Source organism: Enterobacter cloacae complex sp. BZL2005 (assembly GCF_049238885.1).
Lineage (GTDB): Bacteria > Pseudomonadota > Gammaproteobacteria > Enterobacterales > Enterobacteriaceae > Enterobacter > Enterobacter roggenkampii.
Window position 1 is genome coordinate 622,887 of the sequence record NZ_JBMKGI010000001.1, and the last position, 57,088, is coordinate 679,974.

Here is a 57,088-nt window from a genome sequence, read left to right on the forward strand (position 1 = left end):
TGCTTTCCTTGTGTGGCAGGGATCATCGGCAGGTTAAGTCCCTGCTCTTTGGCACAGTCAATGGCAATCTCGTAACCCGCATCCGCGTGACGCATCACGCCGGTGGCCGGGTCGTTGTGGAGCACGCGGGCGATACGCGCGGCGGCTTCATCGGTACCGTCGCAGACGATGACCATCCCGGAATGCTGGGAGAAGCCCATCCCCACGCCGCCGCCGTGGTGCAGCGACACCCAGGTCGCGCCGCTGGCGGTGTTGAGCAGGGCGTTCAGCAATGGCCAGTCGGAGACCGCGTCCGAGCCGTCGCGCATGGCTTCGGTTTCGCGGTTCGGGCTGGCGACGGAGCCGGAGTCCAGGTGGTCTCGGCCGATGACGATCGGCGCGGAAACTTCACCGCTGCGCACCATTTCGTTGAAGGCGAGGCCCAGTTTTTGACGCCACTCCAGCCCTACCCAGCAGATACGCGCCGGCAGGCCCTGGAAGTTAATGCGCTCGCGGGCCATGTCCAGCCAGTGGTGAAGATGCTCGTCATCCGCGACGATCTCCTTCACTTTGGCGTCGGTTTTGTAGATATCCTCCGGGTCACCGGACAGGGCAACCCAGCGGAACGGACCGATGCCGCGGCAGAACAGCGGGCGGATATAGGCCGGGACGAAGCCCGGGAAGTCGAAGGCGTTACTCACGCCCATCTCTTTCGCCATCTGGCGGATGTTGTTGCCGTAGTCAAAGGTCGGAATGCCCATCTGGCTGAAGGCCAGCATCGCGGAGACGTGTTCCGCCATGGCGCGTTTCGCGGCAAGCACCGTGCCTTCCGGGTCGATCTCCGCTTTTTGCTGATAGTCTTCCCACGACCAGCCTTTTGGCAGGTAGCCGTGCAGCGGGTCATGGGCGCTGGTCTGGTCGGTGACCAGATCCGGGCGCACGCCGCGGGCAACGAGTTCAGGAAGAATGTCCGCCGCGTTGCCGCACAGGGCAATCGACACCGCTTTGCCTTCGGACGTGTATTTTTTGATGCGCGCCAGCGCGTCATCGAGATTCTCGGCCTGTTCGTCGACGTAACGGGTACGCAGACGGAAATCAATGCGGCTCTGCTGGCACTCAATGTTCAGCGAGCACGCGCCGGCCAGCGTGGCGGCCAGCGGCTGCGCGCCGCCCATCCCGCCAAGACCGGCGGTCAATACCCAGCGGCCTTTCAGCGAGCCGTTGTAGTGCTGGCGACCGGCCTCCACGAAGGTTTCGTAGGTGCCCTGCACGATCCCCTGGCTGCCGATGTAGATCCAGCTCCCGGCGGTCATCTGGCCATACATCGCCAGCCCTTTCGCGTCGAGTTCGTTGAAGTGTTCCCAGGTGGCCCAGTGCGGCACGAGGTTAGAGTTGGCGATCAGCACGCGCGGGGCATTTTTGTGGGTTTTAAACACGCCAACCGGCTTGCCGGACTGCACCAGCAGGGTTTCGTCGTTTTCGAGTTCGGTCAGTGCCTTAACAATGGCGTCATAGCATTCCCAGTTGCGCGCGGCGCGGCCTATGCCGCCGTAGACCACCAGCTCGTGGGGGTTTTCCGCCACCTCAGGATCAAGGTTGTTCATCAACATGCGCAGCGGGGCTTCGGTGAGCCAGCTTTTGGCGGTAAGGGTGGTGCCGCGCGCGGCGCGGACGTCCTGCTGGCGGTATTTACCTGACGACATTGTGTGCTCCTATACGGGACAGATGATGCATTTAGATATACTTGTATAGACAAGCACACACAAGGTCAGATTTAACAAAAAATATACAATTTTGTTATATTGCGTTAGCGATCACGCTTATAAAACTTATGACATAAAGTGGCCCTGCAGCCGGTAACGGTTCCCCGGGAAAAGCAGCCGGGCATGTGACACGATGTGCGACGAGGACCAGGTTCGACGGCGGATCAGCAGGCACGGGTCGTGCTCTTTAATGCGCAGCCGTTCGCACTCCTGCGGCGTGGCGCGCACGGCTTCCACAATGTGCTCTCCTTCCGTCAGCGGTGCGACGAGCGAGAGATAGGCGTGCGGCGTGGTCTGGGTGTAATCCTGGTTCAGATAGTCCGGTATCCGTTCGGCGTTCACGCAGCGATCCTCAATCTGCACCGGAATGTCGTTTTCGAAATGCACCATCACCGAGTGGAAGATGCGGCTGCCTTCTTTAACATTCAGCTCTACCGCCTGCTCGGCGCTGGCCTGGGTCTCTTCGAGCACCAGCACCTCACAGCGGTGCTGATGATTACGCGCGGCAATCTCGTCCGCAATGCTGCGGATTTCAAACAGGGCGGACTGCCCTTTCGGCTCCGCCACAAACGTCCCGACGCCCTGCAGGCGCACCAGAAGCCCTTCGTCGGTCAGCTCGCGCAGCGCCCGGTTGACGGTCATCCGGCTAAAGCCAAACTGCGCCACCAGATCGGCCTCCGAGGGAATGCGGTCGTGCGGCCGCCAGACGCCGGTGGCGATTTTTTCGCTGATCGCCTGCTTCACCTTTTCGTAGAAAGGCGCGGGAGGGCTCGACGGCGGCAAGGGTGAGCGTGAAAACATCGTGACTCCTTGAATAGTGTTATGCCCACCAGTGAGCAATTTGCCAGGCCAGACGGGCGGCAAGCTTTGCGCCCTGCCCGTCCCGATCGAACTGCGGGTTAAACTCTACCAGATCGGCGGCCTGTAGCTTACCGCTACGGCAGATTTGTTCGATGACGGGGAGGAGATCCAGTGCCGGTATGCCTAACGCAGCCGGAGCGGAAACGGCAGGCATTTCGCTGGCGGGCAGGACGTCCAGATCGATTGTCAGGTAGACGCGATCGGCCTGGGCCAGCACCTTTTCCAGCGCGGATAGCGCATCGCGCCTGAAATGGAGATCCTCCACCAGCGTGACGTTCAGGCGTTCAGCCTCATCCCACAGCGCCTGCGTGTTCGCCGCCCGGCTCACGCCAAAGCAGGCGTACTGAAATGCCCGCCCGCGCTCAGCGCAGTAGTGCGCCAGCTGGCGAAACGGCGTGCCGGACGTCGCCCGGTCGGCCTTGCGCAGATCGAGATGGGCATCCAGGTTGATAATGACAACCCGCTCGTTCGGGAAGGCGTCCAGCACGCCGCGACCGTGCGCCCACGCGGTTTCGTGTCCGCCGCCAAAGACCAGCGTGCGCATCCCGGAGCGCTGGCAGGCTGTCACGGCATCGCTTAACGCCTGCTGTGCCGCTTCCAGGTCGTCACCTTCAACGTAAACCGACCCCATATCCGCCAGCCGCTCGTGTCCCAGATGGCTTGCCATATTTGCCAGCGCCTTACGCAGCACATCAGGCGCCTGCACGGCGCCGGGCCTGCCCTGATTGCGTTTTACCCCTGCATCACATTCAAAGCCTATCATCGCAATGCCGGATGCCAGCGGCGTGAACGCCCCCTGCTGCCGTATCGTCTGGAAAATGCGCGTTGCGTTGCTGGCCTCGGCGCTGTCGTCGCGCCCCTGCCAGACCGTTTCGGCGACGGGCCGCCATAACCTCATACTGCCTCCCCACGGAAAATACGTTGATACAGCGGATTGCGTCCCGGCTCGTAGACCATCTCTACCGGATGATGCGCATCCCAGATGATGAAATCGGCGACAAACCCGGCCCGCAGCTGTCCGTGGGTTTCCCCGCGGCCCAGCGCCTGCGCGGCATGGCGCGTGACGCCAGCCCAGGCTTCCTCGGGCGTCAGGCCAAACTGGACGCAGGCCATGTTCATCGCCAGGTGCAGGCTGGCAAACGGGCTGGTGCCGGGGTTATAGTCGGTGGCGACCGCCATCGGCACGCCCTGTTTTCTGAGCTGTTCCACCGGCGGACGCTGGCGCTCCTGCAGAAAATAGAACGCGCCCGGCAACAGGACCGCAACCGTGCCGCTTTGCGCCATCGCCTGAACGCCTGCGTCGTCAAGATATTCGATATGATCGGCTGAGCGTCCTTCATACCGGCTGACCAGCGCCGCACCGCCCTGATTCGACAGCTGCTCGACGTGCCCTTTCACCGGAATACCGAGCGCGGTCGCCGCCTTGAAGAGGCGCTCGGTTTGCGACGGGGTAAAGCCGACGTTTTCACAGAACACGTCGACCGCTTCAAACAACTCTTTTTGCCACAGCGTGGGCAATATTTGCTCGCAGACCAGCGTGAGGTAGGCATCCGGATCCTGTCGGTATTCCGGCGGAACGGCATGGGCCGCCAGCAGCGTTGGGCTGATATCGATCGGATTATTGAGGCTCAGCTGGCGTGCGACCTGCAGCATTTTCTCTTCGGCCTCGGCGTTGAGGCCGTATCCCGATTTGATTTCAATCGTGGTCACGCCTTCATTCATCAGACGCTGAAGCCGCTGCTGTGCCAGCTTAAGCAGGGTTTCGGGTGAACTGCTGCGCGTCGCCGTCACGGTCGCGTTAATCCCGCCCCCCTGGGCGCTGATGGTTTGATAAGAGACACCGTTCAGACGCTGCTCCCACTCCGCCGCGCGATCGCCGCCAAACACCAGGTGGGTATGGCAGTCAATCAGGCCCGGGGTGACCAGACGACCCTGAAGATCGACACAGTGAGTGTGTCCGGCCGGAATGTCAGATTCAGGTATCACGGCCAGGATAGTTTGACCCCGTATAACCAGGGCGTGTTGATCTTTCAGTCCATAGGGCGCACGGACGTCCGGCGCCATCGTAGCCAGTCGCGCATTTCGCCATATCACATCGTCAGGATGAATCTGCTGCATGGGCTTTCCACTTGTCATGGGTTGTATAGACATTTATTTTCATCTGTTGTCTGCTGTCAACCGAGTTTGCGGAAAATGTTATTTATTTGTGATCACTTACCCGCCGCTCCAGGGCTAAAAATGCAACTTTTACCCTTTTTATCTTCCCGTTTCGCTCAACTTAGTATAAAAAAGCAGGCTATTTCGTCTATCCCGTAAAGACTTGCATACCCAGGAGCTTCACCTTGAACATTTCCAGGATTTCCCGTCTGGCGTTAGCGCTCGCCTTTGGCGTGACCTTATCCGCATGCAGTTCAACCCCACCGGATCAGCGCCCTTCTGAGCAGGTCGCGCCCGGTACCGCCTCCCGCCCGATTTTGTCCGCTGATGAAGCGAAGAACTTCGACCGTGCGCACTACTTCTCGTCGATGGATCCTAACGCTGCGCCGTGGACCCCGTCTTCTATTAACCTGCCGAAACAGCCTGACTTCGTGGTTGGCCCGGCAGGTGCGCAGGGCGTAACGCATACCTCTATTCAGGCTGCGGTTGATGCTGCCATCACGAAACACAGCGCGTCTCGCCAGTACATCGCGATCCTGCCAGGCGAATATGAAGGCACCGTGTATGTTCCGGCGGCACCGGGCAGCATTACGCTTTACGGTCTGGGCGAAAAAGCAATCGACGTAAAAATTGGCCTGGCGATTGATTCTGAAATCGACAGCAACACCTGGCGTCACCTGGTGAACCCGGCCGGTAAATATATGCCGGGCAAACCGGCGTGGTACATGTTTGATAACTGTCAGAGCAAGCGTTCCGCCACGGTTGGCGTGATGTGCTCTGCGGTGTTCTGGTCCCAGAATAACGGTCTGCAGCTGCAGAACCTGACCATTCAGAATACCCTGGGCGACAGCGTTGACGCCGGTAACCACCAGGCCGTCGCGCTGCGCAGCGATGGCGATAAGGTGCAGATTAACAACGTCAACATTTTGGGTCGTCAGAACACCTTCTTCGTGACCAACAGCGGCGTGCAGAACACCCTGCAGAATAACCGTCTGACCCGTACGCTGGTAACCAACAGCTACGTTGAAGGTGACGTGGATCTGGTCTCCGGCCGCGGCGCGGTGGTATTTGATAACACCGATTTCCGCGTGGTGAACTCACGTACCCAGCAGGAAGGTTACGTGTTTGCTCCGGCAACCCCGTCGAACCTCTTCTTCGGCTTCCTGGCCGTGAACAGCCGCTTTAACGCTGCCGGTGACGGCGTGGCGCAGCTGGGACGCTCCCTGGACGTGGACGCGGCGACCAACGGTCAGGTTGTGATCCGCGACAGCGCGATCAACGAAGGCTTCAACATGGCGAAGCCGTGGGCGGATGCGGCGATCTCTAAACGTCCCTTCTCCGGCAATACCGGTGCGGTGGACGATAAAGGGAACGTGCAGCGCAACCTGAACGACGCTAACTTCAACCGCATGTGGGAGTACAACAACCGCGGTCTGGGTAGCAAAGTGGTTGCTGAGCCGAAGCAGTAAGCTGTCCTTTTGCCGGGTGGCGGCTTTGCCTTACCCGGCCTACAGGTTATGTAAGCCCGGTAAACGCACTGCCACCGGGCATAAAAAAACCTCGCATTCGCGAGGTTTTTTGTTTTAAGCCACTTAGTGAGCGTTAACCACCACCCACATCGGCCCCTGGCCTACGGCGTAGCGCCCTTTCTCTTCCAGCAGCCCCTGCTCGCCTTTAATTTCATACAGCGCGATGTGGTGGGATTTCTGCCCCGCCGCAATCAGGTATTTGCCGCTGTGATCGATATTAAAGCCGCGCGGCTGGGTTTCCGTCGGCTGGAAGCCTTCAATCGCCAGCACGCTGCCGTCTTCAGAAACGCTAAACACGGTGATCAGGCTGGAGGTGCGGTCACAGGCGTACAGATGACGGCCATTTGGCGTAATGTGAATATCCGCCGCCCAGCGGGTGTCGGAGAAATCAGACGGCATCATGTCCAGCGTCTGCACGCACTCAATCTGACCGTTTGGATCTTTCAGCTCCCATACGTCCACGGAGCTGTTCAGTTCGTTGACCACGTAGGCGTACTGCTGGTTCGGATGGAAGACCATATGACGCGGGCCCGCGCCTTCTACCGTCGTGACTTCAGCTGGATTCTGCGCCACCAGGTGACCATCGTCGCTCAGGGTGAACAGGCAGATACGATCCTGCTTCAGGGCAGGCACCCACAGCGTGCGGTTATCCGGAGAGATATTCGCCGAGTGGCAGCCTTCCAGCCCTTCCACCACATCCACGGTTTCGACCGGAATGCCATCTTCCAGACGCGTTACGCTGACGCAGCCCGCATTATACGAGCCGCTGAAGACAAAGTTGCCTTTACGATCGGTTGAGATATGGGTTGGACTGCCCGGCAGCGGCGCTTCAGCAGTGTAAGTCAGCGCGCCGTCGTCCGGAGAGATGCGATAGGCCAGCACGCGAAACTCCGGGCGCACACCCACGTACAAGAAACGTTTATCCGGGCTGATGACCATCGGCTGTACCTGGCCTGGCACATCAACAACCTGAACCAGCGTGAGTGTCCCTTCGGTATTTAAGCGCCAGACGTGGATCTGCTGGCTTTCAGGACTGGCGGTATAAACGGTTTGTTTCATGAATATTCACTCCTCACTGCGCATGAAAGTAATTAACTTTTGACGGTGAATGCTGAATTGTCGACAGGAATTTTGAAGCATTCGCCTCTCGGTGTACCATCCCATCAAAACGTAAATTCAATATTAACCCGGGAAAACAGATGACCTCGCGTGTGATTGCTCTGGATTTAGACGGTACCTTACTGACGCCGCAAAAAACCCTTCTCCCCTCTTCTCTGGAAGCGCTTAAACGCGCGCAGGAAGCGGGATATCAACTCCTTATCGTAACGGGTCGACATCACGTAGCCATTCACCCTTTTTATCAGGCACTGGCGTTAGATACACCTGCAATTTGTTGTAATGGCACTTATTTGTATGATTATCAGGCAAAAAAGGTTTTAGCCTCCGACCCGCTGCCGGTTCCTCAGGCGCTGCAACTGATTGATCTGCTGGATGAGCATGCCATTCACGGCCTGATGTATGTGGATAACGCAATGGTCTACGAGCGCCCTACCGGCCACGTGGTGCGCACCAGCAACTGGGCGTTGTCCCTGCCTGAAGCGCAGCGTCCGGTCTTTACCCAGGTATCCTCCCTGCGTCAGGCAGCCCAGGACGTTGAGGCTATCTGGAAATTCGCCCTGACGGATGAAGACACGACCAAACTGAATACCTTCGCGAAGCACGTCGAGGAAACGCTGGGGCTGGAGTGCGAGTGGTCCTGGCACGATCAGGTAGATATTGCCCGCAAAGGCAACAGCAAAGGCAAGCGTCTGACGCAGTATGTGGAATCACAGGGCTGGTCAATGCAGGACGCGATCGCCTTCGGCGACAACTACAACGACATCAGCATGCTGGAAGCCGTCGGTACGGGCGTGGCGATGGGCAATGCCGACGACGCGGTAAAAGCGCGCGCTAACGTGGTGATTGGCGACAACACCACCGACAGCATCGCGCAGTATATTTATACCCACCTGCTGTAATCAGGCGGTGATCGAGACGCTCTTAATTTGCGCGTAAAGCCACAGGCCGGGTTTGATCCCTAACTCATCCCTGGCCCACGGGCTGATGCGCGCCCAGAGCGTCCGGCTTCCCACCTCGAGCTTCACTTCCACCTGGCCGTTATCATCAAAACACTCCGCGACTTTGGCGCGCAGGATATTTCGAATACTGGTTTGCAGCGGCGGCTGCAGCACCAGCGAGACGTCTGATGCCTGAATACGAATACGCAGCGCGGACTGCAACGGCTTGTCGATCTTATTGACCCACAGGTGCTGATCGCCGAGCGCCAGCGCCGTCATCGCGTAGTGCGGATGGTGTTCCAGCACGCTCACCTTCAGAATGCTGCTCTGCTGTTCCCGGGGTAACCACGGGTGCATTACGCTGCTGCCCCACACCTCTTCCAGGTTGCCGAAGGCCTTGACGCTGCCCTCTTCCAGCACCAGCACTTTGTCGGCCAGATGGAGGATCTCATCCAGCGAATGGCTGACATAGAGCATCGGAATATTAATTTCTCGCGTCAGGCGCTGCAGGTAGGGCAGGAGCTCACGTTTGCGCGGAATATCCAGCGAGGCCAGCGGTTCGTCGAGCAGCAGCAGTTCGGGCGCGGTCAGCAACGCGCGGCCAATGGCTACGCGCTGTTTTTCTCCGCCGGAAAGCGACGAGGGCAGTCTGTCGAGCAGTGGCTCAATGCCTAAAAGCGTCACCAGCTTATCAAACTGTCCGGCCATGCTTTTCGCCATGCCGTAACGCAGGTTGCCGCGCACGCTGTAGTGCGGGAATAAGCGCGCGTCCTGGAAAACATAGCCAATGCGGCGTTTATCCGGCGTGAGATACACCTTGTTTTCCACGTCGTTTAAGACGCGGTTATTCAATACAATCCGTCCTGACTGCGGGCGCGTCAGGCCGCTGATGGCATTTATCAGCGACGTTTTTCCCGCCCCCGAGACGCCAAAGATGGCAGTGATACCGCTTGCAGGCAGCGTCTCGTTAAGCGTCAGGGTATGGTTTCCCAGCGTCTGGGTGAAATTCAGTTCCAGCATGCTTATTTCCCCATCCGCTCACGGCTCAGCCGCGCCAGCCATTCCGACACCAGCAGCGATACCAGGGCTAGTACGATTGAGATGATACACAGCCGCGCCGCGGCGCCTTCTCCGCCCGGCGTTTGAATCAGGGTATACATGGCCGACGGAATCGTTCGCGTCTCGCCGGGGATGTTCGAGACGAAGGTGATGGTCGCGCCAAACTCGCCCAGCGAGCGGGCGAAGGCCAGTACCGTCCCGACAATAATGCCGGGTAACGTCAGGGGAAGCGTGATGGTGAAAAAAACGCGCCAGCGCCCGGCACCCAGCGTACGGGCCGCCTGTTCGAGCTTCATGTCCACGCCTTCCAGCGCGAGGCGGATCGCCCTCACCATCAGCGGGAATGACATTACCGCCGCCGCCAGTACCGCACCGCGCCAGCTAAACGCAAAGGTCAGCCCAAACCAGTCGTAAAGTTTTTCGCCAATAAAACCGCGTCGCCCCATGGAAATTAACAGCAGATAACCGACCACCACGGGCGGCAACACGAGCGGAAGATGAAGCACGCTGTCGAGCAGCGCTTTGCCGGGAAACCGACAGCGAACCAGTAGCCAGGCAAAGAAGATCCCAAAGGGCAAACTCAGCGCAACCGCCAGGGAAGAGACTTTAAGGCTCAGCAGAACAGCCTGCCATTCAGGATCGGTCAATATCATCAGTGAGTCGTAAATCCGTAACGTTTAAAGATTGCGGACGCTTCCGGCCCCTTCAGATAATCGCGGAAGGCCGTCACGGTCGCATTTTTATGTCCATCAACAATCGCAACAGGATATTCCACTTTCTTGTGGGAGTCTTCCGGGAACGTTGCCACCACTTTCACACCCTTACTGGCAACGGCATCAGAGCCATACACAATGCCCAGCGGGGCTTCGTTGCGTTCCACCAGCGCCAGCGCGCCGCGGACATCTTCCGCCGGGGCCAGCTTCGGTGACAATGTCTCCCATGCGCCCAATTTTTGCAGCGCTTCTTTGGCGTAGATCCCGGCCGGAACGTGCTCCGGATCGCCCACCGCCAGGCGCCCGCCGTTCAGCAGACTTATCCAGTGGGTCTCTTTGTTGATGGTGAAGTCAGCCTGCGCGCTGGCTTTTGGCGCTACGACAACCAGGCTATTCCCCAGCAGCGTTTCGCGGGTTGCCGCATCAATCGCTTTCTTCTCCACCGCGTAATCCATCCACTTCTGGTCAGCCGAGATGAACAGATCCGCCGGCGCGCCCGCTTCTATCTGGCGAGCGAGCGTCGAAGAAGAGGCAAAAGAGGAGATCACCTCGACGTTTTTCTCTTTTTTATACGCCGCCGCGATATCCTGCAGCGCGTTGGTCAGCGACGCCGCCGCAAAGACCGTGATTTTACCCTCATCCGCCAGCGCGTGTCCGGTAAGGGAAAGCGTCAATGTTGCCCCTGCAAAAAGGCGTACCCATGTACGTGCCATCTGTAACTCCTGTGAGTAGCGCTATATACACATTAATATAACGGTAACGTCAGGGAGATCCCAGCGTTTAATCGTACCGCTGAAGAGGTAAACCGGCGTAGTGCGTTAAAGAGTATCGGCGAAAACGGGAAAATCTTGAGAGCAAAACGCCCGGGCAAGCCGGGCGTTTTGGGGGGAATCAATGCTGCTTTTTAGCCTGGTCTCTGTGACCAATGTTCGAAAAGACGTTGAACACTTCACCCAGGCCGTAGATGGCACCGAGGATGATGGCCATCACTACTGGTACCATGATCACGGCGAATACCAGACTTTTCAACAACTCTAACATGGTTTTCTCCAGATATTGTGAACAGCTTATTCTACCCTTTCAACTGAGAAAAACATCCCCTTTTGTGCGGTACCCTTTGCGCCCTGCACCATTTGGGTCACAATACCCTTTTTGCCAGGACACTGTTATGCAGGCCGAAATTCTTCTCACACTCCGACTTCAGCAAAAGCTTTTCGCCGATCCGCGACGTATCGCCCTGCTTAAACAAATAGAACAAACGGGCTCGATTAGCCAGGGGGCGAAAAACGCGGGCATCAGCTACAAGAGCGCCTGGGACGCCATCAACGACATGAACACCCTGAGCGAACAGCCGCTGGTGGACAGAGCCACGGGCGGCAAAGGCGGCGGCGGTGCAATCGTGACGCGTTATGGCCAGCGCCTTATTCAGCTTTACGATCTGCTGGCCCAGATTCAGCAAAAAGCGTTCGATGCGTTAAGCGATGACGATCACGTTCCGCTGGACAGTCTGCTGGCCGCCATTTCCCGCTTCTCGCTACAAACCAGCGCCCGCAACCAGTGGTTTGGTACGGTGACGGCGCGCGACAATCTGCAGATACAGCAGCATATTGAGATCCTGCTTGCCGATGGCACCACCCGTCTGAAGGCCGCCATAACGGCGCAAAGCGCGGAACGTCTTGAACTGGATGAAGGGAAAGAGGTGCTGGTGCTCCTGAAGGCGCCGTGGGTCAGTATTACACGCGATCCCGACGCGGCAAAGACAGCAGATAACCAGCTGCAGGGCACCATCAGCCATATCGAACGCGGCCAGGCGCAGTGCGAAGTGCTGATGATCCTGGCAGATGGGCAGCCGCTTTGCGCGACCATACCGCTCAGCGAGTCGGACAACTTAGAAGAAGGTGCTGCCGTCACCGCGTATTTCAACGCGGACCGGGTGATTATCGCCACTTTGTGCTGAGCACATTGACAATCTTACCGACAGTGCGTATCCCTGATATCTGGTGCTGCAAAAACAGGGATAAACCATGTCATCATTGCATATTTCGCAAGGCACGTTTCGTCTTAGCGATACCCGAACGCTGACAATTGCTGATTTGACGCTACGCGCGGGTGAAAGCTGGGCGTTTGTCGGCACAAACGGCAGCGGTAAATCCGCGCTGGCCCGCGCGCTGGCCGGAGAGCTCAACCTCCTCAAGGGCGAATACCAGAGCGACTTTACGCGCCTGACGCGCCTGTCGTTTGAACAATTGCAAAAGCTGGTCAGCGACGAGTGGCAGCGCAACAACACCGATTTGCTCAGCCCTGGCGAAGAGGATACCGGCCGTACGACGGCGGAAATTATTCAGGATGAAGTGAAGGATCCCGCCCGCTGCCAGCGCCTGGCAGAACAGTTCGGTATCACCCCTCTGCTGAACCGGCGCTTTAAATACCTTTCGACCGGCGAGACGCGAAAAACGCTGCTTTGTCAGGCGCTGATGAGCGAACCTGAACTGCTTATTCTGGACGAACCGTTCGACGGTCTTGACGTGCAGTCCCGGGCGCAGCTGGCGTCTCTGCTGGCGTCGCTTAATCAGCAGGGATATACCCTCGTGCTGGTGCTTAACCGTTTTGATGAAATTCCGGACTTTATCCAGCACGCGGGCGTCCTGGCCGACTGTAACCTGACAGAGACCGGCGAAAAAACCGCGCTGCTTAAGCAGGCGCTGATTGCCCAGCTCGCGCACAGCGAACAGCTCGACGGTATTACCCTTCCGGAACCCGACGCCCCGTCGGCGCGCCACGCGCTTGATCCCCACCAGCCGCGCATCGTGCTACGCGATGGGGTGGTCGCTTATGACGATCGCCCCATCCTTAATCACCTCAACTGGACGGTCAATCCAGGTGAGCACTGGCAGATTGTCGGCCCCAACGGCGCGGGGAAATCCACGCTGCTGAGCCTGATTACCGGCGATCATCCGCAGGGCTACAGCAACGACCTCACGCTGTTCGGTCGGCGTCGCGGCAGCGGCGAAACCATCTGGGATATCAAAAAACATATCGGCTACGTCAGCAGCAGCCTGCATCTGGATTACCGGGTCAGTACCACGGTACGCAACGTGATCCTCTCCGGGTATTTTAACTCCATCGGCATTTATCAGGCGGTGTCGGACAAACAGCACAAGCTGGCCCAGCAGTGGCTGGACATTCTGGGCATGGACAACCGGGTTGCTGACGCGCCGTTTCATAGTCTTTCGTGGGGGCAGCAGCGTCTGGCGCTGATCGTTCGCGCGCTGGTGAAACACCCTACGCTGCTGATCCTCGACGAACCGCTGCAGGGACTCGACCCGTTGAACCGCCAGCTTATCCGTCGCTTTGTGGATGTCCTGATTAGCGAAGGTGAAACGCAGCTGCTGTTCGTTTCACATCATGCCGAAGATGCCCCCTCCTGCATCACGCATCGCCTGGAGTTTGTTCCGGACGGTGAGCACTATTACTATCGGCAAAGCAAAATCGATTAATCCCCGGAGGGCACCGCCCTCCGTTTTTCAGATAACCTGCACTAATACATTGCTATCCCGTTGATCTACAATGCCTCACTGTAGCTGAAAATCGGATTTTAAAAACAGTGTAAACGATTCCACTATTTTATCCCATGTCACACTTTTCACGTCTCTGTTATGCTATGGTTATTACATACCATAAGCCCAATGGAGCGAAATATGCGAGTTCTGGTAACAGGTGGTAGCGGTTACATCGGTAGTCATACCTGCGTGCAGCTGCTGCAAAACGGCCATGACGTCATCATTCTCGACAACCTGTGCAACAGTAAGCGCAGCGTGCTGCCTGTGATTGAACGTCTTGGCGGTAAACACCCGACGTTCGTGGAAGGCGACATCCGTAACGAAGCGCTGATGACCGAGATCCTTCACGACCACGCCATTGAAGCGGTGATCCACTTCGCGGGTCTGAAAGCGGTCGGTGAATCCGTTGCTAAGCCGCTTGAGTATTATGACAACAACGTCAACGGCACCCTGCGTCTCATCTCCGCCATGCGTGCGGCCAACGTCAAAAACTTCATCTTTAGCTCTTCCGCCACCGTCTACGGCGATCAGCCTAAAATCCCTTACGTTGAAAGCTTCCCGACCGGGACGCCGCAGAGCCCGTACGGCAAAAGCAAGCTGATGGTGGAGCAGATCCTGACCGACCTGCAAAAAGCCCAGCCGGAGTGGAGCATCGCGCTGCTGCGCTACTTCAACCCGGTCGGTGCGCATCCGTCTGGCGATATGGGGGAAGATCCGCAGGGCATTCCGAACAACCTGATGCCGTATATCGCCCAGGTTGCCGTAGGCCGCCGCGAGTCGCTGGCGATTTTTGGCAATGACTACCCGACCGAAGACGGCACCGGCGTGCGCGACTATATCCACGTGATGGATCTGGCCGACGGCCACGTTGCGGCCATGCAGCAACTGGCGGATAAACCGGGCGTGCATATTTACAACCTCGGCGCCGGCGTCGGCAGCAGCGTGCTGGACGTGGTTAACGCCTTCAGCAAAGCCTGCGGCAAGCCGGTGAACTACCACTTCGCACCGCGTCGTGAGGGCGATCTGCCTGCTTACTGGGCCGACGCCACCAAAGCCGACAAAGAGCTTAACTGGCGTGTTACGCGCACGCTTGATGAAATGGCACAGGATACCTGGCACTGGCAGTCACGCCACCCGCAAGGCTATCCGGACTAAGGATCCGTCATGACGCAATTTAATCCCGTCGATCATCCGCATCGTCGTTTTAACCCGTTAAGCGGGCAATGGATTTTAGTTTCTCCGCATCGCGCCAAGCGCCCCTGGCAGGGGGCGCAGGAGACGCCTGCAAAACAGACGCTGCCGCAGCACGACCCGGACTGCTTCCTCTGTCCGGGCAACACGCGCGTCACCGGGGATAAAAACCCGGACTACAAAGGCACCTTCGTGTTTACCAACGATTTTGCCGCCCTGATGACCGACACGCCGGACGCGCCGGAAAGCCACGATCCGCTGATGCGCTGTGAAAGCGCGCGCGGTACCAGCCGCGTGATCTGCTTCTCCCCCGATCACAGCAAAACGCTGCCGGAGCTGAGCGTTGAGGCACTGAAAGAGGTGGTCAGCACCTGGCAGGCGCAAACCGCCGAGCTGGGTCAAACTTACCCATGGGTGCAGGTGTTTGAAAATAAAGGTGCGGCCATGGGCTGCTCTAACCCGCACCCGCACGGCCAGGTCTGGGCGAACAGCTTCCTGCCTAACGAAGCTGAGCGTGAAGACCGCCTGCAAAAAGCGTATTACGCGGAAAACGGCTCGCCGATGCTGGTGGATTACGCGCAGCGTGAGCTGGCCGACGGCAGCCGTACCGTGGTGGAGACCGAACACTGGCTGGCCGTCGTGCCTTACTGGGCCGCCTGGCCGTTTGAGACGCTGCTGCTGCCGAAAGCGCACGTGCAGCGCATCACCGAACTCAGCGACGCGCAGCGCGACGACCTTGCCCTGGCGCTGAAAAAGCTGACCAGCCGTTACGACAACCTGTTCCAGTGCTCCTTCCCGTACTCCATGGGCTGGCACGGCGCACCGTTTAACGGGGAAGAGAATCAGCACTGGCAGCTGCACGCCCATTTCTATCCGCCGCTGCTGCGCTCTGCGACGGTGCGTAAATTTATGGTGGGCTACGAAATGCTGGCAGAAACCCAGCGTGATCTGACGGCGGAACAGGCGGCTGAACGTCTGCGTGCCGTTAGCGACGTCCACTATCGCGAATCAGGAGTCTAAAAATGAGTCTGAAAGATAAAACACAATCCCTGTTTGCTGAGAAATTTGGCTACCCTGCCACCCACGTAATTCAGGCACCTGGCCGCGTCAACCTGATTGGTGAACACACCGACTACAACGACGGCTTTGTGCTGCCGTGCGCTATCGATTACCAGACGGTCATCAGCTGCGCGAAGCGCGACGATCGCCAGGTTCGCGTGATTGCGGCGGATTACGGTAATGAAACGGACGCGTTTTCCCTCGATGCCCCGATTGTGACGCACGACAGCCAGCAGTGGTCTAACTACGTGCGCGGCGTGGTGAAGCATCTGCAGAAGCGTAATAAAAACTTCGGCGGCGCCGATTTGGTCATCAGCGGCAACGTGCCGCAGGGGGCGGGCTTAAGCTCCTCTGCGTCTCTGGAGGTCGCCGTGGGCACCGTGTTCCAGCAGCTCTATCATTTGTCGCTGGATGGCGCGCAAATCGCCCTGAACGGCCAGGAAGCGGAAAACCAGTTCGTGGGCTGCAACTGCGGCATCATGGACCAGCTGATCTCCGCGCTGGGCAAAAAAGAGCACGCGCTGCTGATCGACTGCCGCTCGCTGGGCACCAAAGCCGTTCCCCTGCCAAAAGGCGCGGCTGTCGTGATCGTCAACAGCAACTTTAAGCGCACGCTGGTGGGCAGCGAGTACAACACCCGCCGCGAGCAGTGCGAAACCGGCGCCCGCTTCTTCCAGCAGCCCGCCCTGCGCGACGTCACGCTCAATGAATTTAACAAAGTGGCGCACGAGCTGGATCCGATCGTCGCCAAACGCGTTCGTCACGTGCTGACGGAAAATGCCCGTACCGTTGAAGCCGCGTCCGCGCTGGCGAAAGGTGACCTGAAACGCATGGGTGAACTGATGGCGGAATCTCACGCCTCCATGCGCGATGATTTTGAAATCACCGTGCCGCAGATCGACACCCTGGTGGAGATCGTCAAAGCGGTCATTGGCGACAAAGGCGGCGTGCGCATGACGGGCGGTGGTTTTGGCGGCTGCATCGTTGCGCTGGTGCCTGAGGATTTGGTCCCTGCTGTACAGGACGCCGTGGCGAAGCAGTACGAAGCAAAAACAGGTATCAAAGAAACCTTCTATGTTTGCAAAGCATCACAAGGAGCCGGACAGTGCTAAACGAAACACCTACCCTCGCACCGGATGGTCTGCCGTATCGCCTGTTAACCCTGCGCAATCGCGCGGGGATGGTGGTTACGCTAATGGACTGGGGTGCAACCCTTCTTTCAGCACGCGTACCGATGCCGGACGGCAGCGTGCGCGAAACCCTGCTCGGCTGCGCCTCACCCGAGCAGTATGTTAATCAGTCTGCCTATCTGGGCGCATCCGTAGGGCGCTATGCGAACCGCATCGCGAAGAGCCGTTTTGAACTCGACGGCGTGCAGTACACCCTGCTGCCAAGCCAGGGTGAGAACCAGCTGCACGGCGGCCCGGACGGGTTTGATAAACGCCGCTGGAAGATTGTTCGTCAAAACGACGGCGAAGTGCTGTTCTCGCTGGATTCGCAGGACGGCGATCAGGGCTTCCCGGGTAACCTTATCGCCTCCGCGCGCTTTACATTGACCGACGACAACCGTATCGCCATTGAATACCGTGCGACGGTCGACAAGCCGTGTCCGGTCAACCTGACCAATCACGCGTACTTTAATCTGGACGGTAACCAGTGCGACGTGCGGAACCACAAGCTTCAGATCCTGGCGGATGCGTATCTGCCGGTTGATGAGATGGGCATTCCGTACCAGGGCCTCAAAGACGTGAGCGGCACCAGCTTTGACTTCCGCAGCGCGAAATCCATCGCCCAGGATTTCCTGAGCGATGACGACCAGCGCAAGGTGAAAGGCTACGACCACGCGTTCCTGCTGCAGGCTAAAGGCGATGTGAAACAACCTGCCGCACAGGTCTGGTCCACCGATGAGAAGCTGCAGATGACGGTTTATACCACCGCTCCTGCCCTGCAGTTCTACTCAGGTAACTATCTCGGCGGCACGACGGCGCGCGAACACGAAGAGTACAGCGACTGGCAAGGCCTGGCGCTGGAGAGCGAGTTCCTGCCGGACAGCCCGAATCATCCGGAATGGCCGCAGCCGGACTGCGTGCTGCGCCCGGGTGAAGAGTACGTTAGCGTGACGGAATATCATTTTATTCCACATTAATATTCAGCCCTCCTTCTGGAGGGCTTTTTTCTGTGCGCCTTGCTGAAAATAGCGCCGATCGCAGACAAAATCATAACCCTGGATTCACAAGCATCTTACACTCAGAGACTATTTTCGCTATGGTTAGGGTTAAGCGTTGCTGCTGGCACGGCCACGGCAATATAATGAGAATTGTTATCATTCTAAAAATGCTTGAGGAGTAAGAGATGGCTATTACTAAGCTGGTTCTGGTGCGTCACGGCGAAAGCCAGTGGAACAACGAAAACCGCTTTACCGGTTGGTACGACGTTGATCTGTCCGAGAAAGGCGTAAGCGAAGCAAAAGCAGCAGGTAAACTGCTGAAGGAAGAAGGCTTCAGCTTTGATTTTGCTTACACCTCTGTGCTGAAACGTGCCATCCATACCCTGTGGAACGTGCTGGACGAACTGGACCAGGCCTGGCTGCCGGTTGAGAAATCCTGGAAACTGAACGAGCGTCACTACGGTGCGCTGCAGGGCCTGAACAAAGCGGAAACCGCTGAGAAATACGGTGACGAGCAGGTTAAACAGTGGCGTCGCGGCTTCGCGGTCACCCCACCAGAGCTGACCAAAGATGACGAGCGCTACCCGGGCCACGACCCGCGTTACGCGAAACTGACCGACGCTGAGCTGCCAACCACCGAGAGCCTGGCGCTGACCATCGACCGCGTTGTGCCTTACTGGAACGAAACCATTCTGCCACGTCTGAAAAGCGGCGAGCGCGTGATTATCGCCGCTCACGGTAACTCCCTGCGTGCGCTGGTGAAATACCTGGACAACATGGGTGAAGACGAAATTCTCGAACTGAACATCCCAACTGGCGTACCGCTGGTGTATGAGTTCGACGAAAACTTCAAGCCAATCAAACACTACTACCTGGGTAACGCGGACGAAATCGCAGCGAAAGCGGCGGCCGTTGCGAACCAGGGTAAAGCGAAGTAATTTTCGCTGACCATAAAAAAAGCGCGGAACCGTCCGCGCTTTTTTATTTGAGCCGTCAGAATTAACCGCGACGCGCTTTCACCGCATTCGCCAGCTGGCGCAGGATGGCGTCGGTGTCATCCCAGCCGATGCAGGCATCGGTCACGCTCTTGCCGTACACCAGCGGCTCGCTGCCTTCCAGGTTCTGGTTACCTTCAACCAGATGGCTTTCGATCATCACCCCAATTACCGCCTTCTCACCGCCGGCAATCTGCTGACAGACGTCTGCGCCCACTTCCATCTGCTTTTTAAACTGCTTGCTTGAGTTGGCGTGGCTGAAATCGATCATCACCTGCGGTGGCAGCCCGGCTTTTTCCAGCCCGACTTTGACTTCGGCCACATGCTTTGCGCTGTAGTTCGGCTCTTTGCCGCCGCGCAGAATGATATGGCAGTCACCGTTACCGCTGGTGTTAACGATGGCGGAGTGGCCCCATTTGGTCACGGACAGGAAGCAGTGCGGTGCGCCCGCTGCGTTGATGGCGTCGATAGCCACCTTAATGGTGCCGTCAGTGCCGTTTTTGAAGCCAACCGGACAAGAGAGACCGGACGCCAGCTCGCGGTGAACCTGAGATTCAGTAGTGCGGGCACCAATTGCCCCCCAGCTCATCAGGTCTGCCAGATACTGGGGCGTAATCATATCCAGGAACTCACCGGCCGCAGGCAGCCCGCTGTCGTTAATCTCCAGCAGCAGCTTGCGCGCAATGCGCAGACCGTCGTTGATCTGGAAGCTGTTATCCATGTGCGGATCGTTAATCAGCCCTTTCCAGCCAACGGTAGTGCGCGGTTTTTCAAAATAGACGCGCATCACGATTTCCAGCTCATCCTTCAGCTCTTCACGCAGGGTGAGCAGACGGGCTGCGTATTCTTTCGCGGCAGCAGGATCGTGGATAGAGCATGGGCCAATCACCACCAGAAGACGATCGTCATTACCTTTCAGGATCTTATGGATCGCTTTACGAGCATGAGAAACCGTGTTTGCGGCATTTTCAGTGGCGGGGAATTTCTCAAGGAGTGCTACAGGAGGTAATAACTCATTGATCTCTTTAATACGTAAATCGTCGTTCTGATAATTCATCTTCGTTCCAGCTCTGCCATATCTTTAGTAATGAAAGCAATCCTTTCAATCTATCTTGTCGCTCAGGAAGTGTAAACACGGTTTTACACTTCACGCAGATAATTCCTGGAATTCGCCTAAAAATCGCCACAAAATAGCGAAAAACGAGATCTAACCTAAGCTTTTTAACTGTAACAACCATTTTTAAACGCTTAAACGCGATTCCCGACTGACGTAAGTCCGTATGGCGGAATCTTTCGCCTCTGAAAAAGATGCACTGTTGGAAAAAGTTATCCAGCGTAACGACAAGAACAGGAGCACCATGATGAAAATGACAAAACTGGCAACCCTCTTCCTGACCGCCACCCTCACCCTGGCCAGCGGTAGCGTTCTTGCGGCCGAAACGGGCTCATCGGGTAACGGTGATGCAAACGCGGCTGCGTCAGCAGGCCAGGTCGCCCCTGATGCCAAACAGAACGTCGCCCCGAACAATGTCGATAATAGTCAGATCAATAATGGAAACACCAACACCGGCGGCACCATGCTGCACCCCAACGGTACCGACTCCGGCACCATGAATCATGACAGCATGAGCAAAGATGAAGTTCATAAGAACTCCATGTGTAAAGATGGCAAATGTCCCGACCCGAATGACAAAGTGGGGGATGATGCCAATACCAAAACAGATGGTACGACTCAGTAACCGGCTGTGAAATTAATGATAAAAGGAGAGCTAAGGCTCTCCTTTCTTTTTGAGTAACCTATTAAAAACGCTACACTAAAAACGATAACGAATCAGGAAAGATAACATGGCACACACACATTCCCACGCCGCCGGCGACGACAACGCTAAACGATTGCTGCTGGCCTTCGGCGTCACCGCAACCTTCATGATTATTGAGGTCATCGGCGGTCTGGTCTCCGGCTCTCTGGCGCTACTGGCTGACGCCGGGCATATGCTTACCGATGCAGCGGCGCTACTTTTCGCCCTTCTGGCCGTACAGTTTGCCCGTCGTCCCCCCAATACACGCCATACCTTCGGCTGGCTGAGGCTGACGACCCTTGCCGCCTTTGTTAACGCGATTGCCCTGGTGGTCATTACCATTCTTATCGTCTGGGAGGCCATTCAGCGCTTCAGACATCCTCAGCCGATTGCCGGGGCGACAATGATGGTGATTGCCGTGGCAGGGCTGGTGGCGAATATCCTGGCCTTCTGGATTTTGCACCGCGGCAGCGAGGAAAAGAACCTCAACGTGCGCGCGGCGGCTCTGCATGTGCTGGGGGATCTGCTCGGTTCAGTCGGGGCAATTGTCGCCGCGCTGGTGATCCTCTATACCGGCTGGACGCCTGTCGATCCGATTTTGTCCGTGCTGGTGTCGTGTCTGGTCTTGCGCAGCGCCTGGCGGCTGCTGAAGGAGAGCGTGAATGAACTGCTTGAAGGGGCTCCGGCATCCATGGACATCGACGAGCTGAAGCGCAACCTGCGCCGTACTGTTCCGGAAGTCCGCAATGTCCACCACGTGCACGTCTGGCTGGTGGGGGAGAAACCGGTCATGACGCTTCATGTCCAGGTGATCCCGCCTCACGACCACGATGCGCTGCTCGATCGCATCCAGCACTTCCTGGAACATCACTACGACATTAGCCATGCCACCGTTCAGATGGAGTATCAGCCCTGTAGCGGACCGGACTGCCACCTTAACGAGGCGCAGTCCGGTCATTCACATCATCATGACCACTAGCTGGAAAGCGCGCGAGAGCCTCGCTCACGCGCGCTGTTAATCCACATCCGGCTACCGTTCAGCGCGATGAAGGTCAGCAACAGATATTCCAGCGACATGGCATAGACGCCCTGCAGGGCGAAGATCGCCACGCTGATAACGTTGATGATGACCCACAGCAGCCAGTTCTCAACGTATTTACGGGTCATCAGAATCATCGCCGCAATCGACAGCACCATCATGCAGGAATCCCAGAACGGGAAAGCATCCGGCTGGAGTTCTGGCATCGTCACGTTCAGGCCGATGCCGGACATGACCGAAACGGCAATGCGGGTCAGGAACGCAAACACCGGATTGATGTAGACGGTCATTAAGTCAATGGCGACCACGCAGGCGACAAACCAGGCGATGGCTTTCGGCAAGGGCAGCCAGCGAATCTGCAGCTCTGCTTCCTGCTGGCTGTTCTGACGCGACCACGCATACCAGCCGTAAATATTGGCGGCGAAGAAGAACAGCTGCAAAAGCAGGCTGGCGTACAGCTGGATCTGGAAGAAGATAATCGCAAACAGCGTGACGTTAATCAGCCCGAACGCATAGTTGCTGATCTTCTCAAGGCTTGCCAGCCAGATACACAATAATCCCGCCAGCGTACCAACGGCCTCAATCCATGACAGGTCATAGCCACCTGCACCAATCGGTATATGAACCAGAATGTTCTGTGTGCTAAAAAAATCCATCTTTTCCCCGGGGCGTAGTGAATTAAGTACGTAGTGTAGCCGCAAAATCCAGCATGCGGTTAAGCGGAATTAACGCGCCTTCACGCAGGGCAGCATCCACGTGGATTTCATGCGCCGCACCACCGGTTTCTAACCCTTCGGCAATCGCTTTCAGGCCGTTCATCGCCATCCACGGGCAATGCGCACAGCTGCGGCACGTTGCTCCCTCGCCTGCCGTAGGCGCTTCGAGAAGCTCTTTCTCCGGCACGGCCTGCTGCATCTTGTAGAAGATACCGCGATCGGTCGCCACGATGAGCTGCTTGTGAGGCAACGTTCTGGCCGCGTTAATAAGCTGGCTGGTTGAACCCACGGCATCCGCCATGTCGACAATCGACTGCGGAGATTCAGGGTGCACAAGAATGGCGGCGTCAGGATAAAGCGCCTTCATGCGCGCCAGCGCCTGCGTCTTGAACTCATCATGAACGATACAGGCGCCCTGCCAGCAGAGTACGTCAGCCCCCGTCTGCTTCTGAACATAATTGCCGAGATGGCGATCAGGCGCCCAGATAATTTTCTCCCCCAGACTATCCAGATGTTCAATCAGCTCAACGGCGATGCTTGACGTGACCACCCAGTCTGCCCGCGCTTTCACTGCTGCCGACGTGTTCGCGTAAACCACCACGGTCCGGTCAGGGTGGGCATCACAGAAGGCCGTGAATTCGTCAATCGGACAGCCGAGATCCAGGGAACACTCCGCGTTAAGCGTGGGCATCAGAATGGTTTTTTCCGGGCTCAGGATCTTTGCCGTTTCGCCCATAAAACGCACGCCGGCCACCAGCAGCGTGGAAGCGGGATGTCGTGCACCGAAGCGCGCCATCTCCAGTGAGTCAGAAATGCAGCCGCCGGTCTCTTCCGCCAGCTGCTGAATTTCCGGGTCGGTGTAGTAATGGGCCACCATCACCGCGTCGCGCTCTTTAAGAAGACGTTTAATCTTCTCGCGGTAGAACTGCTTTTCGTCCTGGCTCAGTGGGACAGGCTTAGGCGGAAACGGATAGATTGCGGCTTCAGGATCAAACATCACACTCATTATGGCTTCTCGTTTTACGGGCTTAACAATATTGCCTTTCATTTGCCTGACATAGCAAAACGCGTGGCAATTGTGTTTTGTATACTAAACAAGATAGCGAATCTGGCGTGAAAAGTCACCGGGAATAGATGGGCGGAGCATTTGTTGTACCGCAGATAGCAAAAAGGCGCCTTTAGGGCGCCTTTCTACACTGGTGGGTCGTGCAGGATTCGAACCTGCGACCAATTGATTAAAAGTCAACTGCTCTACCAACTGAGCTAACGACCCCTTGCGGGATTTTTTTCTTCGAAGTGGTGGGTCGTGCAGGATTCGAACCTGCGACCAATTGATTAAAAGTCAACTGCTCTACCAACTGAGCTAACGACCCATTCGGGTGCTGACTTCGAAGATTTTTACTCGGTACCACTTTAAAGTGGTGGGTCGTGCAGGATTCGAACCTGCGACCAATTGATTAAAAGTCAACTGCTCTACCAACTGAGCTAACGACCCGAGTGGTGGGTGATGACGGGTTCGAACCGCCGACCCCCTCCGTGTAAAGGAGATGCTCTACCAACTGAGCTAATCACCCACTCTGTACTGCCGGAACTGCGTTAAGTGGTGGGTCGTGCAGGATTCGAACCTGCGACCAATTGATTAAAAGTCAACTGCTCTACCAACTGAGCTAACGACCCACTTTTATGCTGCTTTCACGTTGTTTGATATCCCGTGGCAACGGCGGCATATATTACTGATTTAAGAATTCTGCGCAACAAAAATTTCGATGAAGATCACTTAACTGCTTAGTAATCATGCTGCACGACCAGAAATAACGCGATTTCTGGTCATGCGATAATCATCCCATCGAATTCAGACGTTTTTGCGCCTGCTTAGCACCTTCGGTACCCGGGAATTTTGCGACCACCTGCTGATAAACCGCTTTGGCTTTCGCCGTGTCGCCTTTGTCCTGCATGATCACGCCAACCTTATACATCGCATCTGGCGCTTTCGGCGATTTTGGGTAATTTTTCACCACTGAGGCAAAATAAAACGCCGCATCGTCCTTTTTACCCTTGTTGTAATTCAACTGACCGAGCCAGTAATTGGCATTTGGCTGATAAGTGGAATCAGGGTATTTCTTAACAAAGCTCTGAAACGCAGCAATCGCGTCATCCTGACGAGATTGATCCTGCACCAGGGCAATGGCCGCATTGTAGTCCGTATTCGCGTCACCGCTCTGTACAGGCGCGCCTGTTGAGGCTGACGTATCAGCTGATGGCGCTGGGGTAGACGTCGCCGCACCGCTCTGATCGCCTGCGGCTGGCTGCGCTGCTGCACCACCACCGCTGCTCAGGCTATCTATCTGCAACAAGATTTGCTTCTGACGTTCCACAACCTGATTAAGCTGATACTGGCTTTCCTGAATCTGACCGCGGAGAGAGTCAATATCATTCTGGTTATCGGAAAGTTGTTGCTGGAGTTGGGTTAAAAGCTGGCTGTGAGCGTTAGAAATACGCTCGAGTTGAGTGACCCGGTCTTCTACCGAGCCTGAGCCGACACTACTGATTGGTGCCTGAGCAAAAGCGGCCCAGGGGGCCGCTATTCCAACCAGTAACGACAGACTCAACAGATGATGTCTGAAGTTACTGCTCATGCAATTCTCTTAGTAAACCAGTACGGCACGACGGTTTTTGGAGTAAGCCGCTTCGTCGTGACCCAGTACTGCAGGTTTTTCTTTACCGTAAGAAACGATGGAGATCTGGTCAGCAGAAACGCCTTTACCCTGCAGGTACATTTTAACAGCGTTAGCACGACGTTCACCCAGGGAGATGTTGTACTCTGGGGTACCACGTTCGTCCGCGTGACCTTCTACGGTGACTTTGTAAGATGGGTTGCTACGCAGGAAGTTAGCGTGCGCATCCAGCATCGCAGCGAAGTCAGAACGGATGTCGTATTTATCCAGATCGAAGTAAACGATGTTGTTCTGCTGCAGCTGCTGCATCTGAAGACGCGCCTGCTCTTCAGAAGACATGTTGCCATTGCCGTTCGCGTCCATACCGGTGCCGGCACCCATCATGCCTTCGCCGCTCTGGTCATTGCTGGCGTTCTTGTTAGAAGAACACGCTGCGATTGCCATTACAGGCAGAGCGATCATCAGCCCCTTCAGCACTTTGTTCAGTTGCATTTCTATGATTCCTTTAGTAATCAATTAATTATTATTTACAGATACGGCGACCAGGCAGGTGATTTTACCTGTCCATCAGTTGCCGGAATACGCGCTTTGAAACGCCCATCTGTAGAAACCAGATTCAGCACAGATCCCATCCCCTGAGAAGAGCTGTAGATTACCATAGTGCCGTTAGGTGCCAGACTTGGCGTTTCATCCAGGAACGTTGACGACAGAACTTGCACGCCACCCGCTACCAGATCTTGTTTGGCAATGTGCTGCTGCCCGCCGTTGGAGCTGACCATTACCATAAATTTACCGTCGCTGCTCACGTCTGCGTTCTGGTTCTGAGAACCTTCCCAGGTAATACGCTGCGGAGCACCGCCGTTGATGTTGACTTTGTAGATTTGTGGACGGCCGGCCTGGTCAGAGGTAAACGCCAGGTTTTGACTGTCCGGGAACCATGAAGGTTCGGTGTTGTTGCTGCGACCGTCGGTCACCTGACGGATCTGGCCAGAGCCAATGTCCATCACGTACAGGTTCAGGCTACCGGTTTTAGACAACGCAAAGGCCAGTTTAGAGCCGTCTGGAGAGAACGAAGGCGCACCGTTGTGACGTGGGAAAGACGCCACCTGACGAACCGCACCGTTTGCCAGCGTCTGGATAACCAGCGCAGAACGGCCGCTTTCGAAGGTGACATACGCCAGCTTAGAACCGTCCGGAGACCAGGCTGGAGACATCAGTGGCTGCGAGGAGCGTTTCACCAGGAACTGGTTGTAGCCATCGTAATCAGATACGCGCAGCTCATACGGGAATTGACCACCGTTGGTCTGCACCACGTACGCGATACGGGTACGGAACGCGCCTTTAATGCCGGTCAGTTTTTCAAATACCGCATCGCTGGCAGCGTGTGCCGCGTAGCGCAGGTACTGCTTAGTGACCTTGTAAGAGTTCTGGGCCAGAACGGTACCTGGTGCACCGCCGGTATCCACCAGCTGCCAGGCCACGTTGTAAGAACCGTCCGGATTAGGGGTAACCTGACCCACAACCACGGCATCAATACCCAGTGCAGACCATGCTGCAGGCTGAACTTCCTGCGCGCTACCCGGCTGCTGTGGCAGGCGAGAACGATCTAACGGGTTGAATTTACCGCTGTTACGCAGGTCAGCCGCCACGATGCCACCGGCATCTTCAGGTGCAGCGCCAGGACCGGCCCACTGGAACGGAACAACACCGATTGGGCGTGCCGAGTCCACCCCCTGGGTGATCTCGATACGTACTTCTGCGTGCAGTACTGCTGCCCACAGCATTAAAAAACTAAATGCTACACGTAATGCCTGCTTCATCATATCTCCCTTATCCGGGTAACCTTACCCACGATAATTTAGCAGAATGTTAACAAACTCAAATAGACAAAACTACCCGAACCCTGTGACTAAACTTGGTCTATTTTTCCCCGTTTGCACGGGGAAAATGTAACTTAAGGTTTGAAGTCCAGCGGCGCATTTTTGAAGACTTCGTAGACTGCCTGCGAAGGCGGTTTAGGCATCTTCGCCTGACGCGCTGCAGCCAGGGCCGCAGTACATAAAGCCGGGTCGCCACCTTCAGACTTAATATCCAGCAGCATGCCGTCCGGAGCCAGTTTTATACGCAACGTACACGTTTTACCGGTATAGGAAGACGCATCATAGAATCGGCTTTCAATAGCGGATTTAATCTGCGCGGCATAACCGTTGATTTCAGCCCCTGTCGCACCGTTACTCTTAGTGTTACCACTTCCGGTCGGCGCTGCGTTGTCTCCTTTCGCCCCACCGCCCGTTTTCGGCGCATTCTTACCGGAGCTCAAATCGCCGAGCAGATCGTCAACCCCTGCGGCAGCAGCGGCTTTTTCAGCGGCGGCAGCCTTTTTAGCAGCCGCTTTTTCAGCTGCTGCTTTCTTATCGGCAGCGGCCTTCTCAGCTGCAGCTTTTTTGTCAGCAGCGGCTTTTCCGGCGGCTGCCGCTTTTTCTGCCGCGGCTTTTTCTGCTGCTGCTTTCTCTGCAGCAGCCGCTTTCTTCGCGGCCTCGGCAGCAGCTTTCTTCTCTGCTTCCTGAGCGGCCTTCTTCGCGGCTTCCGCTTCTGCTTTCTTCTGAGCATCAGCTGCGGCTTTCTTCGCGGCTTCGGCTTCCGCTTTCTTCTGAGCATCAGCGGCCGCTTTCTTCGCGGCTTCGGCTTCCGCTTTCTTCTGGGCATCAGCAGCCGCTTTCTTCGCCGCTTCTGCCGCTAATTTCGCCTGGGCATCAGCCTGTGCTTTCGCGTCCGCTGCGGCTTTTGCTGCCGCCTCTTCCGCCTGCTTTTGCTGTTCCTGTGCTTTTTTCGCGGCCTCTTCGGCTTGTTTCTGCTGCTCTGCCTGCGCTTTCGCAGCTTCCTGCGCCTGCAAACGTTCTTTTTCAAGCTGCTTCAGACGTTCCTGTTCGGCAGCCTGCTTTTCACGCAGCTCTTCCGCCTGCTGTTGCGCCTGTTTTTCACGCTGCTCTTCAGCCCGTTTTGCACTCGCCTTCTGCTGCTGTTGGCGATTATAGTTCTGTACTACCGCACCGGGATCCACCATGACGGCGTCAATGGAAGATCCTCCACCGCCGCCGGCTGATGCATCAATATGCTCGTCGAACGAACTCCAGATCAGCGCTGCAAAGAGAATAACGTGCAGCACTGCGGAGACGATTATCGCTCGCTTAAGCTTGTCGTTCTGTTCGGTTGCCTTTGACACTATCGGTTCCCAAAAACTACGCGGATGATCAAATAGGTTGGGTCATTAAGCCAACTGACTTAACACCCGCACTATGTAGCAAGTTCAGCGCTTTAATAATTTCATCGTAGGGTACGTCTTTCGCGCCACCGATTAAGAAGACCGTTTTCGGATTTGACTCCAGGCGACGCTGCGCTTCTGCAATAACCTGCTCAGGTGGCAGCTGATCCATACGATCTTTTTCTACCACGACGCTGTATTGCCCTACGCCGGAAACCTCAATGATAACCGGAGGATCGTCATTGGTGCTCACCGCCTGTGATTCTGTCGCATCCGGCAGATCCACTTCCACGCTCTGGGTAATGATTGGCGCTGTTGCCATGAAGATCAGCAGCAGTACCAGCAGGACGTCCAGCAGTGGAACGATATTGATTTCGGACTTGAGTTCGCGACGACCTCGTCCACGCGATCTGGCCATGGTTTACCCCTTGTTGCTCTCGGTGCTGGTAAACGCCTGACGGTGCAGAATCGCAGTGAACTCTTCCATAAAGTTGTCGTAGTTCAGTTCCAGTTTGTTCACGCGCTGGTTCAGACGGTTGTAAGCCATAACCGCAGGAATTGCCGCAAACAGACCGATAGCGGTCGCAATCAGTGCTTCAGCGATACCCGGTGCAACCATCTGCAACGTGGCCTGCTTCACCGCGCCCAGCGCGATAAAGGCGTGCATGATCCCCCACACGGTACCAAACAGGCCGATATACGGGCTGATGGAACCGACAGTACCGAGGAACGGAATATGCGTTTCAAGGTTTTCCAGCTCGCGGTTCATCGAAATGCGCATCGCACGAGAGGCACCTTCCACCACCGCTTCCGGCGCATGATTGTTTGCACGATGCAGACGGGCGAACTCTTTGAAACCGCTATAGAAAATTTGCTCGGAGCCGGTCAGGTTTTCACGACGTCCCTGGCTTTCCTGGTACAGACGAGAAAGCTCAATGCCCGACCAGAACTTATCTTCAAACGCTTCAGCCTCACGGCCAGCGGCATTGAGGATACGCGTTCTCTGGATGATGATGGCCCAGGATGCGATTGAAAAACCAATCAAAATCAACATGATAAGTTTAACCAGAAGGCTTGCCTTCAGGAACAAATCAAGGATATTCATGTCAGTCACTGCTTAAACTCCGCGACAATAGACTTAGGAAGCGCACGAGGCTTCATTATGGTTGGATCAACACAAACAATCAGCACTTCAGCTGAGTTCAGTACGGTATTCTCTGCGTTGACTATCCGCTGCGTGAAAACCAGTGAGGTCCCGCGCATTGATGTAATTTCAGTTTGGACTTCGAGCATATCGTCGAGTCTGGCAGGCGCAAAATACTCAAGCGTCATCTTGCGTACCACGAAGGCAACTCGCTCAGCCAACAGCACCTGTTGACTAAAGTGATGATGGCGCAGCATCTCTGTGCGTGCCCGTTCATAAAAAGCAACGTAGCTGGCGTGGTAAACCACACCACCGGCATCGGTATCTTCGTAATAGACACGAACCGGCCATCGAAACAGCGTTGTATTCACTTTACATCCCAGTAATGCAACAAAAGTTAGAGCTTTTAAACTTCGCTACTATACGCGCGGGAAAGATGGTTTGGAATGGGGGAAAGTAAACGGAGAGTAAATTTTTATGGGCTCGGGTAAGCCCATAACGTTAACGGACATTTCTTATTCAGAAGAAGAAGAAAATCAAACCGGCGAGTAGCACCAGATCGGCGATCGGCGGGCAAAAAATTCCCTGCCAGTGAACGGCTTTCGGACGAAAGCCCACGCCGTGGATCACACCTGCGCACACCGCCCACATGATGAGGAAGCCGTGCCAGATTTCAAGCTCGCTGGTTTTCGCTGCAAAGCGCGAAGGGTCCCAGAAGATACAGCCTGCCAGCAGTAATGCCATCACTAAAGAAAGCGCCCGTAACAGGCGCTTATCCATTACCGCGTAAAGTTTCGCGATAATATTCATCAGTGTTTTTCTTCACCCGCTTTGGTCGCTTCAACGTGCTCAAGCGCCAGGGCAGTGATGACACCAAATGCACAGGCAAGAAGCGTCCCTAAAATCCATGCGAAATACCACATATTCAGCTCCTTACTTAATACATAGAGTGGGTATTGCTTTCGATATGTTCTTTCGTGATGCGACCGAACATTTTCCAGTAACACCAGATGGTGTAGGCCAGAACAATCGGAACGAACACGCAAGCAACATACGTCATCAAGTTCAGCGTCATATGGCTGGACGTTGCATCCCACATGGTCAGGCTAGCATTCAGCATAGTGCTGGATGGCATGACGAATGGGAACATCGCAATACCCGCCGTCAGGATGATGCATGCCAGAGTCAGTGAAGAGAACACGAACGCCAGCGCGCCTTTTTCCAGACGAGACGTCAACATGGTCAGCAGCGGCAGCAGCACGCCCAGCGCCGGGATCGCCCACAGCACAGGGGTAGTGTTGAAGTTCACCAGCCATGCTCCCGCCTGACGCGCCACTTCTTTGGTCAGCGGGTTAGACGGTGCGGTGTGGTTAATGGCAGACGTCACCACGTAGCCATCAATGCCGTACACCACCCACACACCGGCCAGCGCGAAGCAGACCAGCGTAACCAGCGCAGCAACCTGAGCCGTCGCGCGGGAGCGCAGATGCAGCTCGCCTACGGTACGCATCTGCAGGTAGGTTGCGCCCTGAGTGATGATCATTGCCACGCTGACGACACCGGCCAGCAGACCAAACGGATTCAGCAGCTGGAAGAAGTTACCGGTGTAGTAAAGACGCATGTATTCGTCCAGGTGGAACGGTACGCCCTGCAGCAGGTTACCGAACGCCACGCCGATCACCAGCGGTGGAACGAAGCTACCGATGAAGATGCCCCAGTCCCACATGTTGCGCCAGCGGGTATCTTCAATCTTCGAACGGTAGTCGAAACCGACCGGACGGAAGAATAAAGAGGCCAGCACCAGAATCATCGCCACATAGAAACCGGAGAACGCAGCCGCGTAGACCATCGGCCAGGCAGCGAACAGCGCGCCGCCTGCGGTGATCAGCCACACCTGGTTACCGTCCCAGTGCGGGGCGATGGAGTTGATCATGATTCGACGCTCGGTGTCATTACGACCGAGGAAACGGGTGAGCATCCCCACCCCCATGTCGAAACCATCCGTGACGGCGAAACCGATCAGCAGAACGCCAACCAGCAGCCACCAGATAAAACGCAATACTTCATAATCGATCATTTGATGACTCCTGTCTTAGCGTGCCGGCTGAGTAGTCGCAGTGGACTGCTCGTAGTGATAGCGACCGGTTTTCAGGCTGCTTGGGCCAAGGCGCGCGAACTTGAACATCAGGAACAGTTCAGCCACCAGGAACAGGGTGTACAGACCACAAATCAGCAGCATGGAGAAGATCAGGTCGCCTGCGGTCAGGGACGAGTTCGCTACCGCCGTTGGCAGCACCTCACCGATCGCCCATGGCTGACGGCCATATTCCGCCACAAACCAGCCGGACTCAATCGCGATCCACGGCAGTGGAATACCGTACAGCGCGGTGCGCAGCAGCCATTTTTTCTCGCCGATGCGGTTGCGAATCACGGACCAGAAGGACGCCGCAATGATCAGCAGCATGATGATGCCGCAGCCCACCATGATACGGAATGCGAAGTACAGTGGCGCAACGCGTGGAATTGAGTCTTTGGTTGCCATCTGGATCTGCGCTTCCGTCGCATCAGAAACGTTCGGGGTATAACGCTTCAGCAGCAGACCGTAACCCAGATCTTTCTTCACGTCGTTAAACTGATCGCGAACGGCCTGGTCGGTAGAACCGGCACGCAGCTGTTCCAGCAGCGAGTAGGCTTTCATACCGTTACGGATACGCTCTTCGTGTTGCACCATCAGCTCTTTCAGACCCGTCACCTGCTTATCAACAGAACGGGTGGCGATGATACCCAGCGCGTAAGGGATTTGAATAGCGAAGCGGTTTTCCTGCGCGTCCTGATCGGGAATACCGAACAGCGTAAAGGCAGCAGGTGCCGGCTGGGTTTCCCATTCGGCTTCGATAGCGGCCAGTTTGGTTTTCTGCACGTCGCCCATTTCGTAACCGGATTCATCACCCAGAACAATAACAGAGAGAATCGCAGCCATACCGAAGCTTGCAGCGATAGCAAAGGAGCGCTTGGCGAACGCGAAGTCACGACCGCGCAGCATGTAGTAAGAACTGATACCCAGTACAAACATCGCGCCGCACACATAGCCAGAGGCGACGGTGTGAACGAATTTAACCTGAGCAACCGGGTTCAGGACCAGCTCGGCAAAGCTGACCATCTCCATACGCATGGTTTCGAAGTTGAAATCAGACGCGATAGGGTTCTGCATCCAGCCGTTCGCGACCAGGATCCACAGCGCGGACAGGTTCGAACCTAATGCCACCAGCCAGGTCACCGCCATATGCTGGACTTTACCCAGACGGTCCCAACCGAAGAAGAACAGACCTACAAAGGTGGATTCAAGGAAGAATGCCATCAGACCTTCAATGGCCAGCGGCGCACCGAAGATATCCCCTACATAGTGGGAATAGTAAGACCAGTTAGTCCCGAACTGGAACTCCATGGTCAGACCGGTTGCCACGCCCAGTGCGAAGTTGATACCAAACAACTTGCCCCAGAACTTGGTCATATCTTTATAAATCTGTTTGCCGGAGAGAACGTATACCGTTTCCATGATGGCCAGCAGGAACGCCATACCGAGCGTCAGTGGCACAAACAGGAAGTGGTACATCGCGGTCAAGGCAAACTGTAAGCGCGACAGTTCGACTATATCTAACATCATGACTCCTTGCTCATCGCATGAAGACTCCGAGAGTGAACCCCGTCAGAAAGAGATCCACACGCATGCCCCAATACAAATTATTCGCATCCTTGTCGTCGTTATTACCCTGAAGGAGGATAAAAACGATGACGTGAGGTTACAAATACGTTAATAAAAAACTCAAATTGATACCGCAAATATAATACGCTGCAAAACCCTTACAATAAACAGGTTTTTATTGAATCACATTTACGTTTTTCGATGGTGATCAATTTATAGCAAAATTACCACTTTTCGGCCATTTTGATCGGGAACAATTTAGCGCTTTTCAGCACCTTTTTCCAAGGATTAAACTTTGATTTAAATCAAAAACAAACCTTGATGTTAACTATGTTTAATCGTGGTGAGAATGGTAAAAACCATGTTAATGATATGTGCATGTAAAGATGTGATTGGTTATCGAAGACGAAAAAAAATATAAACAGAAGTGATTTTAATTAACGCGAAACAAAAGCCTCATTTCGATGCGCGGCAAACAATAAAGCATAGCCGGGCCGGGTTATTTTTCCATGGTATTTATGCAACCCTTCGTAATTACATTTATTTTACTTTTGTCACCCCATAACTTAACACCGCGGCGTGACTATTTAATGAAAAAGGCCGCAAACAGTGCAGCCTTTTAATGATATCAGCGGTTCTCAGGCAAGAAGAAGGCTAAAGGTTCGCGACTGTCCCGGTCTGAACGCCCCGACAATGCCTTCGCCTTCACCGTGGTCCATCAGCCGTTCATTCATGTCCGTTTCGCAGCACCGCTTCACCGCCGGATTGACGGATAGCGTCGCGTCACATGCGCTGGACTGCGAAGGGTTGAATAGACGAAGAATGAGCTCATCACGATCTTCCGCTTTTTTGATCGCACTGAGTACGCATCCCGTTGGCGAAAGCGCTAACAGGCTGTAACTTTCCGGCGTGGTCAACGACGCGCGATTCAGCTTCATTGCATCCCAGGGGATCTTGTTATAACACTGCACCGGCGTTAACCACGATTGAGCCTGCTGCGCGACACCCGCGTTTTCCGGCGTGCCGCTGAAGCTGAAGAGGCTAAAGCGACAGCTTAGCGGACCACGCACCTGAGCGTCCGGGACCGGCATTTTGATACCGGATGGTCTGCCGGGGCGCAGGAGCAGATCTTCTTTGCCGAGTACCCCCACGCCGCGCAGCAAGGTCAGAGCAAATGCTTTTTGTTCATCGCCCACGACTTCAAATTCACGCAGCCCCTCGGTAAATAGCGCAAGCCCGTTTCGTTTTTCCTGCAGGACGGCGTAGTTGAGTAAATTCCAGACGGGAACCGGCGCTTCTTTCCACCCCTCCTCCTGCCAGTTTTGCATCGCCGCGTCCTGCACCGGACGAGAGATCGTGCCAAACTGCGTATCCGCTAACACCTCCCGGGTCGCAAACGGCGTTGGGATGAGCACGCGAACGCGGTGGTCGTCGGCCTGATTATCCAGGCGCACCGCCACGTCAATGCGTCTGCTGTTGCGGCTTAGCGTAATTTCAAATTCAGCGTCGAGGTAGCCGTTTCGCTGGCGCGCCGCGCGTTCCGCCAGGTTCGCCGGAACGGCGATTCGATGGCGGATAACTGCCCTGCTCTGCCAGCCTTCATGCGTAACCTCAAATTCATGCTCGCCCTGCGCGGAAGTGAGTCTCCACTCTTCCCGCGAAGGCGAGTAGTCGTACTCATCGCCATCATCCGAGCTCTCTTCGATTTCCAGCACGCGGTCATAAATAAGCCCGGTTTCTTTATCGCGCAGGCGCAGCGAACCGTCATCATTTACGTCAATCTGCCAGAAGGCGTTTTCAAGTAGGGAGGCGGTATTTTCCCCCGGAGAGAGCATCTTCCCGGCCACGTTAGGTTCGATAAACAGCGTACGGTAGCCCATCGACGGCAATATCTGGCTGAGCTGAATATCAAACTCCATAAACGGTTCGTAATTGCCGTAGTGAACAATCTGTCGGTCAATGAGGCCCGGGTCGAGCTCTCGCGCGCTGCGGATGAAATACGGGATCTCGTTGCCTTTGTCATCCCGCAGACGGAACTGGCTGGCGCGCAGTCGAATCGTGGTGTTCATCACCTCCTCACGCGGCCAGGGCATCAGGTTGAACATCACCAGCTTATCGGCATCGCTTTGCGGCATGTTGTCGACAATCTTGCGCATATAGAAACGCGCCAGGTTATCTGCCATGTCCTCAGCCAGTTCAAAGCGGGAGACAATCTCGCGATGCACCTTGTCGCTGCAGCAGCAGCCGATGCTGTCGTGAGCGTGGTTTTTGAGGATCTCTTTCCACATCTTCTCCAGCAGGCCGTGGTGGTAGTTGAAGCCCAGCGTCCAGGCAAGCGTCGCCAGCGGCTCGAGGATGTTGACAATTTTGTTCTCAATACGCGCATGGGCGATTTTGATATCCATGCGCGTGGAGCCGATGGTCCGGTGCACGCGCATGTATTTCCCGTCGATAAACTCACCTTTTAAGGTCGCCAGGTCATCGCGGTGCGCGTCGATGCAATCAAAGACCTCCTCAAACCGGCTCATCACAAATTGACGCTGCGGATAGATTTCACGCAGCTTCTCCATCACCGCGAAAATGTTCTGCTGCAGCGGCATCTGGTCGTGTCCGTTGGGCAGCAAAATCGCTTTGGTGACGGACGCCTTTTCCAGAACCTCGAAATAGCTGTCGAGCCGTTTTCGCAGCCCCGCTTCGTCCTCCGGTAAGTACTTACCAATCGCGTAGCCCAGCGGCAGCACCTGTGCCGTCACTTCACTGCCGTCCTGGCTCTGCCAGAGAAATTCGGTTTTATCGGTCCCGTGGCGTTCAGAACAACCGCGCCAGAACATCGTGCGGGTCATGCCAAACCCGTTATAGATATGCGGAAGCTGGCCGGACATGCCAAACGAATCCGGCAGATAGCCGATCTTCATCGGCTCGCCGAAGGCCATACAATCCCGGATGCCGTACATCAGGTTGCGGACAATCGACTCGCCGCTCACGATCGTGGTATCGGTCTGGGTATACCAGGGGCCGATAATCAGCTTTCCGCGCTCGACAAGCGCCTTCACGCGAGAGCGGTTTTCGGGCACAACGGCAAAATAATCCTCCAGAACAGCCGTCTGTCCATCGAGAACATAGTATTTGTACTCATCATCCTGCTCCAGCCGGGTCAGGGTTTCTTCCATATTATTGACCAGAAGAATACGCGACTCTTCGGTGGTGAAGTACCACTCACGGTCCCAGTGCATATGCGGCGTGATATGAACGCGAGATACAGCTTTCATCTTCGTTTCCTGTTTGTGCGTTTTTACGATAAGGCGTCTTCAGTGACGTAGTTGCCCTTTTTTACCGCCTGGCGTCGCCAGAGCAGCAGAACCAGGGTGGAGATAGCGGTACCCACCAGCGCCGCGCCAAACCAGCCCGCCGCGGCAACCACACCGCCCAACCCGGCATCGTGAAGTAAAAAGAGAGAGAAAATCCCGGCCCCCGGCGTAGACAACCCGATCCCCATCGCACCGACAGCCGCGCCCGTCACCATGGATCCGAGTACAAATGAGCCAATGACGCGAAGCGGATCTTCAATCGCCATCGGAATCGCCCCTTCGGTAATGCCCGCGAGGCCGAGCAGCCAGGTCGATTTACCGGTTTCAATTTCAAACGACTTAAACAGCTTCGGTGCCAGCATCGTTGACGCCGTGACGGTGAAGGCTGAGACCATTTTGACGGAAGCAAAGATGGCATAGGGACCGTATACCCCGTTCGCCATCGCCCCCAGGCAGAACGCGTAAGAGGCTTTGTTGACCGGGCCACCCAAATCGAATGAGCACATAAACCCGAGGATTGCCCCCAGAAGCAGCGCATTCGCGCCGGACAGACCGTTAAGCCAGACGGTGAGCGTGTTATTGAGCCAGGCCACCGGTTCGCCAATCACAAACAGCATCAGGCTGCCCGCGCCCAGCACGCCAATCACCGGATAGAGATAAAAAGTCAGAAAGCCGTTGTAGCGGCTACTGAGCCGGATGTGGTTTTTCACCCAGCGCATCAGATAGCCCGCGATCAGCCCACCGACGATAGCGCCGAGAAAACCGGAGCCGATCATGTTGGCAGCCAGACCGGCCGCAAAGCCCGGCGTCAGCGCGGGTTTATCCGCCAGCGAGTAGGCGGTGTAGGCCGACAGGACAGGCACCATCAAAATGCCGAGCATGCCGCCGCCAAGCTTGCGGTACATCCACAGCCACGAGTTTTCCTGGTCAAACAGGTGCTGCAGGCCAAGGATTTGCGCCAGCAGTACCGATACGGCCAGCACCGTACCGCCGGCGACGATCAGCGGCACCGCAAAAGAGATGCCGCTGAGAAGCGCCTGCTTGAGTTCAGTTTTAACGCGCTTTTTCGTTTCGGTATCGGCCTGCGCATGGCGCGCATCGGTAGAAGGCTTTAGCGCCAGCGCGCGCTCAATCAACGCTTCAGCATGACGCAGGGGTTCCGCAACGGGCACGGAAATGGCCGGGATCCCCTGAAAGCGCTCGCTCTCTTTGATCGCCACTTCTGCGGCAAAAATACACGCTTTCGCCTCCAGCAACTGCTGGGCAGTAATGCGCCCTTCTATACCATTCGCCCCCTGCTTTTCGACCACCACGTTGACGCCGAGCTTACGTCCCGCTTTTTCCAGGTACTCTGCGGCCATATAGGTATGCGCGATCCCCGCCGGACAGGCGGTGACACAGACGACGGTTGGTGCATTCACCGGCGTATCAGCCTCGTCTTCCTTCGAGACACCGTTCAGCGCATCAAGCAGATCCTCTGCCGTCTCAGCAGCCATAACGCGTTCCCGGAGGGCATCATCGGCAAGGCGAGACGTCAGCGCCGTCAGCACCTGGATATGCGTGGATCCCGCTTCAGCTGGTGGGATGGCAAGCAGGACGATCAGCTCTACCTGTTCAGGGCCGTCCACCCCCTCCCACTCCAGCGGTTCGCGCAGCGTAGCAACCGCAAAAGCCGCTTCGTTCACCGCGCTCGATTTACCATGCGGGACAGCCAGCCCTTCACCCAAGGCGGTTGGCCCCTGAGATTCGCGGCGGTAGACCTCCGCCAAAAATGCATCGCCATCGGTAATTTTGCCCAGCGCCACCAGCCGCATTGTAAGCTGGCGAATGGCCTCATCACGGCTGGCATAGTGCGCCTGCACGCAGACAGCACTGGTGTGGGTCAGAGTCGTCAGGTTCATAAGATCCTCACACATACGTTGTTATTGTCTGGCGGCAATTGTGGCAGGTCATACAATACATTTATGTGATCATTTTCACTAACAACGCAAATTTGTATTTAAGTCGTATTATTTACAAATTTTAAGCGGGAGGCATAATTCCATGAAAAGGTATTAGAAAGGCAGATTCGATGGGTAACAAACCGATGTACCGGCAAATAGCCGATGCGCTTCGCGGAAAAATCAGTGCGGGAGAGTTAAAGCCTGGCGATGCGTTACCGACGGAATCCAGCCTTCAGGAGGCATTCAACGTGAGTCGCGTCACGGTGAGACAGGCGCTGAAGCTGCTTACGGAAGAGCAGATCGTCGAGAGCATTCAGGGCAGCGGCACCTACGTAAAAGAAGAGCGCGTCAATTACGATATTTACCAGCTCACCGGGTTTTACGAAAAACTGGCGGACCGTAACGTGGATACCCACAGTGAGGTGAGCATTTTTGAAGTGTTGAAAGCCGATGCAAAACTTGCCGAAAAGCTGAATCTCTCTCATGACGATAAAGTCTGGCACGTCAAACGCGTCCGCTTTATTAAACAAAAACCGGTAAATCTGGAAGAAACGTGGATGCCGCTGGCCCTGTTCCCCGACCTCACCTGGGAAGTGATGGAGAATTCGAAATACCACTACGTTGAGCAGATCAAAAAGCTGGTTATCGATCGTAGCGAGCAGGAGCTGGTGCCGATCATGCCTTCAGAGGAGGCGATCGCCGCGCTGTCGCTCGATCCGACAAAGCCGATCCTGGAAAAAGTCTCCCGCGGGTTTCTGAAGGACGGACGGGTATTTGAATACAGCCGCAACGTGTTCAATACCGATGATTACAAGTTCACGCTAGTCGCCAGACGCAGGCAATAAAAAAGGCCGCTTTACAGCGGCCAACCATGTCGAAACGGACATTTTTATACTGCATCGCCCCCATTTCGGGGAGCAGAGAGGACTTACTTAATGATGGATTTCAGTGCTTCGCCGATATCCGCCAGGCTGCGAACGGTCTTCACGCCTGCGGCTTCCAGCGCTGCGAATTTCTCATCAGCCGTACCTTTACCACCGGCGATGATCGCGCCTGCGTGACCCATACGCTTGCCTTTCGGCGCAGTCACACCCGCGATGTAACCCACAACTGGCTTGGTCACGTGTTCTTTGATGTAAGCAGCCGCTTCTTCTTCCGCGCTACCACCGATCTCACCGATCATCACGATCGCTTCGGTCTGTGGATCTTCCTGGAACAGCTTCAGGATGTCGATGAAGTTAGAACCCGGGATCGGGTCACCGCCGATGCCCACGCAGGTGGACTGGCCGAAGCCGTAGTCGGTGGTCTGCTTAACCGCTTCATAGGTCAGGGTACCGGAACGGGACACGATGCCCACTTTACCCGGCTTGTGAATGTGGCCCGGCATGATGCCGATTTTGCATTCGCCCGGGGTGATAACGCCTGGGCAGTTCGGGCCGATCATACGTACGCCGGCTTCATCCAGCTTCACCTTCACGGTCAACATATCCAGCGTCGGGATACCTTCGGTGATGGTGATGATCAGTTTGATGCCTGCGTCGATCGCTTCCAGAATGGAGTCTTTGCAGAACGGCGCCGGAACGTAGATCACGGTCGCGGTTGCGCCCGTCGCTTCTACGGCTTCACGCACGGTGTTGAACACCGGCAGGCCCAGGTGGGTGGTGCCGCCTTTACCTGGCGTTACGCCGCCAACCATCTGCGTGCCGTAGGCAATCGCCTGTTCGGAGTGGAAAGTCCCCTGGCTACCGGTGAAGCCCTGGCAGATAACCTTGGTATCTTTATTAATTAAAACTGACATTATTTCCCCTCCACTGCGGCAACAACCTGCTGAGCTGCATCCGTCAGACTTTTCGCTGCAATAATATTCAGGCCGCTGTCAGCCAGTTTTTTCGCGCCGAGTTCAGCGTTGTTACCTTCCAGACGCACAACCACCGGAACGTTAACACCCACTTCTTCTACCGCACCGATGATACCGTCGGCGATCAGGTCGCAACGGACGATGCCGCCGAAGATGTTAACCAGAACGGCCTTCACGTTGTCGTCGGAGAGAATGATTTTGAACGCTTCGGTTACGCGCTCTTTGGTTGCGCCACCGCCCACGTCGAGGAAGTTCGCTGGCTCACCGCCGTGCAGCTTAACGATGTCCATGGTGCCCATCGCCAGGCCCGCACCGTTAACCATGCAGCCGATGTTACCGTCCAGCGCCACGTAGTTCAGCTCCCACTGAGCAGCCTGCGCTTCACGCGGGTCTTCCTGAGACTGGTCGCGCATTTCGCGCAGATCCGGCTGGCGGAACAGCGCGTTGCCGTCAGCGCCCAGCTTGCCGTCGAGGCAGATCAGATCGCCCTGGGTCGTGATCACCAGCGGGTTGATCTCGATCAGCGCCAGATCGCGCTCCAGGAAAATGGTCGCCAGACCCATGAAGATCTTGGTGAACTGCTGAACCAGCTTGCCTTCCAGACCCAGTTTGAACGCCAGCTCGCGACCCTGGTAAGGCATTGGGCCTGCCAGCGGATCGATAGCCACTTTGTGGATCAGGTGCGGGGTCTCTTCCGCCACTTTTTCGATTTCCACGCCGCCTTCGGTAGATGCCATGAACACCACGCGACGGGAGCTACGGTCAACCACCGCGCCCAGGTACAGCTCTTTCGCGATATCGGTTGCCGCTTCAACCAGGATCTGGTTAACCGGCTGGCCGTTCGCATCTGTCTGGTACGTTACCAGACGCTTGCCGAGCCAATGTTCAGCAAACGCACGAATCTCTTCTTTGCTCTTAACAACCTTCACACCGCCCGCTTTACCACGGCCACCAGCGTGAACCTGACACTTAACTACCCACGGGCCGGAACCGATTTTAGATGCGGCTTCTTCTGCTTCACGCGGGGTAGTACAGGCATAACCCACCGGAGCCGGTAAGCCATACCGGGCAAACAGCTGTTTGGCCTGATATTCATGTAAGTTCATGTGTTCTATCCATCCTTCAGGGTAATCGTTATCTTCAAACCTGTAGACCGGCGCAGCGTGTGCCGGTCTACGGGGCAGGTGATGCTAAATCGTGACTAGACGTCCAGCAGCAGACGCGTTGGATCTTCGAGCAGCTCTTTAATGGCTACCAGGAAGCCCACGGACTCGCGGCCGTCGATCAGGCGGTGGTCGTAAGAGAGCGCCAGGTACATCATCGGCAGGATCTCAACTTTACCGTCTACCGCCATAGGACGATCTTTGATGGCATGCATACCCAGGATCGCGCTCTGCGGCGGGTTAATGATCGGGGTAGACATCAGCGATCCGAAGACGCCGCCGTTGGTAATGGTGAAGTTACCGCCGGTCAGGTCGTCTACGGTCAGCTTGCCGTCGCGGCCTTTCACCGCCAGCTCTTTAATGTTTTTCTCGATGTCGGCCATACCCAGGGTATCCACATCACGCAGAACCGGGGTCACCAGGCCACGTGGGGTCGAAACCGCCATGCTGACGTCGAAGTAGTTGTGGTAAACCACGTCATCGCCATCAATGGACGCGTTCACTTCCGGGTAGCGTTTCAGCGCTTCAACCACCGCCTTCACGTAGAAGGACATAAAGCCCAGACGGATACCGTGACGTTTTTCAAACGCGTCACCGTACTGCTTACGCAGGTCCATGATTGGCTTCATGTTCACTTCGTTGAAGGTAGTCAGCATCGCGGTAGAGTTTTTCGCTTCCAGCAGACGCTCGGCCACGCGCTTGCGCAGGCGGGTCATTGGCACGCGTTTTTCGCTGCGGGCACCCAGCGCAGGCTGTACTGCCGGTGCTGCCGCAGGGGCTTTCGCTTCGGCCTGAGCAGGCGCTTTCGCCAGATGCTTGTCGATGTCTTCGCGGGTCAGACGACCGCCCACACCGGTACCTTTGATGGCTGCCGGGTCAAGGCTGTGTTCCGCCAGCAGGCGACGGATCGCCGGGCTGAGCGCGTCGTTGGTCTGTTCTTCCAGAGAAGCCTGCTGGCGCTGAGCCGGCGTAGAGGCTTTCTCTTCAGACTTCGCGCTGGACTCTTTGCCCGCGCTGTTGCCTTCACGCAGACGACCCAGGATCTGACGAGAGGTGACGGTGGTGCCTTCGTCTTCCAGCACCGCGTCCAGAACGCCATCCGCCGAAGCCGGTACTTCCAGTACCACTTTGTCAGTTTCGATTTCTACCAGCACTTCATCGCGCTTAACGGCATCGCCTGGTTTTTTGTGCCAGGTAGCGACGGTCGCATCTGCTACAGATTCAGGCAGGTCGGGAACAAGAATATCTACGCTACTCATTATGTATCCTTTAATTAATCGACGTTCAGCGCGTCATTGACCAGATCTTGTTGCTGCTTCTGGTGAACGGACATATACCCTACCGCCGGAGAGGCGGAGGCCGGGCGACCTGCATAGCGCAGGGCTGACCCAAATGGAATCACTTCACGGAAATGATGCTGGCTGCAGTACCATGCGCCCTGGTTGAGCGGCTCTTCCTGGCACCAGACAAAATCATGAACGTGAGCGTACGGTTTCAGCGCTTCCTGCACCGCCTGGTGCGGGAACGGATAAAGCTGTTCGATACGCACGATGGCGACATCTTTCTGATCGTTCTTACGGCGCTGTTCCAGCAGGTCGTAATAAACCTTACCAGAACACATCACCACACGCTTCACGGCCTGTGGATCCAGCTCGTCAATTTCACCGATGGCTGGCAGGAAGGTACCGTTCGCCAGCTCTTCCAGGCTGGACACCGCCAGCGGGTGACGCAGCAGGGATTTCGGCGACATGACCACCAGCGGACGACGCATACCGCGCAGCGCCTGACGACGCAGCATGTGGTAAACCTGCGCCGGGGTCGACGGCACGCAAACCTGCATGTTCTGCTCCGCGCAGAGCTGCAGATAACGTTCCAGACGCGCGGAGGAGTGCTCCGGACCCTGGCCTTCATAGCCGTGCGGCAGCAGCATCACCAGGCCACACATACGGCCCCATTTCTGCTCGCCGGAGGAGATGAACTGGTCGATAACCACCTGCGCACCGTTGGCGAAGTCGCCGAACTGCGCTTCCCAGATGGTCAGGGTGCGCGGTTCTGCCGTGGCGTAACCGTATTCGAAAGCCAGTACCGCTTCTTCAGACAGCACGGAGTCCCAGACCTTGAACTGGCCCTGACCGTTGTGCACGTGCTGCAGCGGGGTGTAGGTTGAACCGTTAGACTGGTTGTGAACCACCGCGTGACGGTGGAAGAAGGTGCCACGGCCCGCATCTTCACCGGACAGACGAACAGGAATGCCTTCGTCAACCAGCGTCGCGTAAGCCAGCGTTTCCGCGCCGCCCCAGTCGAACAGCTTCTCGCCTGCCGCCATGGCCTGACGGTCAGCATAAATTTTCGCCACGCGAGACTGCATCTCGATAGCGTCCGGCACGGTGCTGATGCGTTTAGCCAGCTCCTGCAGGCGCTTCATCTCCACCTTGTTCGGATAGCTCTCATCCCACTCGTGGTTGAGGTACGGCGACCAGGTAAAGGAGTGCATGTTCATCGGGCGCAGCTCTTTCACTACGCATTCACCCGCGTCCAGCGCGTCGCGGTAGAGGTTGACCATTTCGGTCGCATCTGCCAGCGTCGCCACTTTGTCGCTTTCCAGCTTGTCAGCATAGATTTTGCGCGGCGTCGGGTGTTTTTTGATTTTCTGGTACATCAGCGGCTGGGTTGCACTTGGCTCATCCGCTTCGTTGTGGCCGTGACGGCGGTAGCAGAAGAGGTCAATGAACACATCGCGTTTGAAGGTGTTACGGAAGTCCAGTGCCAGGCGGGTCACGAAAGCCACGGCTTCCGGGTCATCCGCGTTAACGTGGAAGATCGGCGCCTGAACCATCTTACCGATGTCGGTGCAGTACGGGGTAGAACGTGCGTCCAGCGGGTTAGAGGTGGTGAAGCCCACCTGGTTGTTGATCACGATGCGAACGGTACCGCCCACTTCGTAACCACGCGCTTTGGACATGTTCAGGGTTTCCTGCACCACGCCCTGCCCTGTCACCGCCGCATCACCGTGGATGGTGATTGGCAGAACTTTGTTGCTGCTCGGCTCGTCCAGACGATCCAGACGCGCGCGCACGGAACCGATAACCACCGGGCTGACGATCTCGAGGTGTGACGGGTTAAATGCCAGCGCCAGGTGAACCAGACCGCCTTCGGTTTCGATATCTGACGAGAAGCCCATGTGGTACTTCACGTCACCGGTACCGAGGTGTTCTTTATGTTTGCCTGCGAATTCGTCGAACAGGTCCTGCGGTTTTTTACCCAGCACGTTGACCAGTACGTTCAGACGACCACGGTGCGCCATGCCCAGAACCACTTCACGGGTGCCGCTCTTGCCTGCGTGACGAATCAGCTCTTTCAGCATCGGCACCAGGGCGTCACCGCCTTCCAGCGAGAAGCGTTTTGCGCCCGGGAACTTCGCGCCCAGATAGCGCTCAAGGCCTTCCGCTGCGGTCAGTTCGCTGAGGAAGCGTTTTTTCTCATCAGCCGAGAAGGTCGCGTGGCCCGCTACGGATTCGATACGCTGCTGGATCCAGCGCTTCTCTTCGGTAGAGGTAATGTGCATGTATTCCGCGCCGATGGAGCCGCAGTAGGTTTGCTTGAGCGCTTCAATCAGATCGCCCAGCTTCATCGTGTCTTTGCCGATGGCAAAGGAACCTACGTTAAAGCTTTCCAGGAAATCGGCCTCGGTCAGATCGTGATACGCCGGATCGAGATCGGCCACACGGTCTTGTTTCCACAGTCCCAGCGGATCGAGATTCGCATGCTGGTGACCACGGAAGCGATAAGCGTTGATAAGCTGCAGGACTTTAACCTGCTTCGCATTGGTGTCAGGGTCGGAAATCGCAGAAGAGTAACGTGAGGCATCCTTCGCCAGACGACGGAAATAATCACGTGTTTTGGAATGGAATTGATCCGGTTTGACCCCTGTACCAGGCAACTGCTGGAACATGGAACGCCAGTTTGCGTCCACTGAGTCAGGATCGGTTAAGAAGTCTTCATAGAGCTGTTCTATCCAGCTCTGGTTGGCACCAGAGAGGTAAGAAGAGTCCAGCCAGGCTTTCATTGCGCCGTTCTGCATCGTGATCCCTTAAGCATTTTTATGCTTACTTTCGCCGTAGAAACTACCACGCACACCACGTGTACGTGCCGGGGTTCACCTGCGAGCTCTTTTCATTTGGCCCGCGAAGGAACCTTTAGAAACTGTCTGGACTTCAGGGTAGTACAGGGCAGTTTTTAAAGGTTTCTGCATTTTGCCCGGTGGCGCTACGCTTACCGGGCCTACAGTTTCGTAAGCCGGATAAGCGCAGCGCCATCCGGCAACGTTACTTACGCACTGCGCTGCAGCAGCATCGACTTAATATGGCCGATGGCGCGCGTCGGGTTCAGCCCCTTCGGACACACACTGACGCAGTTCATGATGCTATGGCAGCGGAATACGCTGAAAGCGTCACTCAGTCCTTCCAGACGGCTGTCGGTTTCGGTGTCGCGGCTATCGATCAGGAAGCGATAGGCAGCCAGCAGACCGGCCGGGCCGATAAACTTGTCCGGGTTCCACCAGAACGACGGGCAGGACGTAGAACAGCATGCGCAGAGAATACACTCGTACAGACCATCGAGTTTTTCACGCTGCTCAGGAGACTGTAAGTGCTCACGAGCCGGTGGATTTTGCCCATTATTCAATAAGTAAGGCTTAATCTTCTCATATTGTGCATAGAATTGCCCCATGTCTACCACCAAATCACGCACGACCGGCAGGCCTGGCAGAGGACGGATAACAATTTTCTGACCAGGACGCTGCAACGCTGAAATTGGCGTGATGCAGGCCAGGCCATTTTTGCCGTTCATGTTCACACCGTCAGAACCACACACCCCTTCACGGCAGGAGCGACGGAACGACAGGGTTGGATCTTTTTCTTTCAGCTGGATTAAGGCATCCAGCAGCATCATGTCGCGACCTTCTTCCGCTTCCAGGGTGTAGTCCTGCATGCGCGGAGCGTCATCAACATCCGGGTTATAACGATAAACTGAGAATTCGAGTTTCATTATCCTGTCTCCGCATTAGTAAGTACGAATCTTCGGCGGGAACGCCGGACGCAGTTTCGGTTCCATATTGACGCTACGACGCGTCATGGTTTCCGACTCTGGCAGATACAGGGAATGGCACAGCCAGTTTTCGTCATCACGTTCCGGGAAGTCGAAGCGGCTATGCGCGCCACGGCTTTCGGTACGGAAGTTTGCCGACATCGCGGTCGCGAACGCGGTTTCCATCAGGTTATCCAGCTCCAGGCACTCAACGCGCTGGGTGTTGAACTCGCTGGAGGTGTCGTCCAGACGGGCATTTTTCAGACGCTCGCGGATCGCTTTCAGCTGCTCAAGACCTTTGGCCATCGCGTCGCCTTCGCGGAATACCGAGAAGTTGTGCTGCATGCACTCCTGCAGCGCTTTACGGATTTCCACCGGATCTTCGCCGTTACGGTTGCCGTTCCAGCGGTTGAGGCGCTCAAGAGAGGCATCAATTTCGTCGTCGGTCGCGTCACGCAGCGCGCCCTGCTCGGCAATGGATTCCTGCAGATGCAGACCCACTGCGCGACCAAACACCACCAGATCCAGCAGCGAGTTGCCGCCCAGACGGTTTGCGCCGTGTACGGATACGCAGGCAATTTCGCCCACCGCGAACAGGCCAGGAATGACCACGTCTTCGCCCTGCTCGTTCACGGTCAGCGCCTGACCGGTCACTTTGGTCGGAATACCGCCCATCATGTAGTGGCAGGTTGGGATAACCGGAATCGGCTCTTTCACCGGATCGACGTGCGCGAAGGTGCGGGACAGTTCCAAAATGCCCGGCAGACGGGACTCCAGCACTTCTTTACCCAGGTGGTCGAGCTTCAGCTTGGCGTGTGGACCCCAAGGGCCGTCACAGCCGCGGCCTTCACGGATTTCGATCATGATGGAACGCGCCACCACGTCACGACCCGCCAGGTCTTTCGCATTCGGGGCATAACGCTCCATGAAGCGCTCGCCGTGTTTATTCAGCAGGTAGCCACCTTCACCACGGCAGCCTTCTGTTACCAGCACGCCTGCACCGGCGATGCCGGTTGGGTGGAACTGCCACATCTCCATATCCTGCACCGGCACGCCCGCGCGGATAGCCATACCGACACCGTCACCAGTGTTGATGTGGGCGTTGGTAGTGGACTGGTAAATACGGCCTGCACCGCCGGTCGCCAGCACGGTTGCACGGGCTTTGAAGTAGACCACTTCACCGGTTTCGATGCACAGCGCGGTACAACCAACGATGGCGCCATCGGCGTTTTTCACCAGATCCAGCGCATACCATTCGGAGAAGATGGTGGTGTGGTTTTTCAGGTTCTGCTGATACAGGGTGTGCAGCAGCGCGTGACCGGTACGGTCAGCCGCCGCCGCGGTGCGTGCCGCCTGCTCGCCGCCGAAGTTTTTCGACTGGCCGCCAAACGGACGCTGATAGATGGTGCCATTTTCCAGACGGGAGAACGGCAGACCCATGTGGTCCAGCTCCAGAATCGCTTCCGGGCCGGTTTTACACATATATTCGATGGCATCCTGGTCACCGATGTAATCGGAACCTTTTACCGTGTCATACATGTGCCATTCCCAGTTATCTTCATGGGAGTTACCCAGCGCAACGGTAATACCGCCCTGCGCAGACACAGTATGGGAACGGGTTGGGAAGACTTTAGAGAGCAGCGCACAGCTCTGGCCACTCTGGGAAATTTGCAGTGCGGCACGCATACCTGCGCCACCGGCACCAATCACAACAGCATCAAATTCTCTGACTGGCAGTTTCATTACACACCCCACACCACAACGAATCCATAAATAACGTAAACCACCAGTGCAACGACAATGGCCAGCTGCAGTGGAAGGCGAATCGCCAGCGGTTTAACGTAATCGGTCAACACCTGCCACATGCCAATCCAGGCATGAATAAGGATGGAGAAAAGGGCCAGCAGGGTGAACACTTTGGTGAAGGCGGATCCGAAGAACCCACTCCAGATTTCCCACGTCAGCGTGCCGCTGGTCGCGAAGAAACCGATCATATAGATGATGTAGAGGGTGAGAACGATGGCGGTAGCACGGACCAGAATGAAGTCATGTACGCCGTTGCGTCCTAATGCGGAGGCGTTGCTTACCATACGAGAACTCCTGCGAGAAGTGAAAGCACGACTGTAATCACAAATGAAATGTTAGCGGAGCGTTTCCCGGCTTCGAAGGTCTCTTCCAGGTAGCCAAAGTCCATCAGCATATGGCGAACACCCACCACAACGTGGTACGCCAGCGCGGTCAGAATGCCCCACATGATGAATTTCACGAAGAAGCTGTTCATGATGGCAGAGGCCTGGAGGAATCCTTCAGGGGAAGAGAGGCTGGTGCCCAGTAACCACAGCAGAATACCGACCGCCACAAACGTAATCACACCAGAAACACGGTGCAGAATGGACGCTATTGCTGTTACGGGGAACCGGATCGTTTTGAGATCCAGATTGACAGGTCTTTGTTTTTTCACATTTCTTATCATGAATAACGCCCACATGCTGTTCTTATTGTTTCCTTCCTCCGGACTGCGATGCGGGTCAGACAGCGTTCCTTTTCTATAACTGCGCGTCATGCAAAACAGTGCTTCCAGATGCTTAAACGACACATTACAACGCTGGGTGGCTCGGGATTGCAGGGTGTTCCGGAGACCTGGCGGCAGTATAGGCCGTTCACAAAATCATTACAATTAACCTACATACAGTTTGTCGGGTTTTCTCTGGAACAGTGATCAGGGTCACGATAACAACATCTTTTTAATTTTTAATCATCTGATTTGACAAATGTTAAACAATATTGTTACAAACGTCATCAGAAAAGGCATATAATGCGCAAAAGTTATGAGGTCTCTCTTTCACCTGACAAATAGTTATGTAACAGTGTGATGGTATTGACCGAAGTTATCAGGACAGTTATTAGTGATATACAGGTTTGAATAATTCGGACTGCAAAAACACTGATTTGCTGTTGTTTCACTGATATTTCATTCGTTTACCTGCAAGGCGCCATAGCTCTGTACCCTGGTTTGTCCTCGTGAGCTGAGCGGTAAGCCAAATAACAATCTGGTAACGGTGATTAACAGCTGAAAGCAAATCCGGTAAAGCGCAGTCTTAAGCATAAGGCGCTAAGGAGACCGTAAATGGCTGATACAAAGGCAACGCTCACCCTCAATGGTGACACTGCTATTGAACTGGATGTGCTAAAAGGCACGCTCGGTCAGGATGTTATTGATATCCGTACGCTGGGTTCCAAAGGGGTATTCACCTTTGACCCTGGATTTACCTCTACCGCATCTTGCGAATCCAAAATCACCTTTATCGACGGTGACGAAGGTATCCTGCTCCATCGCGGCTTCCCTATCGATCAGTTAGCCACCGAATCCAACTATCTGGAAGTGTGCTACATCCTGCTGAACGGCGAAAAACCGACGCAGGCACAGTTCGATGAATTTAAAACCACCGTGACCCGTCACACCATGATCCATGAGCAGATTACCCGTCTGTTCCATGCGTTCCGTCGTGACTCTCACCCAATGGCGGTGATGTGCGGTATTACCGGTGCGCTGGCAGCGTTCTACCACGACTCCCTTGACGTGAATAACCCGCGTCACCGTGAAATCGCCGCTTACCGTCTGCTGTCCAAAATGCCTACCATGGCGGCGATGTGTTACAAATACTCCATCGGCCAGCCGTTTGTGTATCCGCGTAACGACCTCTCCTACGCGGGCAACTTCCTGCGCATGATGTTCTCCACGCCGTGCGAAGAGTACGAAGTGAACCCGGTTCTGGAACGCGCGATGGACCGTATTCTGATCCTGCATGCTGACCACGAACAGAACGCCTCGACCTCAACCGTTCGTACCGCAGGCTCTTCAGGCGCGAACCCGTTCGCCTGTATCGCTGCGGGCATCGCCTCCCTGTGGGGACCGGCGCACGGCGGCGCGAACGAAGCGGCGCTGAAGATGCTGGAAGAGATCAGCACCGTTGAGCACATTCCTGAGTTCGTGCGTCGCGCGAAAGACAAGAATGACTCCTTCCGCCTGATGGGCTTCGGTCACCGTGTTTACAAAAACTATGACCCGCGCGCCACCGTGATGCGTGAAACCTGCCACGAAGTGCTGAAAGAGCTGGGTACCAAAGATGACCTGCTGGAAGTGGCGATGGAGCTGGAACACATCGCGCTGAACGACCCGTACTTCATCGAGAAGAAACTCTACCCGAACGTCGATTTCTACTCTGGCATTATTCTGAAAGCGATGGGCATTCCGTCTTCCATGTTCACCGTGATCTTCGCCATGGCGCGTACCGTAGGCTGGATTGCGCACTGGAACGAAATGCACAGCGAAGGCATGAAGATCGCCCGTCCTCGTCAGCTGTATACCGGCTACGAGCAGCGTGATTTTAAGTCTGACCTGAAGCGCTAAAAGTTAAGCCCGGTGGCGCTACCGCTTACCGGGCCTACAAATGCGAAACGTAGGCCGGGTAAGGCGTAGCCGCCACCCGGCTTTTTTATTTTTGACAATGTGGACACCAGTAAAAGGGTCTCGAAGAGAGCATAATCCTGTCGATAATCCCGCCGCACCGCTCGCACTTCTTCCCCGCCCGATGAAACACCTTGAACCGGAACAGCGCCCCGTGGTGCTTGTTTTCATCTACGATGCCACGCGTGTTGTACGACAGCCGCGGGATGTCCAGCAGCGCGTGGGACAGCGCCTCCAGCTGTTCATCGCTCAGCTGAGAAGCTTTGTGCTGCGGTGCCAGCCCGACTTCCCAGAGGATCTCCACCCGCAGGTAGTTGCCAAGCCCGGCGAGAAAGGCCTGGTCAAGGAACAGGCCGGAAAACTGCCGGTTGCGGAATGTGGGCGATAGCAGTCGGGCCTTCACGTCGCTCGCCGTCAGGCGCATATCCAGCACGTCCGGCCCAACCCGCTGTAAGAACGGGTGCGTGAGCAACTGCTCAGGCGTTAACATTTCGATATCAGAAGCGCTATAGAGCAGGATCGCCTTATCCGCCGTTTGCAGCCTGACGCGCAGCACGCGGGTCGTTTGCGGCTGTTCACCCGCCTCCACCACGCGCCACACGCCGTAAAGCTGGTTGTGGCTATATAACGTCAGGTTATGGGAAAAGTGCGTGAGCAACGCTTTGCCGCGCGTTTCAATATGCGTTACCGACTGCCCCACCAGCTGTGATTCAAACAGTTTCAGTTGAGGAAAAGCAAACCAGACCTCCGTCAGCGGTTTGCCCTTTATCGCCGCCTCGAGGCTATCCGCCGCGCGGCGGATCTCCGGGCCTTCTGGCATTTTTCTGTCCTTTTATCATTAATCTGCGCTGACAAGAATGCCCTCTTCAGCGAACGCGGCCCGCAGGCGGCGCGCGAACTGGAGCGCATGCTCGCCATCGCCGTGTAAACATACCGTATCCGCCTGAACGTGCGCCGTTGTGCCATCCACGGCGGTCACTCGCCCGTAGCGCACCATCTCCAGCGTCTGCGCCAGCGCTTTCGCTTCATCGGTAATCAGCGCACCGGCTTGCGTGCGCGGAACCAGACTGCCGTCCGGCATGTATCCCCGATCGGCAAACACCTCCTGCCGCGTGGTCAGCCCCAGCCGTTCTCCGGCACGAATAAGCTCACTGCCCGCCAGGCCGACCAGAATCAGCTGCGGATTACAGTCCCGCACCGCACGGGCAATCGCCGCCGCCAGCACCGGGTCTTTTGCCGCCTGGTTATAGAGCATACCGTGCGGCTTCACGTGACGCAGTACGCCCTTCCCGGCGCGAACCATCGCCTCCAGCGCGCCAGTCTGGTAGAGCACCTGCGCGTAGACCGTCTCAGGCGGCAGGTCCATCGCGGTGCGACCAAAGTTCTCCCGGTCAGGGAAGCTCGGGTGAGCGCCAATCGCCACGCCATTTTTGATGGCATGACGCACGCTCTCCAGCATGGTTTGCGCATCGCCCGCGTGAAAGCCGCAGGCAATATTGACCGAAGAGACCAGCGTCATTAGCGCCGCGTCGGCGCTGCCGCCCTCGCCCAGATCGGCGTTTAAATCAATCTTTACCATCGAGCCTCCACGCCAGCTGTTCGAGATAGCGCTGCTGATCCTGCCGCGCCTTTAGCGCTTCCTCCAGCGAACACTGCACGAAGTGAATCGGCTGACCGAGGGGAATTTGCGCCAGATGGTAGCGATCGGCTTCAATAATGCAGGCAATTCGCGGATAGCCCCCCGTCGTCTGCGCGTCGTTCATTAAGACGATCGGTTGCCCGTTGCCTGGAACCTGAATCACGCCGGGCAACAAACCGTGGGAGAGCAGTTCCCGGTCGGTGGTCCGGATCAGCGGCTGCCCCTGCAGACGATAGCCCATTCGGTTACTCTGCGGACTAAGCTTCCACGGCGCGCGCCAGAAAGACTCTTTTGAGGCCTCGTCGAACTCATGATATTCCGGCCCCGGTAAGGCGCGGATCTGGTTTCCCCAGAGAAGTTGTTTCACCCCCTGAGCCGTCGAGAAGTGACGCGAAGAGGGCTTAATCGCCAGGCGATCGCCGTCGCGCAACAGACGTCCTTCGTGACCGCCTATCCCGGCTTTCTGATCGGTACTGGATGAGCCCAGCACCTCAGGCACATCAATGCCGCCAGCCACCGCGAGATAGCTACGCACGCCGTGCAGAGGACGCTTTAAGGTCAGACGCTGCCCGGCTTTCGCCCGCAGACGCCAGCCGGTCCACACCGCTTTGCCGTCCAGCGTGGCATCACAGCCGGCGCCGGTGAGCGCGAACCAGGTCTCCTGACCAAACTCAATGACACACTGGCCGAGCGTAATTTCGAGCGCCGCCGTGCTGCCGGGGTTGCCCACCAGCACGTTAGCGATTTCCAGCGCAGGACGGTCCAGCGCGCCACAATAGCTCACGCCGGACTGGCGCATGCCAAAGCGCCCGGCATCCTGTACGGAGGTGTAAAGCCCGGCGCGAATAAGCGTTAACATACCCCCTCCTTCTGCGGGATAAAGCGAAGGGTGTCGCCCGGGCGCAGGAGTATTGGCGACGCCAGCGCGGGGTCAAATAACGGGGTGGCGGTATGCCCAATAAGCTGCCAACCACCGGGCGAAGCCAGCGGATATACGCCGGTCTGCTCGCCACCAATGGCGACCGTCCCCGCCGGTACGCTCAGGCGAGGTTCAGCGCGGCGCGGCGTATGCAGCCGGGGAGATAATCCCCCCAGATACGGGAATCCGGGCTGGAATCCCAGGAACCAGACGACGTAATCCACCGAACTGTGCAGTTCAACCACCTGCTTTTCGGTGAGCCCGCAATGGTCTGCGACCACACCAAGATCCGGTCCCCCCGTACCGCCATAAACGACCGGGATCTCAATGGCACGCGATTCCGGCTCCAGCGCCTCGCTCTCTTCCCACCAGCGCTGTAAACGCTCGATGGCATCCAGCGCCAGCGTATGCGGACTACGCAGCACCACCGTGATGTTATTCATCCCCGGAATGGCTTCAACCACGTCCGGCAGATCGACCAGACGCTGGGTTAGCCGCCAGATACGCTTTTGCGTGGCAAGGGTCACCGGCGGCTCGAGCTCCAGAACCACTGCCGTTTCTCCCAGAAGATAACAACGCGCTCGCTGCACTCAGGCACCTCTCATCAGGCCGGATTAGGGATATCAATAAAGGTTACATCCAGATCGGTATTTTCCGTCAGCCACTCGCTGAGGGCCCGAATGCCGCCGCGCTCGGTGGCATGATGGCCGGCCGCGTAGAAATGCAGACCCTGTTCACGCGCCGAGTGAATGGTCTGCTCGGAAACCTCGCCGGTGATAAAGGCATCAACACCGAAACGCGCGGCGCTGTCGATAAAGCCCTGCCCGCCCCCGGTGCACCAGGCAACGCGTTTTACCAGGTCCGCGCCCGTATCGCCGCACCACAGCGGGCGACGCCCCAGGCGCGCTTCAATCCACGAGGCCAGCTCCAGTCCGGGAACCGGCATCGCCAGCTCGCCCCACGGCACCAACGGCTCGATTTCGCCCATTACGGTTATCCCCAACAGCTGCGCAAGCTGAACGTTGTTGCCCAGTTCCGGGTGTGCGTCCAGCGGCAGGTGGTAACCGTACAGGTTGATGTCATTTGCCAGCAACGTTTTCAGGCGGTTGCGCTTCATGCCGCGAATAATCGGTGATTCGTTTTTCCAGAAGTAGCCGTGATGGACAATCACCGCATCGGCTTCCTGACGGACAGCCTCGTCCAGCAGCGCCTGGCTTGCCGTGACGCCGGTGATAATTTTCTGCACCGTTTCGCGCCCTTCTACCTGCAGGCCATTTGGGCCGTAGTCGCTGAAGGAGGCGATATTGAGTTTTTCGTTAATCAGGCGTTCCAGTTCACTGTTTTTCATCTTTATGCTCTCAAACTTTTCGGGCGGCTTCGTACGCCGCCAGCGTGGCGGTGCGCGCCTGTTTATGGTCAACAATCGGGCGGGGATAATCGAGCTTTACGCCCTGTTTATCCGCCCATGTCCACGGGTCGTGGATCGCTTTCGCAGGAACGTTCCTGAGCGCGGGCAACCAGCGGCGGATAAAGTCGCCGTTGGCATCAAATTTTTGCCCCTGAGTGGTCGGATTAAAAATCCTGAAATAGGGAGCCGCATCGGTGCCGGTAGAGGCCGCCCACTGCCAGCCGCCGTTATTCGCAGCGAGATCGCCGTCGATCAGCTGAGAGATAAAATAGCGCTCTCCGATACGCCAGTCGATAAGCAGATCCTTCACCAGAAAGCTGGCGGTAATCATTCGCAGGCGGTTGTGCATCCACCCGGTTTCATTCAGCTGGCGCATGGCAGCATCAACAATCGGATAGCCCGTTTCCCCTTTTTGCCAGGCCTGTAAACGTGCCTCATCGTGCTGCCATTTTACGTTGTCGGTCCAGGGGATGAACGGACGATGCTTACAGAGATCGGGATGATACGTCATCAGATGGCGATAGAATTCACGCCAGATGAGTTCGTTCAGCCACACCGAACCCGCCCCACCGTCCATCGCCTGCGGCTGCTCGGCCAGAAGACGATGTAAACACTGGCGAGGAGAGAGTACGCCCAGCGCCAGGCTTGCCGATAAGCGGCTTGTCCCTTCAATCGCCGGGAAATCCCTGCGCGCGTCGTACTCTCCCGCGCCCTGTTTGCAAAACTGGCGCAGCTTCGCAATTGCTGCCTTCTCGTTTGCGGGGAACAGAAGCTCATCGAATGCCTGTTGGGGATAGTTAAACGTTAATTCAGGCAGCGTGGTTATAGCTTCCCCTCTGGCTGCGGGTGCGGGTACGCACTCCGGCAGCGCCTCTTTCAGACGTTTAACAAAAGCATTTTTAAACGGCGTGAACACTTTATACATTTCATGGCCGCCGGTCATGACGCTGCCCGGTGCCAGCATTACGCTGTCATCAAATCCTTCACAAACCACCTCGCCCAGAATGTTCTCCAGTTGGCGATCCCGCAGCCGTTCGTTCAGCTCGTACTGGTAGTTATAAAAAAGATGCGTGACGCCGTTCTGCTGACATACCTCCCGCAACATCTTAAGCTGCGCGGCAAAATCACTGACCTCTTTGTAGATCAGCGGGATACCTTTTTCAGCAAGTGAGTGTTGCAGATCGTTCAGATGCGATTTGAGGTAAGCCGCCTGCCGCGGGGCCATATCATGCTGCTGCCACTGTTCAGGCGTAGCGATAAACAGCGCCAGCACGCTGGCGTCATCGGAACGGCAGGCTGCCGCGAGTGCGAAGTTGTCATGTACGCGCAGGTCCGCGCGAAACCAAACCAGATGGGTGGGCATAAAACTCCAGGCTATTGTCCATTATGTCCATAAGGGCATGCCGTAAAAGGAAAAAGCATGCATTGAACTACTTTGCCATGAAGTGTAGACGGGATGAAATAAAAAAGGCCGCCCAAGGCGGCCTTACAGACTGATGACAAGGTGCATGCTGTGCATTTCGCCCGGCGGCGCTACGCTTGCAAGGGCCTACAATGAAACATGCAATGTATTGATCTCTTTGCCCTGTGTAGGCCGGGTAAGCGCAGCGTCACCCGGCAAGAAAGACGGCAAATATGTGCCTGTAAACCCTGACGAGGGGCTATCGCTCCCCCGGCGTTTTTTTCTGGGTGTCGTCTTAGTATCAGTAAAAATCGCAGGTCGCTTTCTCGGCCTGATCCATCCACACCGGCTTCTCGCTGGTTTTCGCCCAGACGCGGTGCAGATAGCTATAAAAACGTGCACGATCTTTCCAGAACAGCATCACCGGCAGAGCCAGCACGCCAGCCACTACGGCGAAAGCGCGGCGC

General features: G+C 56.2%; 53 protein-coding genes and 5 tRNA genes (2 of these 58 only partly in view). 13 read left to right on the forward strand and 45 right to left on the reverse strand.

Annotation, left to right across the window (positions count from 1 at the left end):
• The 4 genes from hutU to hutI form a co-directional block, all read right to left on the reverse strand.
• Positions 1 to 1,682, reverse strand: partial view of a urocanate hydratase gene (hutU, locus tag ACOTXI_RS03170; protein ID WP_008501128.1) — the 5' portion only. Its footprint begins 7 nt before the window's first position; the window shows 1,682 of its 1,689 coding nt (coding positions 1-1,682); its start codon is at positions 1,680 to 1,682; its stop codon lies beyond the left edge, outside the window.
• A gap of 126 nt (positions 1,683 to 1,808) precedes the next feature.
• Positions 1,809 to 2,543, reverse strand: coding sequence for a histidine utilization repressor (locus ACOTXI_RS03175; RefSeq protein ID WP_045417467.1), 735 nt, complete (start codon positions 2,541 to 2,543; stop codon positions 1,809 to 1,811).
• Positions 2,544 to 2,562: 19 nt separating this feature from the next.
• Positions 2,563 to 3,501 (reverse strand): formimidoylglutamase, encoded by a 939-nt coding sequence (hutG, locus tag ACOTXI_RS03180; RefSeq protein WP_058654732.1) that lies wholly within the window; start codon positions 3,499 to 3,501, stop codon positions 2,563 to 2,565.
• Positions 3,498 to 4,721, reverse strand: coding sequence for an imidazolonepropionase (gene hutI, locus ACOTXI_RS03185; RefSeq protein WP_058654734.1), 1,224 nt, complete (start codon positions 4,719 to 4,721; stop codon positions 3,498 to 3,500). The genes hutG and hutI overlap by 4 nt, the downstream gene beginning before the upstream one ends.
• Before the next feature lie 224 nt (positions 4,722 to 4,945).
• Here hutI and ACOTXI_RS03190 point away from each other — a divergent pair, with 224 nt between their 5' ends.
• Positions 4,946 to 6,229: a putative acyl-CoA thioester hydrolase gene (locus ACOTXI_RS03190; RefSeq protein ID WP_058654736.1), complete on the forward strand. Its 1,284-nt coding sequence runs from the start codon at positions 4,946 to 4,948 to the stop codon at positions 6,227 to 6,229.
• 123 nt (positions 6,230 to 6,352) lie between these two features.
• On the opposite strand, the gene pgl is transcribed toward ACOTXI_RS03190, so the two are convergent.
• Positions 6,353 to 7,348: a 6-phosphogluconolactonase gene (pgl, locus tag ACOTXI_RS03195; RefSeq protein WP_023292974.1), complete on the reverse strand. Its 996-nt coding sequence runs from the start codon at positions 7,346 to 7,348 to the stop codon at positions 6,353 to 6,355.
• A 140-nt stretch (positions 7,349 to 7,488) separates the two neighbouring features.
• Here pgl and ACOTXI_RS03200 point away from each other — a divergent pair, with 140 nt between their 5' ends.
• Entirely contained in the window at positions 7,489 to 8,307 is an 819-nt protein-coding gene (locus tag ACOTXI_RS03200) for a pyridoxal phosphatase (protein ID WP_008501122.1), read from the forward strand.
• Here ACOTXI_RS03200 and modC read toward each other — a convergent pair whose 3' ends face one another.
• The 4 genes from modC to ACOTXI_RS03220 form a co-directional block, all read right to left on the reverse strand.
• Positions 8,308 to 9,366 carry a molybdenum ABC transporter ATP-binding protein ModC gene (modC, locus tag ACOTXI_RS03205; RefSeq protein ID WP_008501121.1) on the reverse strand — a complete coding sequence of 353 codons (1,059 nt, stop codon included), beginning with the start codon at positions 9,364 to 9,366 and terminating at the stop codon, positions 8,308 to 8,310.
• A 2-nt stretch (positions 9,367 to 9,368) separates the two neighbouring features.
• Positions 9,369 to 10,058 carry a molybdate ABC transporter permease subunit gene (modB, locus tag ACOTXI_RS03210; RefSeq protein ID WP_023326931.1) on the reverse strand — a complete coding sequence of 230 codons (690 nt, stop codon included), beginning with the start codon at positions 10,056 to 10,058 and terminating at the stop codon, positions 9,369 to 9,371.
• Positions 10,058 to 10,831 carry a molybdate ABC transporter substrate-binding protein gene (gene modA / locus ACOTXI_RS03215; protein ID WP_058654738.1) on the reverse strand — a complete coding sequence of 258 codons (774 nt, stop codon included), beginning with the start codon at positions 10,829 to 10,831 and terminating at the stop codon, positions 10,058 to 10,060. The genes modB and modA overlap by 1 nt, the downstream gene beginning before the upstream one ends.
• Positions 10,832 to 11,009: 178 nt before the next feature.
• Positions 11,010 to 11,159: an AcrZ family multidrug efflux pump-associated protein gene (locus ACOTXI_RS03220; RefSeq protein ID WP_008501118.1), complete on the reverse strand. Its 150-nt coding sequence runs from the start codon at positions 11,157 to 11,159 to the stop codon at positions 11,010 to 11,012.
• Between the two features lie 127 nt (positions 11,160 to 11,286).
• Here ACOTXI_RS03220 and modE point away from each other — a divergent pair, with 127 nt between their 5' ends.
• The 7 genes from modE (at position 11,287) to gpmA (ending at position 19,033) form a co-directional block, all read left to right on the forward strand.
• Positions 11,287 to 12,075 (forward strand): molybdenum-dependent transcriptional regulator, encoded by a 789-nt coding sequence (modE, locus tag ACOTXI_RS03225; protein WP_058654740.1) that lies wholly within the window; start codon positions 11,287 to 11,289, stop codon positions 12,073 to 12,075.
• Positions 12,076 to 12,142: 67 nt separating this feature from the next.
• On the forward strand, positions 12,143 to 13,615 hold the full coding sequence (gene modF / locus ACOTXI_RS03230; protein ID WP_421633865.1) for a molybdate ABC transporter ATP-binding protein ModF: 1,473 nt from the start codon (positions 12,143 to 12,145) through the stop codon (positions 13,613 to 13,615).
• A gap of 201 nt (positions 13,616 to 13,816) precedes the next feature.
• Complete coding sequence (galE, locus tag ACOTXI_RS03235; protein WP_008501115.1) at positions 13,817 to 14,833, forward strand: UDP-glucose 4-epimerase GalE; 1,017 nt, start codon at positions 13,817 to 13,819, stop codon at positions 14,831 to 14,833.
• 9 nt (positions 14,834 to 14,842) lie between these two features.
• The gene (gene galT / locus ACOTXI_RS03240; protein ID WP_008501114.1) at positions 14,843 to 15,889 is read left to right on the forward strand and encodes a galactose-1-phosphate uridylyltransferase; all 1,047 of its coding nucleotides are present in this window, start codon (positions 14,843 to 14,845) and stop codon (positions 15,887 to 15,889) included.
• A 2-nt stretch (positions 15,890 to 15,891) separates the two neighbouring features.
• On the forward strand, positions 15,892 to 17,040 hold the full coding sequence (gene galK / locus ACOTXI_RS03245) for a galactokinase (RefSeq protein WP_008501113.1): 1,149 nt from the start codon (positions 15,892 to 15,894) through the stop codon (positions 17,038 to 17,040).
• A complete protein-coding gene (gene galM, locus ACOTXI_RS03250; protein WP_021241010.1) occupies positions 17,034 to 18,074 on the forward strand; it encodes a galactose-1-epimerase in 1,041 nt (346 codons plus the stop codon). Before galK ends, galM begins: the two co-directional genes overlap by 7 nt.
• A 206-nt stretch (positions 18,075 to 18,280) precedes the next feature.
• Complete coding sequence (gene gpmA, locus ACOTXI_RS03255; RefSeq protein WP_008501111.1) at positions 18,281 to 19,033, forward strand: 2,3-diphosphoglycerate-dependent phosphoglycerate mutase; 753 nt, start codon at positions 18,281 to 18,283, stop codon at positions 19,031 to 19,033.
• 61 nt (positions 19,034 to 19,094) lie between these two features.
• On the opposite strand, the gene aroG is transcribed toward gpmA, so the two are convergent.
• Positions 19,095 to 20,147, reverse strand: a complete 1,053-nt coding sequence (aroG, locus tag ACOTXI_RS03260; protein ID WP_008501110.1) for a 3-deoxy-7-phosphoheptulonate synthase AroG — start codon at positions 20,145 to 20,147, stop codon at positions 19,095 to 19,097.
• A gap of 304 nt (positions 20,148 to 20,451) precedes the next feature.
• Here aroG and ACOTXI_RS03265 point away from each other — a divergent pair, with 304 nt between their 5' ends.
• Together ACOTXI_RS03265 and zitB are read left to right on the forward strand one after the other, a co-directional pair.
• Complete coding sequence (locus ACOTXI_RS03265) at positions 20,452 to 20,829, forward strand: YbgS-like family protein (RefSeq protein WP_008501109.1); 378 nt, start codon at positions 20,452 to 20,454, stop codon at positions 20,827 to 20,829.
• A 106-nt stretch (positions 20,830 to 20,935) separates the two neighbouring features.
• A complete protein-coding gene (zitB, locus tag ACOTXI_RS03270) occupies positions 20,936 to 21,868 on the forward strand; it encodes a CDF family zinc transporter ZitB (RefSeq protein ID WP_008501107.1) in 933 nt (310 codons plus the stop codon).
• Here the strand turns inward: zitB and pnuC are convergent.
• The 20 genes from pnuC to mngA form a co-directional block, all read right to left on the reverse strand.
• On the reverse strand, positions 21,865 to 22,584 hold the full coding sequence (pnuC, locus tag ACOTXI_RS03275; protein ID WP_058654741.1) for a nicotinamide riboside transporter PnuC: 720 nt from the start codon (positions 22,582 to 22,584) through the stop codon (positions 21,865 to 21,867). The two genes, zitB and pnuC, sit on opposite strands and share 4 nt — an antisense overlap.
• 22 nt (positions 22,585 to 22,606) lie before the next feature.
• Complete coding sequence (nadA, locus tag ACOTXI_RS03280) at positions 22,607 to 23,650, reverse strand: quinolinate synthase NadA (RefSeq protein ID WP_008501105.1); 1,044 nt, start codon at positions 23,648 to 23,650, stop codon at positions 22,607 to 22,609.
• Between the two features lie 191 nt (positions 23,651 to 23,841).
• A tRNA-Lys gene (locus tag ACOTXI_RS03285) sits at positions 23,842 to 23,917 on the reverse strand.
• Between the two features lie 24 nt (positions 23,918 to 23,941).
• Positions 23,942 to 24,017: transfer RNA gene (locus ACOTXI_RS03290), tRNA-Lys, on the reverse strand.
• A 46-nt stretch (positions 24,018 to 24,063) separates the two neighbouring features.
• A tRNA-Lys gene (locus tag ACOTXI_RS03295) sits at positions 24,064 to 24,139 on the reverse strand.
• A gap of 3 nt (positions 24,140 to 24,142) precedes the next feature.
• A tRNA-Val gene (locus ACOTXI_RS03300) sits at positions 24,143 to 24,218 on the reverse strand.
• 27 nt (positions 24,219 to 24,245) lie between these two features.
• A tRNA-Lys gene (locus ACOTXI_RS03305) sits at positions 24,246 to 24,321 on the reverse strand.
• A 161-nt stretch (positions 24,322 to 24,482) separates the two neighbouring features.
• Positions 24,483 to 25,280, reverse strand: coding sequence for a cell division protein CpoB (gene cpoB, locus ACOTXI_RS03310; RefSeq protein WP_021241013.1), 798 nt, complete (start codon positions 25,278 to 25,280; stop codon positions 24,483 to 24,485).
• Positions 25,281 to 25,289: 9 nt separating this feature from the next.
• Positions 25,290 to 25,811 (reverse strand): peptidoglycan-associated lipoprotein Pal, encoded by a 522-nt coding sequence (gene pal / locus ACOTXI_RS03315; RefSeq protein ID WP_003858578.1) that lies wholly within the window; start codon positions 25,809 to 25,811, stop codon positions 25,290 to 25,292.
• A 35-nt stretch (positions 25,812 to 25,846) separates the two neighbouring features.
• Positions 25,847 to 27,139, reverse strand: coding sequence for a Tol-Pal system beta propeller repeat protein TolB (gene tolB, locus ACOTXI_RS03320; protein ID WP_013097529.1), 1,293 nt, complete (start codon positions 27,137 to 27,139; stop codon positions 25,847 to 25,849).
• 134 nt (positions 27,140 to 27,273) lie between these two features.
• A complete protein-coding gene (gene tolA / locus ACOTXI_RS03325; protein WP_058653515.1) occupies positions 27,274 to 28,542 on the reverse strand; it encodes a cell envelope integrity protein TolA in 1,269 nt (422 codons plus the stop codon).
• A gap of 28 nt (positions 28,543 to 28,570) precedes the next feature.
• On the reverse strand, positions 28,571 to 28,999 hold the full coding sequence (tolR, locus tag ACOTXI_RS03330) for a colicin uptake protein TolR (protein WP_003858589.1): 429 nt from the start codon (positions 28,997 to 28,999) through the stop codon (positions 28,571 to 28,573).
• 3 nt (positions 29,000 to 29,002) lie between these two features.
• Positions 29,003 to 29,695, reverse strand: coding sequence for a Tol-Pal system protein TolQ (tolQ, locus tag ACOTXI_RS03335; protein ID WP_008501101.1), 693 nt, complete (start codon positions 29,693 to 29,695; stop codon positions 29,003 to 29,005).
• Positions 29,692 to 30,096, reverse strand: coding sequence for a tol-pal system-associated acyl-CoA thioesterase (ybgC, locus tag ACOTXI_RS03340; protein WP_003858593.1), 405 nt, complete (start codon positions 30,094 to 30,096; stop codon positions 29,692 to 29,694). The genes tolQ and ybgC overlap by 4 nt, the downstream gene beginning before the upstream one ends.
• Before the next feature lie 148 nt (positions 30,097 to 30,244).
• Complete coding sequence (gene ybgE, locus ACOTXI_RS03345) at positions 30,245 to 30,535, reverse strand: cyd operon protein YbgE (RefSeq protein WP_058653517.1); 291 nt, start codon at positions 30,533 to 30,535, stop codon at positions 30,245 to 30,247.
• A complete protein-coding gene (gene cydX / locus ACOTXI_RS03350; protein ID WP_003858598.1) occupies positions 30,535 to 30,648 on the reverse strand; it encodes a cytochrome bd-I oxidase subunit CydX in 114 nt (37 codons plus the stop codon). Before cydX ends, ybgE begins: the two co-directional genes overlap by 1 nt.
• A 14-nt stretch (positions 30,649 to 30,662) precedes the next feature.
• A complete protein-coding gene (cydB, locus tag ACOTXI_RS03355; RefSeq protein ID WP_008501099.1) occupies positions 30,663 to 31,802 on the reverse strand; it encodes a cytochrome d ubiquinol oxidase subunit II in 1,140 nt (379 codons plus the stop codon).
• 15 nt (positions 31,803 to 31,817) lie between these two features.
• Positions 31,818 to 33,386 (reverse strand): cytochrome ubiquinol oxidase subunit I, encoded by a 1,569-nt coding sequence (cydA, locus tag ACOTXI_RS03360; RefSeq protein WP_008501098.1) that lies wholly within the window; start codon positions 33,384 to 33,386, stop codon positions 31,818 to 31,820.
• Between the two features lie 680 nt (positions 33,387 to 34,066).
• Positions 34,067 to 36,697 carry a mannosylglycerate hydrolase gene (mngB, locus tag ACOTXI_RS03365; protein ID WP_058653519.1) on the reverse strand — a complete coding sequence of 877 codons (2,631 nt, stop codon included), beginning with the start codon at positions 36,695 to 36,697 and terminating at the stop codon, positions 34,067 to 34,069.
• A gap of 23 nt (positions 36,698 to 36,720) precedes the next feature.
• A complete protein-coding gene (mngA, locus tag ACOTXI_RS03370) occupies positions 36,721 to 38,637 on the reverse strand; it encodes a PTS 2-O-a-mannosyl-D-glycerate transporter subunit IIABC (protein WP_058653521.1) in 1,917 nt (638 codons plus the stop codon).
• A gap of 170 nt (positions 38,638 to 38,807) precedes the next feature.
• Here mngA and ACOTXI_RS03375 point away from each other — a divergent pair, with 170 nt between their 5' ends.
• On the forward strand, positions 38,808 to 39,524 hold the full coding sequence (locus tag ACOTXI_RS03375) for a GntR family transcriptional regulator (RefSeq protein WP_058653523.1): 717 nt from the start codon (positions 38,808 to 38,810) through the stop codon (positions 39,522 to 39,524).
• Positions 39,525 to 39,607: 83 nt separating this feature from the next.
• Here ACOTXI_RS03375 and sucD read toward each other — a convergent pair whose 3' ends face one another.
• The 8 genes from sucD to sdhC form a co-directional block, all read right to left on the reverse strand.
• Positions 39,608 to 40,477 carry a succinate--CoA ligase subunit alpha gene (sucD, locus tag ACOTXI_RS03380; RefSeq protein WP_008501094.1) on the reverse strand — a complete coding sequence of 290 codons (870 nt, stop codon included), beginning with the start codon at positions 40,475 to 40,477 and terminating at the stop codon, positions 39,608 to 39,610.
• Positions 40,477 to 41,643, reverse strand: a complete 1,167-nt coding sequence (sucC, locus tag ACOTXI_RS03385; protein WP_006809579.1) for an ADP-forming succinate--CoA ligase subunit beta — start codon at positions 41,641 to 41,643, stop codon at positions 40,477 to 40,479. Before sucC ends, sucD begins: the two co-directional genes overlap by 1 nt.
• A 95-nt stretch (positions 41,644 to 41,738) precedes the next feature.
• Positions 41,739 to 42,959 carry a 2-oxoglutarate dehydrogenase complex dihydrolipoyllysine-residue succinyltransferase gene (gene odhB / locus ACOTXI_RS03390; RefSeq protein ID WP_058653524.1) on the reverse strand — a complete coding sequence of 407 codons (1,221 nt, stop codon included), beginning with the start codon at positions 42,957 to 42,959 and terminating at the stop codon, positions 41,739 to 41,741.
• A 14-nt stretch (positions 42,960 to 42,973) separates the two neighbouring features.
• Complete coding sequence (sucA, locus tag ACOTXI_RS03395; protein ID WP_058653526.1) at positions 42,974 to 45,781, reverse strand: 2-oxoglutarate dehydrogenase E1 component; 2,808 nt, start codon at positions 45,779 to 45,781, stop codon at positions 42,974 to 42,976.
• Positions 45,782 to 46,029: 248 nt separating this feature from the next.
• Positions 46,030 to 46,746: a succinate dehydrogenase iron-sulfur subunit SdhB gene (sdhB, locus tag ACOTXI_RS03400; RefSeq protein WP_008501090.1), complete on the reverse strand. Its 717-nt coding sequence runs from the start codon at positions 46,744 to 46,746 to the stop codon at positions 46,030 to 46,032.
• 15 nt (positions 46,747 to 46,761) lie between these two features.
• Positions 46,762 to 48,528 carry a succinate dehydrogenase flavoprotein subunit gene (gene sdhA / locus ACOTXI_RS03405; RefSeq protein WP_008501089.1) on the reverse strand — a complete coding sequence of 589 codons (1,767 nt, stop codon included), beginning with the start codon at positions 48,526 to 48,528 and terminating at the stop codon, positions 46,762 to 46,764.
• Positions 48,528 to 48,875: a succinate dehydrogenase membrane anchor subunit gene (gene sdhD / locus ACOTXI_RS03410; protein WP_008501088.1), complete on the reverse strand. Its 348-nt coding sequence runs from the start codon at positions 48,873 to 48,875 to the stop codon at positions 48,528 to 48,530. Before sdhD ends, sdhA begins: the two co-directional genes overlap by 1 nt.
• Positions 48,869 to 49,273 (reverse strand): succinate dehydrogenase cytochrome b556 subunit, encoded by a 405-nt coding sequence (sdhC, locus tag ACOTXI_RS03415; protein WP_020684965.1) that lies wholly within the window; start codon positions 49,271 to 49,273, stop codon positions 48,869 to 48,871. Before sdhC ends, sdhD begins: the two co-directional genes overlap by 7 nt.
• Before the next feature lie 639 nt (positions 49,274 to 49,912).
• Here sdhC and ACOTXI_RS03420 point away from each other — a divergent pair.
• Positions 49,913 to 51,196 carry a citrate synthase gene (locus tag ACOTXI_RS03420; protein ID WP_008501086.1) on the forward strand — a complete coding sequence of 428 codons (1,284 nt, stop codon included), beginning with the start codon at positions 49,913 to 49,915 and terminating at the stop codon, positions 51,194 to 51,196.
• 85 nt (positions 51,197 to 51,281) lie between these two features.
• On the opposite strand, the gene nei is transcribed toward ACOTXI_RS03420, so the two are convergent.
• The 7 genes from nei to ACOTXI_RS03455 all read right to left on the reverse strand — a co-directional run.
• Complete coding sequence (gene nei / locus ACOTXI_RS03425) at positions 51,282 to 52,073, reverse strand: endonuclease VIII (protein ID WP_058653528.1); 792 nt, start codon at positions 52,071 to 52,073, stop codon at positions 51,282 to 51,284.
• A gap of 18 nt (positions 52,074 to 52,091) precedes the next feature.
• The gene (gene pxpA, locus ACOTXI_RS03430; RefSeq protein WP_008501084.1) at positions 52,092 to 52,832 is read right to left on the reverse strand and encodes a 5-oxoprolinase subunit PxpA; all 741 of its coding nucleotides are present in this window, start codon (positions 52,830 to 52,832) and stop codon (positions 52,092 to 52,094) included.
• Positions 52,819 to 53,751, reverse strand: coding sequence for a 5-oxoprolinase subunit PxpC (pxpC, locus tag ACOTXI_RS03435; protein WP_021241019.1), 933 nt, complete (start codon positions 53,749 to 53,751; stop codon positions 52,819 to 52,821). Before pxpC ends, pxpA begins: the two co-directional genes overlap by 14 nt.
• The gene (pxpB, locus tag ACOTXI_RS03440) at positions 53,745 to 54,401 is read right to left on the reverse strand and encodes a 5-oxoprolinase subunit PxpB (RefSeq protein WP_021241020.1); all 657 of its coding nucleotides are present in this window, start codon (positions 54,399 to 54,401) and stop codon (positions 53,745 to 53,747) included. The genes pxpC and pxpB overlap by 7 nt, the downstream gene beginning before the upstream one ends.
• A 14-nt stretch (positions 54,402 to 54,415) precedes the next feature.
• Positions 54,416 to 55,159, reverse strand: coding sequence for a type 2 GTP cyclohydrolase I (locus ACOTXI_RS03445; RefSeq protein ID WP_008501081.1), 744 nt, complete (start codon positions 55,157 to 55,159; stop codon positions 54,416 to 54,418).
• Positions 55,160 to 55,169: 10 nt separating this feature from the next.
• On the reverse strand, positions 55,170 to 56,582 hold the full coding sequence (gene phrB / locus ACOTXI_RS03450) for a deoxyribodipyrimidine photo-lyase (RefSeq protein ID WP_008501080.1): 1,413 nt from the start codon (positions 56,580 to 56,582) through the stop codon (positions 55,170 to 55,172).
• A 340-nt stretch (positions 56,583 to 56,922) separates the two neighbouring features.
• A protein-coding gene (locus tag ACOTXI_RS03455; RefSeq protein WP_008501079.1) for a YbfA family protein crosses the window boundary here: on the reverse strand, positions 56,923 to 57,088 show its 3' portion. Its footprint extends 41 nt past the window's final position; the window shows 166 of its 207 coding nt (coding positions 42-207); its start codon lies off the right edge, out of view; it ends in the stop codon at positions 56,923 to 56,925.

What these genes read in the sequence shown, in the direction of transcription:
- ACOTXI_RS03175 (WP_045417467.1), bottom strand. Translation starts at nt 2,543, where the DNA reads ATGTTTTCACGCTCACCCTTGCCGCCGTCGAGCCCTCCCGCGCCTTTC.
- hutG (WP_058654732.1), bottom strand. Translation starts at nt 3,501, where the DNA reads ATGAGGTTATGGCGGCCCGTCGCCGAAACGGTCTGGCAGGGGCGCGAC.
- hutI (WP_058654734.1), bottom strand. Translation starts at nt 4,721, where the DNA reads ATGCAGCAGATTCATCCTGACGATGTGATATGGCGAAATGCGCGACTG.
- pgl (WP_023292974.1), bottom strand. Translation starts at nt 7,348, where the DNA reads ATGAAACAAACCGTTTATACCGCCAGTCCTGAAAGCCAGCAGATCCAC.
- ACOTXI_RS03200 (WP_008501122.1), top strand. Translation starts at nt 7,489, where the DNA reads ATGACCTCGCGTGTGATTGCTCTGGATTTAGACGGTACCTTACTGACG.
- modC (WP_008501121.1), bottom strand. Translation starts at nt 9,366, where the DNA reads ATGCTGGAACTGAATTTCACCCAGACGCTGGGAAACCATACCCTGACG.
- modB (WP_023326931.1), bottom strand. Translation starts at nt 10,058, where the DNA reads ATGATATTGACCGATCCTGAATGGCAGGCTGTTCTGCTGAGCCTTAAA.
- modA (WP_058654738.1), bottom strand. Translation starts at nt 10,831, where the DNA reads ATGGCACGTACATGGGTACGCCTTTTTGCAGGGGCAACATTGACGCTT.
- ACOTXI_RS03220 (WP_008501118.1), bottom strand. Translation starts at nt 11,159, where the DNA reads ATGTTAGAGTTGTTGAAAAGTCTGGTATTCGCCGTGATCATGGTACCA.
- modE (WP_058654740.1), top strand. Translation starts at nt 11,287, where the DNA reads ATGCAGGCCGAAATTCTTCTCACACTCCGACTTCAGCAAAAGCTTTTC.
- modF (WP_421633865.1), top strand. Translation starts at nt 12,143, where the DNA reads ATGTCATCATTGCATATTTCGCAAGGCACGTTTCGTCTTAGCGATACC.
- galE (WP_008501115.1), top strand. Translation starts at nt 13,817, where the DNA reads ATGCGAGTTCTGGTAACAGGTGGTAGCGGTTACATCGGTAGTCATACC.
- galT (WP_008501114.1), top strand. Translation starts at nt 14,843, where the DNA reads ATGACGCAATTTAATCCCGTCGATCATCCGCATCGTCGTTTTAACCCG.
- galK (WP_008501113.1), top strand. Translation starts at nt 15,892, where the DNA reads ATGAGTCTGAAAGATAAAACACAATCCCTGTTTGCTGAGAAATTTGGC.
- gpmA (WP_008501111.1), top strand. Translation starts at nt 18,281, where the DNA reads ATGGCTATTACTAAGCTGGTTCTGGTGCGTCACGGCGAAAGCCAGTGG.
- aroG (WP_008501110.1), bottom strand. Translation starts at nt 20,147, where the DNA reads ATGAATTATCAGAACGACGATTTACGTATTAAAGAGATCAATGAGTTA.
- ACOTXI_RS03265 (WP_008501109.1), top strand. Translation starts at nt 20,452, where the DNA reads ATGAAAATGACAAAACTGGCAACCCTCTTCCTGACCGCCACCCTCACC.
- zitB (WP_008501107.1), top strand. Translation starts at nt 20,936, where the DNA reads ATGGCACACACACATTCCCACGCCGCCGGCGACGACAACGCTAAACGA.
- pnuC (WP_058654741.1), bottom strand. Translation starts at nt 22,584, where the DNA reads ATGGATTTTTTTAGCACACAGAACATTCTGGTTCATATACCGATTGGT.
- nadA (WP_008501105.1), bottom strand. Translation starts at nt 23,650, where the DNA reads ATGAGTGTGATGTTTGATCCTGAAGCCGCAATCTATCCGTTTCCGCCT.
- cpoB (WP_021241013.1), bottom strand. Translation starts at nt 25,280, where the DNA reads ATGAGCAGTAACTTCAGACATCATCTGTTGAGTCTGTCGTTACTGGTT.
- pal (WP_003858578.1), bottom strand. Translation starts at nt 25,811, where the DNA reads ATGCAACTGAACAAAGTGCTGAAGGGGCTGATGATCGCTCTGCCTGTA.
- tolB (WP_013097529.1), bottom strand. Translation starts at nt 27,139, where the DNA reads ATGAAGCAGGCATTACGTGTAGCATTTAGTTTTTTAATGCTGTGGGCA.
- tolR (WP_003858589.1), bottom strand. Translation starts at nt 28,999, where the DNA reads ATGGCCAGATCGCGTGGACGAGGTCGTCGCGAACTCAAGTCCGAAATC.
- ybgE (WP_058653517.1), bottom strand. Translation starts at nt 30,535, where the DNA reads ATGAATATTATCGCGAAACTTTACGCGGTAATGGATAAGCGCCTGTTA.
- cydX (WP_003858598.1), bottom strand. Translation starts at nt 30,648, where the DNA reads ATGTGGTATTTCGCATGGATTTTAGGGACGCTTCTTGCCTGTGCATTT.
- cydB (WP_008501099.1), bottom strand. Translation starts at nt 31,802, where the DNA reads ATGATCGATTATGAAGTATTGCGTTTTATCTGGTGGCTGCTGGTTGGC.
- cydA (WP_008501098.1), bottom strand. Translation starts at nt 33,386, where the DNA reads ATGTTAGATATAGTCGAACTGTCGCGCTTACAGTTTGCCTTGACCGCG.
- mngB (WP_058653519.1), bottom strand. Translation starts at nt 36,697, where the DNA reads ATGAAAGCTGTATCTCGCGTTCATATCACGCCGCATATGCACTGGGAC.
- mngA (WP_058653521.1), bottom strand. Translation starts at nt 38,637, where the DNA reads ATGAACCTGACGACTCTGACCCACACCAGTGCTGTCTGCGTGCAGGCG.
- ACOTXI_RS03375 (WP_058653523.1), top strand. Translation starts at nt 38,808, where the DNA reads ATGGGTAACAAACCGATGTACCGGCAAATAGCCGATGCGCTTCGCGGA.
- sucD (WP_008501094.1), bottom strand. Translation starts at nt 40,477, where the DNA reads ATGTCAGTTTTAATTAATAAAGATACCAAGGTTATCTGCCAGGGCTTC.
- sucC (WP_006809579.1), bottom strand. Translation starts at nt 41,643, where the DNA reads ATGAACTTACATGAATATCAGGCCAAACAGCTGTTTGCCCGGTATGGC.
- odhB (WP_058653524.1), bottom strand. Translation starts at nt 42,959, where the DNA reads ATGAGTAGCGTAGATATTCTTGTTCCCGACCTGCCTGAATCTGTAGCA.
- sucA (WP_058653526.1), bottom strand. Translation starts at nt 45,781, where the DNA reads ATGCAGAACGGCGCAATGAAAGCCTGGCTGGACTCTTCTTACCTCTCT.
- sdhB (WP_008501090.1), bottom strand. Translation starts at nt 46,746, where the DNA reads ATGAAACTCGAATTCTCAGTTTATCGTTATAACCCGGATGTTGATGAC.
- sdhA (WP_008501089.1), bottom strand. Translation starts at nt 48,528, where the DNA reads ATGAAACTGCCAGTCAGAGAATTTGATGCTGTTGTGATTGGTGCCGGT.
- sdhD (WP_008501088.1), bottom strand. Translation starts at nt 48,875, where the DNA reads ATGGTAAGCAACGCCTCCGCATTAGGACGCAACGGCGTACATGACTTC.
- sdhC (WP_020684965.1), bottom strand. Translation starts at nt 49,273, where the DNA reads ATGTGGGCGTTATTCATGATAAGAAATGTGAAAAAACAAAGACCTGTC.
- ACOTXI_RS03420 (WP_008501086.1), top strand. Translation starts at nt 49,913, where the DNA reads ATGGCTGATACAAAGGCAACGCTCACCCTCAATGGTGACACTGCTATT.
- nei (WP_058653528.1), bottom strand. Translation starts at nt 52,073, where the DNA reads ATGCCAGAAGGCCCGGAGATCCGCCGCGCGGCGGATAGCCTCGAGGCG.
- pxpA (WP_008501084.1), bottom strand. Translation starts at nt 52,832, where the DNA reads ATGGTAAAGATTGATTTAAACGCCGATCTGGGCGAGGGCGGCAGCGCC.
- pxpC (WP_021241019.1), bottom strand. Translation starts at nt 53,751, where the DNA reads ATGTTAACGCTTATTCGCGCCGGGCTTTACACCTCCGTACAGGATGCC.
- ACOTXI_RS03445 (WP_008501081.1), bottom strand. Translation starts at nt 55,159, where the DNA reads ATGAAAAACAGTGAACTGGAACGCCTGATTAACGAAAAACTCAATATC.
- phrB (WP_008501080.1), bottom strand. Translation starts at nt 56,582, where the DNA reads ATGCCCACCCATCTGGTTTGGTTTCGCGCGGACCTGCGCGTACATGAC.